The 57,671-nt window shown below is 64.3% G+C and carries 46 protein-coding genes (1 of these 46 running past the window's edge); 11 read left to right on the top strand and 35 right to left on the bottom strand.

The genetic code is table 11. The features are described from left to right. A partial coding sequence (locus H3T92_RS00005) for an InlB B-repeat-containing protein (RefSeq protein WP_232341983.1) occupies nucleotides 1-2,254 on the bottom strand: 2,254 nt, incomplete at its 3' end. Between the two features lie 258 nt (nucleotides 2,255-2,512). Next, on the bottom strand, nucleotides 2,513-3,388 hold the full coding sequence (locus H3T92_RS00010; protein WP_029678827.1) for an undecaprenyl-diphosphate phosphatase: 876 nt from the start codon (nucleotides 3,386-3,388) through the stop codon (nucleotides 2,513-2,515). A 145-nt stretch (nucleotides 3,389-3,533) separates the two neighbouring features. On the opposite strand from H3T92_RS00010, the gene H3T92_RS00015 reads away from it, so the two are divergent. After that, on the top strand, nucleotides 3,534-4,328 hold the full coding sequence (locus H3T92_RS00015; protein WP_198179650.1) for a fructosamine kinase family protein: 795 nt from the start codon (nucleotides 3,534-3,536) through the stop codon (nucleotides 4,326-4,328). Between the two features lie 10 nt (nucleotides 4,329-4,338). Here H3T92_RS00015 and dnaJ read toward each other — a convergent pair whose 3' ends face one another. Next, complete coding sequence (gene dnaJ, locus H3T92_RS00020; protein WP_198189198.1) at nucleotides 4,339-5,475, bottom strand: molecular chaperone DnaJ; 1,137 nt, start codon at nucleotides 5,473-5,475, stop codon at nucleotides 4,339-4,341. Between the two features lie 84 nt (nucleotides 5,476-5,559). Next, nucleotides 5,560-6,633 carry a heat-inducible transcriptional repressor HrcA gene (hrcA, locus tag H3T92_RS00025; RefSeq protein ID WP_198189199.1) on the bottom strand — a complete coding sequence of 358 codons (1,074 nt, stop codon included), beginning with the start codon at nucleotides 6,631-6,633 and terminating at the stop codon, nucleotides 5,560-5,562. A gap of 184 nt (nucleotides 6,634-6,817) precedes the next feature. Here hrcA and tkt point away from each other — a divergent pair, with 184 nt between their 5' ends. Continuing rightward, the gene (gene tkt / locus H3T92_RS00030) at nucleotides 6,818-8,920 is read left to right on the top strand and encodes a transketolase (RefSeq protein WP_198189200.1); all 2,103 of its coding nucleotides are present in this window, start codon (nucleotides 6,818-6,820) and stop codon (nucleotides 8,918-8,920) included. Between the two features lie 155 nt (nucleotides 8,921-9,075). Then, nucleotides 9,076-10,185, top strand: a complete 1,110-nt coding sequence (gene tal / locus H3T92_RS00035; protein ID WP_154313493.1) for a transaldolase — start codon at nucleotides 9,076-9,078, stop codon at nucleotides 10,183-10,185. Between the two features lie 112 nt (nucleotides 10,186-10,297). Here tal and hemH read toward each other — a convergent pair whose 3' ends face one another. The 12 genes from hemH to H3T92_RS00095 all read right to left on the bottom strand — a co-directional run bounded on the left by hemH (nucleotide 10,298) and on the right by H3T92_RS00095 (nucleotide 25,043). Next, complete coding sequence (gene hemH, locus H3T92_RS00040; protein WP_198189201.1) at nucleotides 10,298-11,221, bottom strand: ferrochelatase; 924 nt, start codon at nucleotides 11,219-11,221, stop codon at nucleotides 10,298-10,300. Next, the gene (locus tag H3T92_RS00045) at nucleotides 11,214-12,611 is read right to left on the bottom strand and encodes an MFS transporter (RefSeq protein WP_198189202.1); all 1,398 of its coding nucleotides are present in this window, start codon (nucleotides 12,609-12,611) and stop codon (nucleotides 11,214-11,216) included. The genes hemH and H3T92_RS00045 overlap by 8 nt, the downstream gene beginning before the upstream one ends. 4 nt (nucleotides 12,612-12,615) lie before the next feature. Next, nucleotides 12,616-13,374, bottom strand: coding sequence for a hydrogen peroxide-dependent heme synthase (hemQ, locus tag H3T92_RS00050; protein WP_198189203.1), 759 nt, complete (start codon nucleotides 13,372-13,374; stop codon nucleotides 12,616-12,618). A gap of 233 nt (nucleotides 13,375-13,607) precedes the next feature. Then, the gene (gene secG / locus H3T92_RS00055; RefSeq protein WP_045924434.1) at nucleotides 13,608-13,856 is read right to left on the bottom strand and encodes a preprotein translocase subunit SecG; all 249 of its coding nucleotides are present in this window, start codon (nucleotides 13,854-13,856) and stop codon (nucleotides 13,608-13,610) included. Nucleotides 13,857-13,916: 60 nt separating this feature from the next. Next, nucleotides 13,917-14,699 (bottom strand): triose-phosphate isomerase, encoded by a 783-nt coding sequence (gene tpiA, locus H3T92_RS00060; protein WP_045924435.1) that lies wholly within the window; start codon nucleotides 14,697-14,699, stop codon nucleotides 13,917-13,919. Nucleotides 14,700-14,786: 87 nt separating this feature from the next. After that, nucleotides 14,787-15,983 carry a phosphoglycerate kinase gene (locus H3T92_RS00065; protein WP_024628061.1) on the bottom strand — a complete coding sequence of 399 codons (1,197 nt, stop codon included), beginning with the start codon at nucleotides 15,981-15,983 and terminating at the stop codon, nucleotides 14,787-14,789. A 79-nt stretch (nucleotides 15,984-16,062) separates the two neighbouring features. After that, nucleotides 16,063-17,022, bottom strand: a complete 960-nt coding sequence (gene whiA / locus H3T92_RS00070) for a DNA-binding protein WhiA (protein ID WP_144085587.1) — start codon at nucleotides 17,020-17,022, stop codon at nucleotides 16,063-16,065. A 120-nt stretch (nucleotides 17,023-17,142) separates the two neighbouring features. Further along, complete coding sequence (gene rapZ, locus H3T92_RS00075) at nucleotides 17,143-18,036, bottom strand: RNase adapter RapZ (protein ID WP_101432393.1); 894 nt, start codon at nucleotides 18,034-18,036, stop codon at nucleotides 17,143-17,145. Nucleotides 18,037-18,038: 2 nt separating this feature from the next. Next, nucleotides 18,039-19,010 carry a shikimate dehydrogenase family protein gene (locus H3T92_RS00080; protein ID WP_198189204.1) on the bottom strand — a complete coding sequence of 324 codons (972 nt, stop codon included), beginning with the start codon at nucleotides 19,008-19,010 and terminating at the stop codon, nucleotides 18,039-18,041. Between the two features lie 49 nt (nucleotides 19,011-19,059). Next, the gene (gene uvrC / locus H3T92_RS00085; protein ID WP_198189205.1) at nucleotides 19,060-21,360 is read right to left on the bottom strand and encodes an excinuclease ABC subunit UvrC; all 2,301 of its coding nucleotides are present in this window, start codon (nucleotides 21,358-21,360) and stop codon (nucleotides 19,060-19,062) included. Then, entirely contained in the window at nucleotides 21,357-24,278 is a 2,922-nt protein-coding gene (uvrA, locus tag H3T92_RS00090; RefSeq protein WP_198189409.1) for an excinuclease ABC subunit UvrA, read from the bottom strand. The genes uvrC and uvrA overlap by 4 nt, the downstream gene beginning before the upstream one ends. 162 nt (nucleotides 24,279-24,440) lie before the next feature. Continuing rightward, nucleotides 24,441-25,043 carry a DNA-3-methyladenine glycosylase I gene (locus H3T92_RS00095; RefSeq protein WP_198189206.1) on the bottom strand — a complete coding sequence of 201 codons (603 nt, stop codon included), beginning with the start codon at nucleotides 25,041-25,043 and terminating at the stop codon, nucleotides 24,441-24,443. A gap of 184 nt (nucleotides 25,044-25,227) precedes the next feature. Here H3T92_RS00095 and H3T92_RS00100 point away from each other — a divergent pair, with 184 nt between their 5' ends. Continuing rightward, complete coding sequence (locus H3T92_RS00100) at nucleotides 25,228-26,454, top strand: TspO/MBR family protein (protein ID WP_198189207.1); 1,227 nt, start codon at nucleotides 25,228-25,230, stop codon at nucleotides 26,452-26,454. Nucleotides 26,455-26,571: 117 nt separating this feature from the next. Next, the gene (locus H3T92_RS00105) at nucleotides 26,572-28,173 is read left to right on the top strand and encodes an ABC-F family ATP-binding cassette domain-containing protein (protein ID WP_110412939.1); all 1,602 of its coding nucleotides are present in this window, start codon (nucleotides 26,572-26,574) and stop codon (nucleotides 28,171-28,173) included. Between the two features lie 24 nt (nucleotides 28,174-28,197). Here the strand turns inward: H3T92_RS00105 and H3T92_RS00110 are convergent, their stop codons facing one another. Continuing rightward, nucleotides 28,198-28,887 carry an MgtC/SapB family protein gene (locus H3T92_RS00110; RefSeq protein ID WP_198189208.1) on the bottom strand — a complete coding sequence of 230 codons (690 nt, stop codon included), beginning with the start codon at nucleotides 28,885-28,887 and terminating at the stop codon, nucleotides 28,198-28,200. Nucleotides 28,888-29,021: 134 nt separating this feature from the next. Between H3T92_RS00110 and H3T92_RS00115 the strand changes: the two genes are divergently transcribed. The 3 genes from H3T92_RS00115 to H3T92_RS00125 are packed head-to-tail and all read left to right on the top strand — an operon-like array spanning nucleotide 29,022 to nucleotide 32,703. Then, nucleotides 29,022-30,929 (top strand): bifunctional ADP-dependent NAD(P)H-hydrate dehydratase/NAD(P)H-hydrate epimerase, encoded by a 1,908-nt coding sequence (locus H3T92_RS00115; protein WP_198189209.1) that lies wholly within the window; start codon nucleotides 29,022-29,024, stop codon nucleotides 30,927-30,929. A 28-nt stretch (nucleotides 30,930-30,957) separates the two neighbouring features. Beyond that, the gene (locus tag H3T92_RS00120; protein ID WP_144085595.1) at nucleotides 30,958-31,740 is read left to right on the top strand and encodes a 2,3-bisphosphoglycerate-dependent phosphoglycerate mutase; all 783 of its coding nucleotides are present in this window, start codon (nucleotides 30,958-30,960) and stop codon (nucleotides 31,738-31,740) included. 24 nt (nucleotides 31,741-31,764) lie between these two features. Continuing rightward, nucleotides 31,765-32,703, top strand: coding sequence for a LysR family transcriptional regulator (locus H3T92_RS00125; RefSeq protein ID WP_198189210.1), 939 nt, complete (start codon nucleotides 31,765-31,767; stop codon nucleotides 32,701-32,703). Between the two features lie 110 nt (nucleotides 32,704-32,813). Here the strand turns inward: H3T92_RS00125 and H3T92_RS00130 are convergent, their stop codons facing one another. The 13 genes from H3T92_RS00130 to H3T92_RS00190 all read right to left on the bottom strand — a co-directional run bounded on the left by H3T92_RS00130 (nucleotide 32,814) and on the right by H3T92_RS00190 (nucleotide 47,967). Continuing rightward, the gene (locus H3T92_RS00130) at nucleotides 32,814-33,878 is read right to left on the bottom strand and encodes a DsbA family protein (protein WP_198189211.1); all 1,065 of its coding nucleotides are present in this window, start codon (nucleotides 33,876-33,878) and stop codon (nucleotides 32,814-32,816) included. A 126-nt stretch (nucleotides 33,879-34,004) separates the two neighbouring features. After that, nucleotides 34,005-34,754: an orotate phosphoribosyltransferase gene (gene pyrE, locus H3T92_RS00135; RefSeq protein WP_232341982.1), complete on the bottom strand. Its 750-nt coding sequence runs from the start codon at nucleotides 34,752-34,754 to the stop codon at nucleotides 34,005-34,007. Beyond that, a complete protein-coding gene (locus H3T92_RS00140) occupies nucleotides 34,751-35,698 on the bottom strand; it encodes a dihydroorotate dehydrogenase (RefSeq protein ID WP_198189212.1) in 948 nt (315 codons plus the stop codon). Before H3T92_RS00140 ends, pyrE begins: the two co-directional genes overlap by 4 nt. Then, entirely contained in the window at nucleotides 35,695-36,540 is an 846-nt protein-coding gene (locus H3T92_RS00145) for an iron-sulfur cluster-binding protein (protein WP_198189213.1), read from the bottom strand. Before H3T92_RS00145 ends, H3T92_RS00140 begins: the two co-directional genes overlap by 4 nt. Next, nucleotides 36,537-37,598, bottom strand: a complete 1,062-nt coding sequence (pyrF, locus tag H3T92_RS00150; RefSeq protein ID WP_198189214.1) for an orotidine-5'-phosphate decarboxylase — start codon at nucleotides 37,596-37,598, stop codon at nucleotides 36,537-36,539. The genes H3T92_RS00145 and pyrF overlap by 4 nt, the downstream gene beginning before the upstream one ends. After that, entirely contained in the window at nucleotides 37,586-39,007 is a 1,422-nt protein-coding gene (locus H3T92_RS00155) for a dihydroorotase (RefSeq protein ID WP_198189215.1), read from the bottom strand. The genes pyrF and H3T92_RS00155 overlap by 13 nt, the downstream gene beginning before the upstream one ends. A gap of 1 nt (nucleotide 39,008) precedes the next feature. Next, a complete protein-coding gene (locus tag H3T92_RS00160) occupies nucleotides 39,009-39,422 on the bottom strand; it encodes an aspartate carbamoyltransferase regulatory subunit (protein WP_024627991.1) in 414 nt (137 codons plus the stop codon). After that, nucleotides 39,419-40,426, bottom strand: a complete 1,008-nt coding sequence (gene pyrB / locus H3T92_RS00165) for an aspartate carbamoyltransferase (RefSeq protein WP_198189216.1) — start codon at nucleotides 40,424-40,426, stop codon at nucleotides 39,419-39,421. Before pyrB ends, H3T92_RS00160 begins: the two co-directional genes overlap by 4 nt. A gap of 70 nt (nucleotides 40,427-40,496) precedes the next feature. Then, nucleotides 40,497-43,577, bottom strand: coding sequence for a bifunctional [glutamine synthetase] adenylyltransferase/[glutamine synthetase]-adenylyl-L-tyrosine phosphorylase (locus H3T92_RS00170; RefSeq protein WP_198189217.1), 3,081 nt, complete (start codon nucleotides 43,575-43,577; stop codon nucleotides 40,497-40,499). A gap of 83 nt (nucleotides 43,578-43,660) precedes the next feature. Next, entirely contained in the window at nucleotides 43,661-43,861 is a 201-nt protein-coding gene (locus tag H3T92_RS00175) for a carbon starvation protein (protein ID WP_198189439.1), read from the bottom strand. Nucleotides 43,862-43,946: 85 nt separating this feature from the next. Then, the gene (gene mmsB / locus H3T92_RS00180; RefSeq protein ID WP_024627987.1) at nucleotides 43,947-45,182 is read right to left on the bottom strand and encodes a multiple monosaccharide ABC transporter permease; all 1,236 of its coding nucleotides are present in this window, start codon (nucleotides 45,180-45,182) and stop codon (nucleotides 43,947-43,949) included. Then, a complete protein-coding gene (locus H3T92_RS00185; protein WP_024627986.1) occupies nucleotides 45,179-46,735 on the bottom strand; it encodes a sugar ABC transporter ATP-binding protein in 1,557 nt (518 codons plus the stop codon). The genes mmsB and H3T92_RS00185 overlap by 4 nt, the downstream gene beginning before the upstream one ends. A gap of 77 nt (nucleotides 46,736-46,812) precedes the next feature. Further along, complete coding sequence (locus H3T92_RS00190) at nucleotides 46,813-47,967, bottom strand: substrate-binding domain-containing protein (RefSeq protein ID WP_045924497.1); 1,155 nt, start codon at nucleotides 47,965-47,967, stop codon at nucleotides 46,813-46,815. Between the two features lie 236 nt (nucleotides 47,968-48,203). Here H3T92_RS00190 and H3T92_RS00195 point away from each other — a divergent pair, with 236 nt between their 5' ends. From H3T92_RS00195 to H3T92_RS00205, 3 genes are read left to right on the top strand one after another with little or no spacing between them, the layout of a single operon-like run. Beyond that, complete coding sequence (locus H3T92_RS00195) at nucleotides 48,204-49,397, top strand: ROK family transcriptional regulator (RefSeq protein WP_144085603.1); 1,194 nt, start codon at nucleotides 48,204-48,206, stop codon at nucleotides 49,395-49,397. Nucleotides 49,398-49,412: 15 nt separating this feature from the next. Next, nucleotides 49,413-50,252: an ATP-binding cassette domain-containing protein gene (locus tag H3T92_RS00200; RefSeq protein WP_232341981.1), complete on the top strand. Its 840-nt coding sequence runs from the start codon at nucleotides 49,413-49,415 to the stop codon at nucleotides 50,250-50,252. A gap of 16 nt (nucleotides 50,253-50,268) precedes the next feature. Further along, entirely contained in the window at nucleotides 50,269-50,589 is a 321-nt protein-coding gene (locus H3T92_RS00205) for a hypothetical protein (protein ID WP_144085605.1), read from the top strand. A gap of 58 nt (nucleotides 50,590-50,647) precedes the next feature. Here H3T92_RS00205 and metF read toward each other — a convergent pair whose 3' ends face one another. From metF to H3T92_RS00230, 5 genes are all read right to left on the bottom strand, one after another. Then, nucleotides 50,648-51,529, bottom strand: coding sequence for a methylenetetrahydrofolate reductase [NAD(P)H] (gene metF / locus H3T92_RS00210; protein WP_101432409.1), 882 nt, complete (start codon nucleotides 51,527-51,529; stop codon nucleotides 50,648-50,650). Continuing rightward, nucleotides 51,522-53,858 carry a 5-methyltetrahydropteroyltriglutamate--homocysteine S-methyltransferase gene (gene metE, locus H3T92_RS00215; protein WP_198189218.1) on the bottom strand — a complete coding sequence of 779 codons (2,337 nt, stop codon included), beginning with the start codon at nucleotides 53,856-53,858 and terminating at the stop codon, nucleotides 51,522-51,524. Before metE ends, metF begins: the two co-directional genes overlap by 8 nt. 178 nt (nucleotides 53,859-54,036) lie before the next feature. Then, entirely contained in the window at nucleotides 54,037-54,597 is a 561-nt protein-coding gene (locus H3T92_RS00220; protein ID WP_144085607.1) for a SixA phosphatase family protein, read from the bottom strand. Nucleotides 54,598-54,678: 81 nt separating this feature from the next. Beyond that, the gene (locus tag H3T92_RS00225; RefSeq protein WP_144085608.1) at nucleotides 54,679-55,812 is read right to left on the bottom strand and encodes a tRNA (adenine-N1)-methyltransferase; all 1,134 of its coding nucleotides are present in this window, start codon (nucleotides 55,810-55,812) and stop codon (nucleotides 54,679-54,681) included. Nucleotides 55,813-55,818: 6 nt separating this feature from the next. Beyond that, on the bottom strand, nucleotides 55,819-57,671 hold the 3' portion of the coding sequence (locus H3T92_RS00230) for an ABC transporter ATP-binding protein (protein ID WP_144085609.1). Its footprint extends 94 nt past the window's final position; 1,853 of the gene's 1,947 nt are visible here — the last part of the coding sequence; its start codon lies off the right edge, out of view; it ends in the stop codon at nucleotides 55,819-55,821.

Consider the following 57,671-nt stretch of genomic DNA (forward strand, 5'->3'; position numbering starts at 1 on the left):
GCAGGTAGGTGAAGTCCGCTGGCAGGTCCGGGTAGGTGTTGCGGTCGGGCTTCCTCACCATGACCGGCGCATGCTTGTCGTCTCTTGTCCCGTCGCCGAGCTGGCCAGAGCCGTTGTATCCCCAGGCGTAAACGTTGCCGTCGCTGCCCACGGCCAGGGAATGAGAGCCTCCGGCGCTGACCTGCAGGTAGGTGAAATCCTCCGGCAGGTCCGGGTACGCCTTCCGGTCGGGCGTCTTCACCCTGACCGGCGCATGCTTGTCGTCTCTCGTCCCGTTGCCGAGCTGGCCATAGTAGTTGTCTCCCCAGGCGTAGGCGTTCCCGTCGCTGCCCACCGCCAAGGAAAAACCATAGCTGGTGTTTGGTGATCCGCTGACTTGGCTGAACCTGATGCCGCGGCTGGCGCTGTCGGGCGGGGTGATGGTGGCGGGTTCCCTGCCCAGCTGGCTGCCCTTATCAGGGCTGATGCTCCACCTGCTGTTCCGGCCTGCCGGCGTCCAGCGGGCGGCCAGGGTCAGGTCCTTGTCGACGGGCCTGCTGAAATCATAGGCGACCTCGCCAATAAACCATCCGTCGAACAGGAATCCTTCCCGCGCCGGGTCGGGGGAGGGGCGCTTCGCCCTCCCGTACGGGGAGGAGACATGCTGGTCTGCTGGCATCGGGCTTCCGCCGCCCGTGTCGAAGCGGACCGTGAACGCGGATCCTGGTTCGGCAGCTCGTGCCGGCGGCTGGTCGACCGTGTACGCAAGGCTCCTGGTGAACGGCTGCCCGTCCTGCCTGCCCGTGATGAGGATGACGGCCGGCCCCGGCTGGCGGGCGGGCATGTCCGCCTGCCAGGAGCCGTTGCTCCTGCTGAGCGTCAATGCCTGGCCGTCCAGGCTGGCTGATGCCAAGGTGGGCGCAGCAGTGGTGTCGAGCCTGTCGGGTTTGCCGTGGTTGCCTTGGGTGTCCATGCTCCACGCGAGCATGCCGCCCTGCCTGCTGACGGCGGCGATCCTGCCGCCGGTGCTTGCAGCCTGCACGTACTGCTGGCTCCCGTCGTCCGCACGCTTGGGCGCTTCGCCGGGCTTCCAGGCCCAGACAAGACCATTGGAATCAACCAACGCTGCTTGTGTAGCGTCACTGCTTATTGCTGTGACGGCAGAATGGTCGGGCATAATCAGCAATTCTGGCTGGGTTTGTCTGTTGTCCAGATAACTGGTCTGGCCGGTTGAGTCCAGAAGCACAAAGCCATGATCCGTGGCTGATATCTGAACAATTCGGTGAGCAATCTTGACGAGTTGGATCTGAGTGGTATCAACGGTATCCGGCTTCCAAGCCCAGATTCTGCCCTTGCTGTCCATGGCGAGCAGGCGATCAGCATTGCCAGCCACCTTGATTGCTGAGGCCTGCTTGGGCAGGCTTATGGCCTTTCCTGTCAGCTCCCCCTTGATGCTCCATGTGCGTATACGGCCATCCTGATTCACTGCTACGAGGTGGTCGGCAGCCATGGCAATGCTGGTGTACGTCGTGGAATCTGCGTCAAGCAAGGCAGGTGTATCCCCACCTTTGCTCCAGGTGTAGATGCGGTGGTCCCTGCTCAAGGCCGCAAAGCCGTTATGGCCAACTATCCCAGTTATGAATCGCATGTCACCGGGTTCGCCCTGAGGCGATGGCACCTGAACAGGCATTTCAGCGTTTGATGTCCAGATGTACAGGCGGCCATCGCCGGTCACGCCGATCAGCTTGTCGTCATGGGCTTCCAGGATGCTGAACGAGGGTGAGTCCGCATTCGGGGGTGTGATGGTGATGCTGGTGCCGCCGGAAGCCGGACCATGGTCGGGGCTGAGCGCCCAGTCAGTCACCGGGGTCCACTTGGCCTTCAAGGCGGTGTCTCTGGTGATCGGGGTGCGGAAATCCATCATTGCGTCATGCTCGGACCAGCCGTCGAAACGGTAGCCGTCGCGCTTCGGATTATCAGCAGGAGGCGACGCCAAGGAGCCATCCGGCACAGTTACACGTTTGGTTTTGCTTCCACTAGCAGGGTCGAACACCACAGTATGGGAAGCAGCAGCAGACTGGGTCCCAGTAGGTGAATAAGAGCTGGATGGCGAGATTCCAAGGGATTGGGAAGAACCTGTCGGGGTTTGAACAGGGGAAGAAGAAACAGACGACGTCGTCAGCGGCGACGGGGAAGGCAGACTGGTCGGTTGTAGATCGCTCAGGGAACCGTTATCTACCTGAGCGGTATAACGACCCCCCCCCCCCGTTGACATCTGAGCCGGAGGCGAAGACGGTGCCGGTGGCCATGCCGGTCAGCAGCAGGGGTATCAGCACCAATGCTGACATGAGCGGCCGCAGGCCAAACCTATGCTTACGAGAACCGGCAGACGTCGACGACGAAACCACAACAAACCTCCCCAAAGGATTCAAAACGCTTGGCTTACCCAGTCCCCCGCAACCATGGGCAGCACATGAGCAAATCCTATCACGGGGCCATGTGAGCGTCGAATCCCCCGGCAATTCACCCAGGCTCAGCTGGCCGCCACGCCCCCTACTGCGGGCAGGGCGCCGACCATGAGCATGATGGCCACGAAGATGGCCAGGCCGATCCGGTAGATGACGAATCCCCGGTAGGAGAAGCGCGAGACGATCTTCAAAAAGGCGATGATGACGATGTATCCCAGCAGGAAGCTGACCACGGTGGCGCAGATGGTGGCGCCCCAGCCGGGGAAGGCGGCGTCCGCGTTGATGTTTTTCAAGGATTTTACCGTCTCGAGGATGCCGGCGCCGAAGACGGCGGGGATGGCCATGAGGAAGCTGACCCGGGTGGCGGACTCGCGGGTGTAGCCCAGGGCGCGGCCGAAGGTCATGGTGCCGCCCGAGCGGGAGACCCCGGGGATCAGGGCCAGCATCTGCCCGATGCCGAAGAGCAGGGCGTCCCGGGCGCTCATCTGGCGGATCTCCTTGTTCTGGCGGCCGTGGCGGTCGAAGTAGTCCAGCAGCAGTCCGAAGACGATCAGCACCACCACGGTGATCCAGAGGTTGCGCAGCTTGGTCTCGATGATCTTCTGGAAGAGCAGGCCAGCCACCACGATGGGCAGGGTGCCCAGAATGATGTACCAGCCCAGGGCCGCGTCATGGTCCTTGGAGCCCATCCGCTCACGCCAGGAGGAGCCGTCCTTGCCGGCCAGGCAGCGGAACCAGTGGGTCAGTATGCGGGCAATGTCATGCCGGAAGTAGAGCAGGACCGCCAGCTCGGTGCCGAATTGGATGATGGCTGTGAAGGCCGCGCCCGGGTCCTGGCCCAGCAGGCCGCCCACAATGCGGATATGGGCGCTGGATGAGACGGGGAAATACTCCGTCAGGGCCTGCACCAGGCCGAACAGAATGGCTTCGAAGAAATTCATGGACCCCTCTTGCTATGTCGGACAACAATGGCAAGCATAGCCACCGCGCGGGGCAGGCAGAGCCAAGGGCCGGGCATGTCTCGCAGAATGCCCACAATGGGTCTTGTCGGAATCGACGACTCGACGAATAGGGGTGTGGATCATCATGGCCAAGACCTACAGAAAATCCAGGGGCGGGGCCCCGGCGGGATTCTTCGAGTGCGAGGGGCGCGGGCTGCAATGGCTGGGCCAGGCTCAGGCGCAGGGCGGTCCCCGGGTGGTGGACGTCTACGACTGGGGCCCGGACTACCTGGACATCGAGGAGGTGACCTCCGCCTCCCCCACGCCCGGCGCGGCCTACCGCTTCGGCGCCCAGCTGGCCCATATGCATGATGCCGGGGCCGACCACTTCGGCTCCGCGCCCGAGGGTTACACGGGCACCTGCTACTTCGGACCCCTGCAGGATCCGCTCCCCATGGACGTGGGCGCCTGGGACGACCCGGCCACCTACTGGGCCAAGGGACGGCTGGAGCCCATGGTGGGCATGGCCATGGATCGGCGGGCTCTGAACCGCGATGACATGAAGATGACCGAAGAGGTGATCCAGGCCCTGCCTGAGCTGCTGGGCGCGGCCGCCAATGACAAGCCCGCCCGGGTCCACGGGGACCTCTGGAGCGGGAACGTCATGTGGACCAGGAACGACGGGAACACCCAGGCCGTCCTGATCGACCCCGCAGCCCACGGCGGCCACCGCGAGGAGGACCTGGCCATGCTGCAGCTGTTCGGCATCCCCTACCTGGGGCAGATTCTGGACGGCTACCAGAGCGTGCATCCCCTGGCGGCCGGCTACCAGAACCGGACCACGCTCTGGCAGCTCTACGCCATCGCCGGGCACTGCGCCTTCTTCGGCGGCGGCTATGTGAGCGAGTACCGGTCCATGTGCCGGTCGCTGCTGGGCTGACTCAACCGACTCAGCTGAAGATGTCCTTGAGCTTGCCGAAGATCCCCTTGCGGCCCCCGACTCCGGCAGGCTTGGCACTCTGCGGGACCTGCTTGGCTTCGGAGTCGTGGCTGTTGGCGAAGTCCTCAATCAGGCGGCGCTGATCGTCGTCCAGCTTGGTGGGGATCTGGACCAGCACGTGGACGATGATGTCGCCGCGCTCCTCCCGGTTGCCCAGTCTGGTGACGCCCAGGCCCTTGATGGTGATCTCCTGGTCAGGCTGGCAGCCGGCGGGGATATCCACCTGGCGCTGGCCGTCGAAGGTCTCCAGGTCGACCTGGTGGCCCAGCACGGCCCAGGTCATGGGCACGGCGATCCAGCAGTGCAGGTCCTGGCCGCTGCGGGTGTAGTGCTTGTCGGGCTTGATGGTGATGTCTATGTACAGGTCGCCGGCGGCACCGCCGCCCTCGCCCACCTCGCCCTGGGAGGCCAGCCGCAGCCGGGAGCCGTCAGCCACGCCTGCGGGCACGTTGACGCCCACCTCGCGGCGGGTGCGCACACGGCCGTGGCCGTTGCAGACCGGGCAGGGGTGCTCGATGATGGTGCCGTGGCCCTCGCACCGCTCGCAGGGCGCCTGGCTCATCATCTGCCCCAGCAGGGTCCGCACCACCTTCTGGGCATAGCCCTTGCCGTTGCAGACCGGGCAGGTCACCGGGGAGGTCCCCTTCTGGGCCCCCGAGCCGCCGCACTCCCGGCAGAGGCCGTAGGTGCTGATGGGGGTGCGTACCACCCCGCCGAAGATGGCGGTCTTCATGTCCACGGAGACCTGGGCCAGGGCGTCCCGGCCCGGCTGGGTGCGCGGGATGGGTCCCTGGGTGGTGCCTCCGAAGCCGCCGCCGAAGAACTGGTTGAAGACGTCGCCCATGTCGAAGGGGCTGCCCCCCTGGGAGGCCTGGGGATCGTTGGGGTCCACGCCCGCGTCGTACATGCGCCGCTTCTCGGGGTCGGAGAGCACCTCGTAGGCGCTGTTGACCTCCTTGAACTTGTCCTCGTATTCAGGCCCGGCGATGTCCGGGTGGTACTTGCGGCTCATCTTGCGATAGGCACGCTTGATGTCCTGATCGCTCGCGCCGCGCTCGACTCCCAAAACCTCGTAGTAATCTGCCACCGATCATCCTTTTCGTTTGATGCCCTCTCGACCCATAGTTGCATGGGCCCACGATACCTATGACTTATGCGTTTGCCTTGACGGTCACCGCTCCCCGTCGCCGGCCAGGAAACCGGTCAAATAGGAGGCCACGGCACGAACCGCGCTCATGGTCGCCGGATAGTCCATATGGGTCGGACCGATGGAGCCCACGAAGGCCACTGGCTCGTCGGCTTCGGAGCCGTCGTTCTGCCTGGACCGGGCATGGCCGTATCCGCTGGTGACCACCGAGGCGTGGGCCAGTTCGGGGGTCCGGGTCTCGGTGCCGATGGCCACGCTGACCCCGTTGCTCTCGCGTGAAAGCTCGCTCTGGGCCCGCATGAGCCGCATGAGCACCACCTGCTCTTCCAGGGCATCCAGGAGCGAGCCCAGGTCCCCCAGGGAGACGGCCTGGCTGTGGGTCAGCTGGGAGGTGCCGGCCATGTAGAGGCCGCTGGTCTGCTCCCGGGTGGCCATCTCGTCGAAGACCGTGGCCACCAGGCGCAGCATGGATTTGTCACGGCCCTCGGTGAGGGAGTCGGCCAGCATGCGGCAGCGGTCGGCGGCGCGGTCCAGGGGCAGGTCCTGGCACTGCCTGTTGATCTTGTCGGACAGGTCCGCCAGGGCGTTCGGGTCCTCCTGCAGGGGCCCGTGCAGGGTGCGCTGGACCACCCGGCCGGTGTCGGTGATGACCACCATAAGCACGGTCCCCCGGCTCAGTCCTATAAGCTCGGCCCGGCGCAGGTTCGAGCTGGCCAGGGAGGGCGAGGCCACCACGGCGATCTGCCCGGTGATCTGGGCCAGAAGCCGGGCGGCGTGCTGCAGGGTGTCCTCCAGGTTGACCGACCCGGACAGGAAGGCGTTGATCCCCCGGCGCTGGGCGGCGGACAGGGGCACGATGGTGGCCAGCCTGTCGACGAAGTAACGGTAGCCCTTCTGGGTAGGGATGCGGCCGGCCGAGGTGTGGGGCTGGACCAGGTAGCCCTCGCTCTCCAGGGCCGCCATGTCGTTGCGCACGGTGGCGGAGCTGACTCCAAGCTGATGATTTCTGGTGAGCGAACCTGACCCTACCGGCTCGCGAGAACGGATATAGTCCTCGACGACCGCGCGCAGCACCAGCATGCGTCTGGTATTAGGCAATGTCGCTCCTTCCGTCATGGTTTCATTATTAGCACTCGGGCCACGAGAGTGCCAAAATGTCGCGCGAAGAGCCGAATTGTGTCGTCTCGAACCGATACGATGGAAACGCAATGTGAAGGTAATCGAACATTTTCGACACAAGTCGAACATGAAGACCTCTAGATTGGAAGGAAAGCAGCACCATATGGCAGATTTCACATGGTCCGAACTCGATGAGCGGGCTGTCAAGATGGCCAAGGTCCTCTCGGCCGACGCGGTCGAGAAGGCCGGAAGCGGCCACCCCGGCTCCCCTATTTCGCTGGCGCCCATCGCTTACGCGCTCTACCAGCACTTCATCCGTCACGACCCCAACGACCCCGACTGGGTTGGGCGTGATCGGTTCATTCTTTCCGGCGGCCACGCCTCGCTGACCCAGTACGTGCAGCTCTACTTCTCCGGGTACGGACTGACCCTGGACGATCTGAAGCGCTTCCGCACCGCCGGCACCAGGACCCCCGGCCACCCCGAGTACGGCCTGACCCCCGGCATCGAGATGACCACCGGCCCGCTGGGCCAGGGTCTGGCCTCGGCCGTGGGCTTCGCCTATGGTCAGCGCTACGAGCGCGGTCTGCTGGATCCGGACGCACCCGAGGGGCAGTCCCCCTTCGACCATAAGATCTGGGTCATCTGCGGCGAGGGCGACGTCGAGGAGGGCGTCTCCTCCGAGGCCAGCTCCCTGGCCGGCGACCAGCGCCTGGGCAACCTGACCGTCATCTTCGATGCCAACCACATCCAGATCGAGGGCGATACCCGCATCGCCCTGGGCGAGGACATCCTCAAGCGCTACCAGGCCTACGGCTGGTACACCGACGAGTTCAGCTTCATCCAGCCCGACGGCTCCTACAAGGAGGACGTCGAGGGCCTGGCTGCCGTCCTGGAGAAGGCCGAGCAAGTCACCGACCGGCCCAAGTTCATCAAGGTGGACACCCTGATGGCCTGGCCCACCCCCGGCAAGACCAACGATCCTTCAGCCCACGGCTCAGCCCTGGGCGCCGAGGCCGTCGCCGGCCTGAAGAAGACCCTGGGCTACGACCCTGAGCAGAGCTTCCAGATCGACGAGGAGGCCCTGGCCCACGCCCGCGAGGTCGCCCAGCGCGGCCTGGCCGCCCACAAGGACTGGGACGAGAAGTACCAGGCCTGGCGCAAGGCCAACCCCGACAAGGCCGACCTCTACGACCGCATCCATGCCGGCAAGCTGCCCGAGGGCTTCGACAAGGCCCTGGACGACCTGGAGGCTGGCTTCGAGCCCGGCTCCAAGGTGGCCACCCGCAAGGCTTCCGGCGCGGTCATCAACGCCCTGGCCCCCATCATGCCCGAGCTCTGGGGAGGATCCGCCGATCTGGGCGGCTCCAACAACACCAACATCAACGGTGCTGTCTCCTTCGCCCCCGAGGCCGACAAGACCGTCCAGTGGCCCAAGGCCAGCAAGTACGGCCGCCAGCTGCACTTCGGCGTGCGCGAGTTCGGCATGGGCGCCATCACCAACGGCATCCTGCTGGGTTCGGACACCAGGCCCTACAACGGGACCTTCTTCCAGTTCAGCGACTATGAGCGCCCCTCGGTGCGCCTGGCCGCCCTGATGGACATCCCCAACCTGTATGTGTGGACCCACGACTCCGTGGCCCTAGGCGAGGATGGCCCCACCCACCAGCCCATCGAGCACCTGACCGCCGTGCGCGCCATCCCCCAGATGGAGGTTGTGCGCCCGGCCGATCAGTACGAGACCGCTGAGGCCTACCGCGCCTTCTTCGAGAAGGACAACACCCACCCCACGGCCATGATCCTGACCAGGCAGGGCGTGCCCACCCTGGAAGAGACCAAGGCCAAGGCCCGCGAGGGCGTGCGCAAGGGCGCCTACGTGCTGGTCGACACCGAGGGCCAGCCGGATGTGCTGATCATGGCCACCGGCTCCGAGGTGCAGCACGCTGTGGCCGCATCCAAGACCCTGGCCGAGCAGGGCGTCAAGGCCCGCGTCATCTCCGTGCCCTCGCTGGAGTGGTTCGAGGAGCAGGACGACGAGTACAAGGAAGCCGTTCTGCCCGCCTCCGTCAAGGCCCGCGTCTCCGTTGAAGCCGGACTGGCCACGCCCTGGTACAAGTACCTGGGCAGCTATGGCAAGCCCGTCTCCATCGAGCAGTTCGGCCTGCAGGGCAGCGGCGACGAGAACATGCGCGACCTGGGCATCACCGCCGATCATGTGGTCGAAGCAGCACAGGCTTCCCTGGAGGAAGTCCGTCGGGCCCGCTGAACCCGGAATCGTGATCAATCGGGGGCCGTCCGCGACGCCGGCCCCCTCCCCTGCAGGCACGCCCGAAACGCGGGCCTGCGGGAATACAGCAACAGACTTCCCGGTAGTGCATAGTGAATGTGATTCCATCGGGAACCCAAATAAGGAGTGACAAGATGGCAGAAAATGCAAACACCCAGCGCACCAGCGATTCAGGTGTCTCGATCTGGTTGGACGATCTGAGCCGCACCCGCATCGAGTCGGGCAATCTGCAGCAACTGATCGCCGAGCGCAATGTGGTGGGCGTGACCACCAACCCCTCGATTTTCCAGAAGGCCCTGAGCCAGGTGGGTCCCTATGACGAACAGCTCAAGCAGCTGGGCCGCATCCCCGTCGAGGAGGCCGTCCGCGAGCTGACCACCACCGACGTGCGCAACGCCACCGACATCTTCCGCGAGGTCGCCGAGAAGACCGACTACGTGGATGGACGCGTCTCCATCGAGGTCGATCCTCGTCTGGCCCACAACACCGAAGAGACCGAGAAGCAGGCCGAAGAGCTTTGGAACAAGGTCGATCGTCCCAACGCCATGATCAAGATCCCCGCCACCTTGGAGGGCCTGCCTGCCATCACCGCCACCCTGGCCAAGGGCATCTCGGTCAACGTGACCCTGATCTTCTCCCTGGAGCGCTACAAGCAGGTCATCGACGCCTTCATCGAGGGCATGGTCCAGGCCGACAAGAACGGCCATGACCTGAAGCACATGGGCTCGGTTGCCTCCTTCTTCGTCTCCCGCGTGGACACTGCGGTTGACAAGCTGCTGGAGGCCAACGGCTCTGACGAGGCCAAGTCCCTGGAGGGCAAGGCTGCTGTGGCCAACGCCCGCCTGGCCTACGAGCTCTTCGAGAAGGCCTTCGACAGCGATCCTCGCTGGGCCGACCTGGAAGCCAAGGGCGCCAAGCGTCAGCGTCCGCTATGGGCCTCCACCGGCACCAAGAACGCCGCCTACTCCGACTGCAAGTACGTGGACGAGCTGGTGGCCCCTGACGTGGTCAACACCATGCCTGAGAAGACCCTGAACGCTCTGGCCGATCACGGCAACGGCGCTCCCTCGGTCAAGGGCACCTACGAGGAGAGCCACCAGGTGATGCAGAAGCTGGCTGACCTGGGCATCAACATCAAGGATGTGACCGACAAGCTGGAGGCCGATGGCGTCGCCGCCTTCATCGACTCCTGGGATTCGGTCCTCTCCGACGTGCAAAAGGGCATCGACCGCGTCAACGGCTGAGCGCCTGACTGACAGTCGCAGCTATTAAACATTGTGCCCCGTCCAGTTCAAACAGGACGGGGCACAATTGGTATCAGTGCTGGATTTTACTGGATTTCTTGACGCTGCGGGATTACTCGGCCTTGGCCTCCTCGACCACCTGCTGCAGGGTAGCGATCAGGGCTGGGCTGTCGTTGGGCATGTTCAGCCTGGTCAGGGTGCCGCCGGCGGACTCGATGGCCTTGGCCAGCTCCATGTCCACGTCGTAGCAGATCTCCAGGTTGTCGGCAATGAAGCCGATGGAGGCGGAGACGATGGTCTTCATGCCGCTCTTGGTGATCAGATCCTTGGCCACGGTGACGAAATCAGGTCCGATCCAGGGCTCCTGGGTGCGGCCTGCCGACTGCCAGGCCAGCACGTACTGGTCCTCCTTGAGACCGGCGGCCTGAGCCACGGCATTGGATAGACCGATGACCTCATCCTTGTAGGGGTCCCCTCCCTGGATGATGCGCAGGGGCAGGGAGTGGGCGCTGAAGATCACCTTGGTATCCGGCCGGTCGGTCAGATCCTTCTTGGCCACCAGCTGGTCGCTCCAGAAGTGGATCAGCGCCTGGTGGTTCCACCAGGACCGCACCGGCAGGTATTCCATGCCCGGGTGGGCCTCGACGGCCTTGCGGGCGCGGTTGTGGTAGTCCTCGCTCGAATAGGAGGAGTACTGCGGGGCCAGGGGCAGACCGATGACCCTGGTGATGCCGTCGGCGGCAATCTGGTCGACTGCGTCCTTGATGAAGGGAGTGATGTACTTGAGTCCTTCGTAGACCTTGTAGGCACCGGGGTGGGCCTTGTCCAGCGCAGCCTGGAGGCCGTCGCGCTGGGCCGTGGTGATCCTGGCCAGGGGCGAAGGCAGACCGATGGCCTTGTAGCGGCCGACCAGCTGGTCCATGAGCGGCTTGGGCGGCTCCTGCCCATGGCGGATATTGGTGTAGTACCCCTTGATGTCGGACTCCTGGTAGGGGGTGCCGTAAGCCATGAGGAGGACAGCTGTAGGTTCAGTCATTAGCAACTTCTTTCTGTGAAAATGGAATGCAGTATGTCAGGCCGATATTGACCAGGGCTATGACGATGACCACCAGGAACATGTTCCTGTAGGAGGCCAGCCCGGCCTTTCCGCCCACCTTGCCCAGTTCAATGGCCGAGGCGAAGAGCAGGGGGGCGATGGTGGTGCCGATCTTCTTGCAGGCCGACAGCCCGCCGATGGCCTGCATACGGTTCTCGGGCCCGGCCAGCCTTCCGGCGATGACCTGGAGCGGCGAGGACATCATGGAGCCCATTCCGACCCCCATCAGGAAGGACAGGACCATGAAGAGCTGCAGGTTGTGCAGGGTCAGGGTGATCACCAAGGCCATCAGGCCTATCAGCGATGAGGAGAAGACGAGGGTGGTCCGGTAGCCGAACTTGTCGACCAAGAGCCCGCCCAGCCAGGACCCGACCACAGAGCCGAGCCCGACGCCGACCATGACCATGCCGGCCGAGCGGACCGGGAGCCCGAAGACGGAGTGGACATAGGTCGGAATGTAGACGAAGAGAGAGAAGAACATGCCTCCCAGGGTCCCCAGCAGCAGGGTGAGCCCATAGGAGGGCAGCTTCAGCAGGCGGATGGGCAGGAAGGGCATGGTCTCGCTTGAACCGCCCAGATTGCGCTCATGCACCAGGAAGACCGCGCCGGCCACCACGGTGACCAGGAGGCATCCGATGATCAGGCCCAGATAGGTCGTGCCGTACTGGAGGAAGGTGATCGCCACCATCAGCAGGGCCAGAGCGATGCTGAAGGAGCCCAGGCCCAGGTAGTCGGTCTTCCAGGCGCGGTCGGTCTTCGAGTCGCCCATCATGAACCAGGCCAGAATGAACAAAATGGCTAGGAAGGGCAGCATCATGAAGTAGTAGGCCCGCCATCCGTGGGTGATGCCCAGGAGCATGCCCGAAAGGACCGGGCTGACCATGGCGGAAAGCCCGGCGATGATGCCCACCGTGGAGACCTTCCTGCCCTGGTTGTTCCTGCGGGCGCGCTGCAGCAGGACGTTCATGGACAGGACCATGATGCCGCTGTCTCCCAGGGACTGGATGAACCGGCCCAGCAGCATGACCGCGTAGTTGGGCGAGACCGCCGTCATCAGACATCCAAGGAACCAGAAGGCCAGCTCCCAGAGGAAGACATTCCTGGTCCCGTGGGCGTCGGAGAGGTTGGAGGTGATGGGCGTGCCCACCACCAGTCCCAGGGTGTAGAGTCCGACCACCCAGGAGGAGCCCATGGTGGTCAGGCCGAAGGTCCGTGTGATGGACGGCAGCATGGTCGGCACCGCTCCCCCATCCAGCTGGGTGATGAAGACGATGACCATGAAGAACCATATGGGCGTGGAAAGGATCGATCTTCTCTCTCTTGCAGACATGGTGTTACTGTCCCATCTGGTCCGTGAGCAGCCTGTCAATGCGCTCGGGATCGGTATGGGTGCCTACCAGGAAGTAGGGGAATTCGCCGTAGATGGAGCTGGCTTCGATGTAGCGCATCTCGGTTACGATCTTCTTGAATTGGACAGGGTCGTCGGCGAAGAGCGTGACGCCCCACTCGTAGTCGTCCAGGCCGATGGAGCCCGTCAGGATGATGGAGACCTTGCCGGCGTAGGAACGGCCGATCTTGCCATGGTCGTGCATGTAGGCCTTGCGCTGGTCGTAGGGCAGCGTGTACCAGTTGGCGCCGGGGACGCGGGTCTTCGACATGGGATAGAAGCAGATGTAGGGCTTGTCGGGCGTCTTGGGATGCAGGCTGGCGTTGACGTAGGACCAGCCACGGTCCGTGGTCGGTTCGCCCGAGTAGAGGCCCACCTCGGTGACCGACACATAGGAGATGGTCGGCTCCAGATAATCGGAGATGCGCAGCTTCTCCAGGGAGGTCTCGACCTCCTGCAGCTGATCCAGGGTCTCCCTAAGAACCATCAGGCCCAGGTCGGCCTTTTGCCCGTTGACCTGGCACCAGTAGTGGCTTCCCTGGCCCTGGGACTGGACCTCGTCCAGCTGTGCGGCCAGGGCCTTGAACTCATCCAGGCATTCCCGGCGTTCGCCCTGGGGCACTCGGCGCCACTTGGCCCAATCGATCTTCCAGAAGAGGTGGAGGCAGAACCAGCCCTCCAGGCTCGGTGCAGCTTGCTCAGCCATGAGCACTTCCTTTCGCTTGCTTAGCTTGCACGGCATTGTGTGATGCGCCGCTCGTCGGGCACACCGTTCTCCACTCTATCCGTCAGACGGCTAAATTGTTGGATTATCGATGCATTGTGAATGACATATTGTGGTAATAGTCAAGGACTATGGACCTTGCACTGAAGTCGCCTAGATATGGAAAAACCCCGGTCGATGCCGGGGTCAGGTATTTCAGGTATTGTCTGCGGGAATCAGGCCAGCTTGTACTTGGAAATGAGATCCAAGGCGATGATGATGGCCACCCAGATCAGGGCCACGATAATGGTCAGCCGGTTCAGGTTCTTCTCGGCTGCGCCCGAGGTGCCCGCGTTGGAGCCGATTCCACCACCGAACATATCGGACAGGCCGCCGCCCTTGCCCTTGTGCAACAGAATCAGCATGGTCAGCAGTATGCTGGCGAGGATCACAACGACTTCGAGCACAATCTTGACAATGGTCACGGCACATACCTCCATGTAAGGAACTGGGAACAAGTATACAGACACCCGGGGAAAAACGCATCAGCCCTTGGCGGCCAGTCGCACGATTCGCGAGAACTCCTCCACATCCAGGGAGGCGCCGCCCACCAGAAAACCGTCCACGTCCGGCTGGGTGATCATCTGGGAGGCGTTCTTGGAGGTGACCGAGCCGCCGTAGAGGATGCGCACGGCCTGGCCGGCCGGTTCCCCGAACTTGCTTGAGATATGGTCGCGGATGGCCCGGGCGGCCTGCTGGGCGGTGTCCGGGGTGGCCACCATGCCCGTGCCGATGGCCCAGACCGGTTCGTAGGCCACGATCAGGTTTTCCATGTCCTCCTTGGCCAGGTCACGGGTGACGTCATTGACCTGGCCAACGGCGAAGTCCAGCTGGATGCCCTGGCGGCGCTCCTCGTAGCTCTCCCCCACGCAGAGGATGGGCTTCATGCCCGCAGCCAGGACGGCACGGACCTGGTCGACGATGTTGGCATCGTCCTCGGGATGGTACTTGCGCCGCTCGGAGTGGCCCACGATGACGTAGCTGCAGCCCAGCTGAGCCAGCATGTCGGCGGACACATCCCCGGTGAAGGCGCCCTGGGCGGTGACTGAGACGGCCTGCGCCCCGTATTCGATGGGCAGGTTGTCGGCCTCCACCAGCACCTGGACGGAACGCAGGGCGGTGAAGGCGGGCATCAGAGCCACCTGGCAGCGCCTGCGGTCGAAGTGGGCGTCGCGCAGGAGCCAGGCCAGCTTCTGCACGAAATAGGTGGCTTCCAGGTGGTCGAAGTTCATCTTCCAATTGCCGGCCACCAAGGGAATGCGTGCCATACCAGACCTTTCCATCCGCACAACAACAATGCCGGGCCGCCGGATGCGAAACCCGGTGACCCGGCATTGCCCGTCTGTCTGCCGATCTTACTCCAGCACCTTAAGGCCGGGAAGCTCCTTGCCCTCAAGGAACTCCAGGGAGGCGCCGCCGCCGGTGGAGATGTGCGAGAAGCCATCCTCGGGGAAGCCCAGGTTGCGCACGGCCGAGGCGGAGTCGCCGCCGCCGACGATGGTGAAGGCTCCGGCCTTGGTGGCATCGACCAGGCCCTGGGCCACAGCCCGGGTGCCATCGGCGAATGCCGGGAACTCGAAGACGCCCATGGGACCGTTCCAGACCACGGTCTTGGAGTCCACGATCTTGTCGTGGAAGAGCTTCTGGGAGTCGGGACCGATGTCCAGACCCATCTTGTCTGCAGGGATGCCGTCGGCAGGAACCACCTGGTGGGGCGAATCCGCCTTGAACTCGTCAGCCACCACGATGTCGGTGGGCAGGACCAGCTCCACGCCCTTCTCGCGGGCGGTGGCCATGTAGCCCTTGACGGTGTCGACCTGATCCTCCTCCAGCAGGGAGGAGCCGACCTCATAGCCCTCGGCCTTGAGGAAGGTGAAGACCATGCCGCCGCCGATGACCAGACGGTCGGCCTTGCTGAGCAGGTTCTCGATGACGCCCAGCTTGTCGGAGACCTTGGAGCCGCCCAGGACCACCGTGAAGGGCCGCTCGGGGTTCTCGGTCGCCTTGGACAGGGCCTTGACTTCCTTCTCGACCAGCAGGCCTGCTGCGGAGGGCAGGAACTTGGCCACGGAGTAGTTGGAGCCCTGGGCGCGGTGGACCACGCCGAAGCCGTCGGAGACGAAGACATCGCCCAGGTCGGCGATCTTGCGGGCGTAGGCGTCACGCTCGGCCTCGTCCTTGCTGGTCTCCTCGGGGTTGTAGCGCACGTTCTGCAGCAGGACCACGTCGCCGTCGTTCATGGCGGCCACCTTGGCATGGGCATCGGGACCGTAGGTGTCCTCGGCCAGGGGAACCTGCACGCCCAGCAGCTCGCCCAGGCGGGCGGCCACGGGGGCCAGGCTCAGCTCGGGAACGACCTTGCCCTTGGGGCGACCCAGGTGGGCCATGAGGATGACCTTGGCGCCCTGGCCACGAAGCTGCTCGATGGTTGGCAAGGCGGCGCGGATGCGGCCGTCGTCCGTAATAGTGGTGCCGTCCAGCGGCACGTTGAAGTCCGCGCGGACGAGCACGCGCTTGCCCTTGAGATCACCGAGGCTCTTCAGTGTTTTCATGCGTATCCTTTCTGACTGCGGGTCCATGCGCCCGCTCCCCTGCCATGGTACTCAGGCAGACCGACCTGTGTGAGCTATCTCACTCTTGTGTGGCCTCTTCCTCGGCCCTCTTCTTTTCGACCTTGGTGGCCAGCTGCAGCAGACGGCGGATGCGTCCGGCGATAGCATCCTTGGTGACCGGCGGATCGGCCAGACGGCCCAGCTCTTCCAGGGAGGCCTCCCTGTGGTCCAGACGAAGCTGACCGGCCGCACGCAGGTTCTCGGGGATGTCGTCGCCCAGAATCTGGAAGGCCTTGGTGACCTTGGCGCTGGCCTCGACGGCGGCCTTGGCGGAGCGGCGCATATTGGCATCGTCGAAGTTGGCCAGGCGGTTGGCCTTGCCGCGGGATTCACCGTCGCTGCGCTTGCCGGTCCACTCACGGGAGGACTTGGGGGCGCCCATCAGGTTGAGCATGCGTTCGATCACGTCCGGGTCGCGCAGGGTGACGCGCTCGGAGCTGCGCACCTGGCGGGCCTTGGCGTTGATGCCCAGGCGGCGGGCGGCGCCCACCAGGGCCAGGGCGGCTTCGGATCCAGGGCAGACGATCTCCAGGTAGGAGGCCTTGCCCGGGTCGGACAGCTCGCCATGGGCCAGGAAGGCCCCTCGCCAGGCGGCCTTGACCTGGGCGATGTTGCCGGAGACGATGTCGGCGGGGAGACCGCGAACCGGATGCTTGCGACGGTCCAGCAGGCCGGTCTGCAGGGCCAGGGCGCCGCCCGCCCGCAGCACGCGGACCGAATAGCGGGTCAGGTTGCCGGTTGGGGCCTGCCGCTTGACCTGGATCAGATCGGAATCATGGCCGTAGACGTCCCTGATGGTGTTCTGCAACCACTGCGCTGCCGGCAGGGAGTCGAATTGCGCTTCCACCACGATGTGACGCTGAATGATGTGCAGTCCGCCGCCAAAGCGGATCATGGCCGCCGATTGTGCTTTCTTGGCAGAGGGGGGTTCGTTGTCAATCGCGGCCAGCTCGCTTTTGACATCATCAAGTAGGGCCAAGAGCCGTCCTCCTACGAAAAAATACTGAAAAATGAATACTTCTTGGCCGCGCGACACACCTGCCGCGCCGACCACCGGATTACTGTGATACCGAATATCTTGGACAAATTGCGCCTTTGGCTATCCGCGGGAACGGTGCGGCAGCTCGCGGGCCGAGACCGTCACCTCCATTCCTCGGGACCGCAGACGGGCGGCCAGAGCGTCGGCCATGGCCACCGAGCGGTGCTGTCCGCCAGTGCAGCCAAAGGCGATGGTGACATAGTGCTTGTCCTCGCGCGCATAGCCGCTGAGCGCAGTCAGAATGGCCGTCGTGTAGGCATCCAGGAACTCCTTGGCGCCCTTGCTGGCCATCACATAGTCGCGGACCGGGCCGTCATGGCCGTTCAGGTCGCGCAGCTCGGGGACCCAGTAGGGGTTGGGCAGGAAGCGCACGTCGGCTACGAAGTCGGCATCGATGGGCAGGCCGTACTTGAATCCGAAGCTCATGATGTGCACGCCCACGGTGGTCGGGCCGGAGCCCAGGACCATTTCGTACAGGCGGGTGGAGAGCTGATGGATGCTCAGGTTGGAGGTGTCGATGACCATGTCGGCACGCTCCTTGAGCCCGCCCAACAGGCGGCGCTCCTCATGGATGCCGTCGATCAGGCGGCCCGAGCCCTGCAGGGGGTGGGGACGGCGGACGGACTCATAGCGTTTGACCAGCACCTGGTCGGAGGCATCCAGAAAGAGGATGCGACAGCGCACGCCCAGATCGTCCAGGTGGCTGAGCACGGCCGACAGGTCGTCGAAGTAGGAGCGGGAACGGACGTCGATGACGGCAGCCAGGCGGTGCAGGGAGCTTCCGGCCGAGGTCATCATGTCGACCAGGGGGACCAGCAGGCGCGGGGGCATGTTGTCGACCACATACCAGCCCATGTCCTCCATGGAGTCGGCGGCGCGGGAGCGGCCTGCGCCGGACATGCCTGTGATCAGCAGTACCTCGAAGCCTGCGAAGGGCGGTTTTTCCGTCGTCATCGTCATGCCTCCCTCAAGGCTTGGTCCATAGCGGCCACCGGAACAGCGGCCAGGGGTCGGCCGGTCATCAGCGCCACCTGACGCACGGCTTGATAAAGCAGCATGCGTTCACCGCTGATGGCCCGTGCGCCCGGCCGTCGGCAGAAGGCCTTCATGAGCGGGGTGGGCCGGGGGTCATAGGCCACATCCAGCAGGACCGGGCTCATGCGACCATGGCCGCCAGCCCTGTTGAGCAGATTGGCCAGGGGGTCGGCGGCACCCGAAGGCAGGGTGGAGACGACAATATCGGCCCCGGCCAAGGCTTTTTCGGCTGCCTCAGCCTGGTCCATGGCGGTGACGGTTGGCTCAGGCAGATCCAATCGGGAAGCGAGGTCCAGCATATGGTCGCAGTGCTTCGGATTGCGGGCCAGCAGATCCACACGTTCGACCCCCAGCACCTTCAAGGCGCAGAAGGCGGACTCGGCGGTGTTCCCGTTGCCGATGACCAGGGCCCGCGCTCCCCTATACGGCTGGTCAGGAAGCCGGTCCTGCCGACTCTGACCGGCTGCCTTAAGCAGGGCGGCCAGATCGTCAGGGTCTTCGTCGGCCCGGCAGCGGTCGGCAGCCTCCAGCAGGGCGGCCACGATCCCCTCCACGTCGGTGTTGTACAGGGACAGCCCATTGGCGGGGCCGCCCTGCTCAAAGACTGCTGTGTTGGCCACTTTCAGGGTCTGGGACCAGCAGTCACGAAAATCGCCCAAGGGCCCGACGGCACTCTTCAAGGGCATGGTCAGGCTGAGACCGGCCCAGGAGGGGTCAAGGCCATGGATAAAGTCCGCCAGGCCGTCAGCGTCCATGCGCACACGGTCGTAACGCCAGCCGTCCAGCCCAAGCGCAGCATAGGCTGAGCGATGCAGGAGGGGCGAAAGGGAATGGCTGATGGGGTCGCCCAGGACGGCACAACGACGATCAGGCCCATTCATATCTGCAATCACGCACCAATCACGATCAGGGCATGGCCTTCTGCCAGCCTTCTGAGCCATTTTATCGCTGGCTGTCCCCGGCCTGATCCTGGTCGCTGTGCAGGGCCTGATAGATGGCCTCGGCCTTGGCGGAGCCGATGCCCTTGACGGCCTCCAGCTCCTCCTGGGAGGCCTGGCGCATGCGCTTGACCGACCCAAAGTGATTGAGCAGCTTCTTCTGGTAGGCGGGGCCGATGCCCGGAATCTCGTCCAGGGCCGACCGGAGGGCACCCTTGCGCCGGGTCTGCCGGTGGTAGGTGATGGCGAAGCGGTGGGACTCGTCGCGCACCCGCTGCAGCAGGTACATGCCCTCGGACTGGCGTTTGAGGATGATGGGATAGTCGTCGTCAGGCACCCAGACCTCCTCCAGGCGCTTGGCCAGCCCGCACAGGGCCACATCGTCCACCCCGCAGTCGTGCAGGGCCCGGGCGGCGGCGGTCACCTGGGGCTTGCCGCCGTCGACCACGACCAGGTTGGGCTTGTAGGCGAAGTGGCGGGCGGCGGTGTTCTGCTGGACGATGGCCCCCTCCTCCTGCTCCACCAGTTCGGGCGCCTTGTCGTTGGCCTTGCGCTCGGCCTCCATGCTGTCGCCGCTGTCGCCTGCGATGTTGCCGTGGCGGAAGCGCCGGGTCAGGGTCTCGTAGATGGCGCTCATGTCGTCCACAGCGCCCTTGCCGTCCTCGCCTCGGATGGCGAATCGGCGGTACTCGGACTTCTTGGGGACCGCGTCCTCGAAGACCACCATGGAGGCCACCTGGAACTGGCCGCCCACGGTGTTGGAAATGTCGTAGCACTCGATGCGCAGCGGAGCTCGGTCCAGGCCCAGTGCCTTGGCCACGTCGTTCATGGCCTGGGTGCGGGTGCCCATGTCGCTCATGCGGCTGAGCTTGCTGCGCTGCAGGGCCTGGCGGGCGTTGGCGTTGGCCCGGTCCATCAGGGACTTCTTTTCCCCCCGGCTGGCCACTCGGATGGTCACTGAGGACCCGCGCAGCCCCCGCAGCCACTCCTGCAGGTCGCCGGTCCGGTCGGGCTGGATGGGGACAATGACCTCGGGAGGCACCGGGGAGATGGGGGCCAGCAGGTCGGCGCGTCCGGTCTGATCCTGATGGCGATGCCGGCTCCTGGTGGCCTTGGCCCGCGCTTCGGCATCCAGGGCCGTGACCTTCTGGGTGGAACCCATGGCGTCCCTGTCCTGGCTGATGGAGACAGGGATGTCGGAATCCCCGGGCAGCTTGTGCAGCTCGCTGTCGTTCTCATTCATCAGGTCTGAGTAGACCTGCACCAAGAGGTCGCTGATCAGTTCGCTGTCGGAGACGTCCTCGACCCGCTCCACGCTCCAGTTGCGTTCGCCGCGGATGGCTCCCGAGCGCACGAAGAAGGCATGGACTGAGGCCTCCAGTTCGTCCGAGGCCACGCCGAAGACGTCCACATCCACGTTGGAGGCGAAGGCCACGGCATTCTGCTCGATGACCGTGTCCAGCATGGCGATCTGGTCGCGCAGACGGGCGGCCTTCTCGAAGTCCAGCTCCTTGCTGGCCTTCTGCATGTTCCTGGTCAGCCCGGCCCGGTAGCTCTTGCCCAGCCTGCCGGTGATGACCCCGGTCAGCTCAGTGCAGAGACGACGGTGGTCGCTGGCGCTGATCCGGCCCACACAGGGGGCCGAGCACTTGCCGATGGAGGCCAGCAGGCAGGGGCGGCCGCTGAGCTTGGCCTTGCGGAAGACGCCGGGAGTGCAGGTGCGCACCGGGTAGGTCTTGAGCAGGGCGTCCAGGGTGTGCTTCATGTCCCAGACCTTGGCGTAGGGGCCGAAGTAGCGGGTGTCGTGCCGCTTGCGCACGCGGGTCATCCATACCCGGGGGAACTCCTCGCCCACGGAGACGGCCAGGTAGGGGTAGGTCTTGTCGTCGCGCAGCTTGACGTTGAAGCGCGGGTCGAACTCCTTGATCCAGGTGTATTCCAGGGTCAGGGACTCCAGGTCGGTGCCCACCACGGTCCACTCCAGGCTCCGGGCCGTCAGCACCATGGTCTGGGTGCGCGGGTGCAGGTTCTCCAAGGGCTGGAAGTAGTTGGTCAGACGGTTGCGCAGGTTCTTGGCCTTGCCCACGTAGATGACCCGGCCGTCGCCGTCCCGCCACTTGTAGACCCCCGGCTGGGCGGGGATGTCGGAGGTCTTGGGGCGGAAGAGGTCCCGGCTGTCTCCCAGCAGGGGCGCGCCGTTCTTGTTGACGCCGGTCGTAGCGCCGGTGGCGGACTCCTCCTCCAGGGCTTGGGCGGTGCGTCGCCATACCTGCGGCGTGTGCCGCTCGAAGCAGCTGCGGGTCATGATCGTGTGGCCTTGGCTACCTTGGCGGGATCCAGCATGGGCTTCAGATACTTGCCGGTCCAGCTGTCCGGGTCGGCGGCCACCTGCTCCGGGGTGCCCTGGGCCACCACGGTGCCGCCGCCGTCGCCGCCCTCCGGTCCCAGGTCGATGATCCAGTCGGCGGTCTTGATCACATCCAGGTTGTGCTCGATGACGATGACCGTGTTGCCCTTGTCGACCAGGCCATGCAGGACCTTGAGCAGCTTGCGCACGTCCTCGAAGTGCAGGCCCGTGGTGGGCTCGTCCAGGATGTAGACGGTCTTGCCGTCGGAACGCCGCTGCAGCTCGGTGGCCAGCTTGACCCGCTGGGACTCCCCTCCGGACAGGGTGGGCGCCGGCTGGCCCAGGCGGATGTAGCCCAGGCCCACGTCCACCAGGGTGTCCAGGTAGCGGGCGATGGAGGGGTAGGCCTTGAAGAAGCGGGCGGCCTCCTCGATGGGCATGTCCAGCACATCCGAGACGGTCTTGCCGTTGTAGGTGACCTCCAGGGTCTCCCTGTTGTAGCGCTTGCCATGGCAGGTCTCGCACTGCACGTAGACGTCAGGCAGGAAGTTCATCTCGATCTTGATGGTCCCGTCACCGTGGCAGGTCTCGCAGCGGCCGCCCTTGACGTTGAAGGAGAAGCGGCCTGGACCGTAGCCGCGCACCTGGGCCTCGGGGGTCTTGGCGAAGAGCTGGCGGATCTTGTCCCAGACGCCGGTGTAGGTGGCCGGGTTGGATCGCGGGGTGCGGCCAATGGGGTTCTGGTCCACATGGATGACCTTGCGCACCTCGTCCACGCCCTCCACCCGGGTGTGCTTGCCGGGCACGATGCGGGCGTTGTTGAGCTGGTCGGCCAGGACCGGGTAGAGGATGGAGTTGACCAGGGTGGACTTGCCGGAGCCGGAGACGCCGGTGACCAGGGTCATGACCCCCAGCGGGAAGGAGACCTTGAGGTTCTTCAGGTTGTTCTCGCGAGCCCCCACCACGGTCAGCTGCCGGGTCTTGCTGGTCTTGCGGCGGCGCTTGGGCACCTCGATGGAGCGGCGACCGGCGATGTAGTCGGCGGTGATTGAACGGGAGGCCTTGACCAGGTCCTGCGAGCGCCCGGAGAAGATGACCTCCCCGCCGTGCTCGCCGGCTCCCGGGCCGATGTCGACCAGCCAGTCGGCCTGGCGGATGGTGTCCTCGTCGTGCTCGACCACAATCAGGGTGTTGCCCAGGTCGCGCAGCCGCTGCAGGGTCTTGATCAGCCGGTCGTTGTCCCGCTGGTGCAGGCCGATGGAGGGCTCGTCCAGCACGTACATGACGCCCACCAGGCCCGAGCCGATCTGGGTGGCCAGGCGGATGCGCTGGGCCTCGCCGCCGGAGAGGGTGGCTGCCGCCCGGGACAGGGTCAGGTAGTTCAGTCCCACGTCGTTGAGGAAGCGCAGGCGGGCGCGGATCTCCTTGAGGACCTCCCCGGCGATCTTGGCCTGGGCGCCCTCCATGTGCAGGCCCTCGATCCATTTCAAACTGGCGGACACGGCCATGTCGCAGACCTGGGCGATGGACAGGCCGTCCACGGTCACGGCCAGCACCTCGGGCTTCAGACGCTTGCCCTGGCAGACCTGGCAGGGCACCTCGCGCATGTAGGACTCGTAGTACTGCTTCATGGGCTGCGAGTCGGTCTCGTCGTGGCGGCGCATCAGGGTGCGGACCACGCCCTCGAACCCGGTGGTGTACTCGCGCAGGCGGCCCCAGCGGTTCCGGTAGGAGACGTCCACCTTGAAGTCGTGCCCGTACATGACGGCATGGCGGACGTCCTCCGGCAGATCCTTCCAGGGGGTCGAGGTGGAGAAGCCCATCTCCTTGGCCAGGCCGTCCAGCAGGTGGCCGTAGAAGCGCTGCTGGCTCTTGGTGCCGCTCCAGGGCTCCACGGCCCCGTCCTTGAGGCTCTTCTCCGGGTCGGGCACCACCAGCTCGGGGTCGATCTCCAGGTTGAATCCCAGGCCTGTGCAGGCCGGGCAGGCCCCGTAGGGGGCGTTGAAGGAGAAGGTCCTCGGCTCGATCTCGTCCAGCTCCAGCTCGTGGCCGTTGGGGCAGGACCGCTTCTCGGAGAAGGGCTGGCGACGCTCAGGATCCTTGGCATCCAGATCCACGAAGTCGGCCACCACCGTCCCCTTGGCCAGTCGCAGGGCGGTTTCCACGGAGTCGGTCAGCCGCTGGCGCATGCCCTCGCGGATGACCAGCCGGTCCACCACCACCTCGATGGTGTGCTTCTTCTGCTTGGTCAGCTTGATGGAGTCGGACAGCTGGTGCATGTCCCCGTCGATGATGGCCCTGGAGTAGCCGTCGGAGCGCAGGAGCTCAAGGGTCTCCACGAACTCGCCCTTGCGGCCTTTGACGATGGGAGCCAGCAGCTGGAAACGGGTCCCCTCCGGCCTGGACATGAGGGTGTCAACGATCTGCTGCGGCGACTGGGCGCGCACCTCGGCCCCGCAGACCGGGCAGTGGGGAATGCCGGTCCTGGCGAAGAGCAGACGCAGGTAGTCGTAGACCTCGGTGATGGTGCCCACGGTGGAACGAGGGTTGCGGTTGGTGGTCTTCTGATCGATGGAGACGGCAGGGCTCAGGCCCTCGATCAAGTCCACGTCGGGCTTGTCCATCTGGCCCAGGAACTGGCGGGCATAGGCGGAGAGGGACTCCACGTAGCGGCGCTGACCCTCGGCGAAGAGGGTGTCGAAGGCCAAGGAGGACTTGCCGGAGCCCGACAGGCCGGTGAAGACCACCATCCGGTTGCGGGGTATGGACAGGTTGACGTTCTTGAGGTTGTGGGCCCGGGCGCCCTGGATGACGATCTTGCGGTCGTTGGGCACCATGGACAGGTCCGCCACCAGGGACCCCTTGGATTCGATCATGCGCGGGTTCTCGATGGCCGCGTCCACTGTCGACTTAGGCTTGTTCTGCTGCTTCACGTGCTTCCCATCCGCTTCCCTGAAGACCCATGGCCAAGGCTGAGGCCAAAGCCTGACCATACTATCGCCGGGGCCGAATAATTCGAACAGGTGTTCGATGACGGCTTAGATGGCCGGGGCGGGCGGATCCAGGGGCGGCCGGCCGCAGCCGTTGAGGAAGCAGTCGTGCTGGTGGTCGTTGATCACGCCGGCCGCCTGGAGAAAGGAATGGACGGTCACCGGCCCCAGAAAGCGCAGGCCCAGGTCGCGCATGTCCTTGCAGACGATGGCCGACAGGTGGTCGTAGCGCGGTATGGAGGGATCGTCCGGATAGTCGTGGTTGATGGTCTGGCCGCCGGTGAAGGACCAGCAGTAGCGGTCGAATGCCTCGCCGGGGAATTGGCTGGCGATCAGGGCGGCATTGGCCACGGTGGCTTCGATCTTTCGGCGATTGCGGATGATGGCCGGATCGTCCATGAGACGGTTGATGTGGTCGGCATCGAAGGCGGCGACTGCTTGAATATCGAAGTTGTCGAAATCCTTGAAGAGGGCCTGGCGGCGGTGCAGGACCAGCTGCCAGCTGAGCCCGCACTGGAAGATCTCCAGGGAGAGCATGGCGAAGAGCCTCTGGGAGCCGTGCAGGGGGCGGCCCCACTCATGGTCGTGGTAGCTGCGCATGAGCGGATCATCCACCTGAGCCCAGTCGCAGCGATATACAGGTTCGGCCATCTTGCACTCCCCTCTCCAGTTTTCGGCTTCAGGCTAGCACCGACGGGCGCCCGGACCGGGTGGTCAATACCGCTGAGCCAGGCTGGCCGCTTTACAGTTGAAGCAGAGGCCGGTCGGCCCATGCCCGGGGCCATCCCCATGGCGGCAGTACGGTTGCGGCCGGCAAGGAGAGGAAGCATGTGCCATGACTGACAAGGACAATCCGCGCAGACTCTGGACCGACGACGAGGACCCGGTCGAGAGGGCCAAGCGCACCTCCCCTGCCATGCAGGGCAGGCAGTCGAATTCAGATTCGTCGTCCAAGTCTTCCACAGCTGCAGGGTCGGCAACGGCAGCTGGGAATTCGAGGAATAGCGGTTCGGCATCTTCGGCTGCATCAACTCCAAATTCATCCAGCTCAAATTCGTCCAGCTCGGGCTCATCGCCTTCGGGTGCCGCAACCAAGCGGTCCGGTGATTCGTCGAAGAAGGCGCCGACTGGGGAAACCAGTGCCGAGGAGACCGCCAACGGAGGAGGGACTCGTTCTGATCGCAGCGGCAATGAAAATGAGGCAGAGAAGGAATCAAATCAAGCCAAGGAACCGGAACAACAGCAGGGTCAGCCTGAAAAGGAGCAGGAATCCTCCAAGGGGCGCGGCTGGAAGCTCTTCGAGGACATCCTGCTCTGGGTGGCCTGGGTGGCCATGGTGGGCTTCAACGGCTATGCGGAGGTCTACCACTTCAATGGCACGACCGTGGGCGGCCTGGCCCGCAAGGTCGACCTGTGGATCATGCCTGCCGGATACGTCTTCGCCATCTGGGGGGTCATCTACATCGCCCTGGCCATCTGGCTCTTCCGCTTCTGCCTGGCCGGCCCCAGCCGCAAACGCCTGGGCTTCCTGCCCTTTACGCTGAGCGGGCTGCTCTTTGTGGCCACCTGCTGCCTGAACATCGCCTGGCTGGCCCTGTGGCACATGGAACGCAATTTCTGGGCCCTGGTCATCATCCTGATTCTGACCGTGCTGGCCTGGATGCTCTACGCCCTGGTGCGCCGGGACGCCACCAAGGCCGGAACCCCAACCGCCGCCAAGGCACTGGACTGGATTCCCTTGTCCATCTACGCCAGCTGGCTGAGCGTGGCCACCCTGGTCAACGCCGGATACATGGTGGTCGCCGGGCACAAGGTCGGCAACGCCGTCCAGGGATTCGCCACGATCATCGTGGTCGGCGCCCTCCTGGCCGTCGCCTACCTGATGAACAGGCACGGCAAGGACTGGGTCTTCGGCCTGGTGGTCATCTGGGCCTGCCTGGGCATCGGCATCAGGATCTTCTCCTTCGCGGCCGCCATGGGCGTGCTGGTCATCGCCCTGACCGCCGTGGGCGCCTTCCTGGTCTACTTCCCCTGGGACAAGTTCAGGCTGGTCCGTCGCTGATCCATCCATGATCCATCCATTGCCCCGTCAGCCGAGACGCACTGGCGGGGCTTGCTTCTTGCTACCATGATTCCTTGCAAGATTTGAATCCATAAGGAAAGCGGGGTCGGAGGCGGCATGGCTATTGAGGCGCAGGGACTTGAGATCCGGATAGGTGCCCGACTACTCCTGCAAGCCACCGACTTCCACGTGACCAAGGGCGACCGGATCGGCCTGGTGGGCCGCAACGGCGCCGGCAAGACCACGCTGACCCGGGTCATCACCGGCGACATGCTCCCCTCGGCCGGCAAGGTGCGGGTGACCGGACAGCTGGGGTACCTGCCCCAGTCCACCCATGCGGGCGACTCCGAGCAGAGCGCCCTGGACAGGGTCATGAGCGCCAGGGACATCGCATCCATCATCCAACGGATGCGCAAGGCCGAGACCGATATGACCAGTCCCGACCCCAAGGTCATGGAAAAGGCCATGAAGCGCTACGACAAGGCCCAGCAGGACTTCGAGAACGCCGGCGGCTATGCGGCCCAGTCGCAGGCCATCGTCATGGGCGAGAGCCTGGGGCTGAGCCAGGAGACCCTGCAGCAGGCACTGGGCACCCTCTCCGGCGGTCAGCGCCGACGGGTCGAGCTGGCCAGGATCCTCTTCTCCGACGCCGACACCCTGATTCTGGACGAGCCCACCAACCATTTGGATGCCGACTCCATCGAGTGGCTCAAGGGCTACCTGCGCCGGTTCGAGGGCGGCTTCCTGATCATCTCCCACTCCACCGAGCTGCTGGACGAGACCGTCAACCGCATCTGGCACCTGGACGCCCAGCGTTCCTGCATCGACATGTACACCATGGGATGGAAGGCCTACCTGCGTCAGCGGGTGGTCGACGAGGAACGCCGGCGCCGTGAACGCGAGGTGGCCGAGAAGAAGGCCGACCGCCTGATGCGGCAGGGCATCCGCCTGCATGCCAAGGCCACCAAGGCCGTGGCCGCCCAGAACATGATGCGCCGCGCCCAACGCCTGCTGGCCGACACCCAGGAGGCGGAAAAGGCCGAAAAGGTGGCCGACCTGCGCTTCCCGGATCCCGCCCCCTGCGGCCGCACGCCCATCATGGCCGAGGACCTGTCCAAGGCCTACGGCTCCAACATCGTCTTCGCCGGCATCAACCTGGCCATCGACAAGGGCTCCCGGGTGGTCATCCTGGGATACAACGGCGCAGGCAAGACCACCACCCTGCGGCTGCTGGCCGGCATCGAGCAGCCCGACACGGGCAAGGTGACCCTGGGGCATGGGGCCAAGATCGGCTACTTCGCCCAGGAGCATGACACCCTGGATAACGACGTCACCGTTCTGGAGAACCTGCAGCATGTGGCCCCTGACTTGGACAACACCCAGGCACGGACCATCCTGGGCTCCTTCCTCTTCTCTGGGGACGACGCCATGAAGCCCACCAAGGTGCTTTCGGGCGGCGAGAAGACCCGTCTGGCCCTGGCCACCCTGGTGACCAGCCGGGCCAACGTCCTGCTGCTGGACGAGCCCACCAACAATCTGGACCCCGCCTCTCGCGACGAGATACTCAAGGCCATCGCCAAGTACGAGGGGGCCATCGTGCTGGTCACCCACGACGAAGGGGCCGTCAAGGCGCTCAACCCCGAGCGGGTCCTGCTCATGCCCGACGGTGATGAAGACCTCTGGAGCGACGACTACCTGGATCTGGTGGCCGAAGAGTAGACAGTCACAATAGTGAAAAGCGGGTCAGTCGTCCTCCCCCAGGACCTCCACGCCTTTGACCCCTGGGGTCTGACCGATGGATTCGACCAGCTCGGTCACGTCCCCCTTGCCCAGCAGGTTGACGGTGACATCGGCGCCCTTCCAGGCATCCCGGTGCAGCTCGTGGATGGTCAGCACCCGGGATTCGAAGCCCATGCGGGTGGCCAGGAGCAGGGATTCGCGCAGACAGCCGTGGCCATCCTGATATACGATGCGCAGGACCGTGTTCTGACGGTTGCGCAGGAACCACTTGAGGATGGGCGCGATGACCAGGACGGCCAGAAAGTAGAAGATGACCGCCAGGATGGCGATGGCGAAGAGCTGGACCCCGCAGGCCATGCCCACGGCGGCGGCCACCCAGATGGCGCTGGCCGTCGTCAGGCCCTTGACCGAGTCGTGGTTGAAGAAGATGACTCCGGCGCCGATGAAGCCGATGCCCGAGGCCACGCCGGCCGCGATTCGCGAGGCATCCCAGGAGTAGTTGCCCACAGCGGCCTGGATGCCATAGAGGGAGACCATGGTGAACAGGCAGCTGCCCAGGCCCACCAGAATGTGGGTGCGGATGCCAGCGTCGTGTTTGAGGAACTCGCGCTCGAAGCCGATCAGGCCACAGAGCACCACCGTCAGGACTACTGCCATAATCTGGCCCTGGTTCGGCATTACGAATCCCTGCATGTATTTCCCTTCCTGCCCTGGTAAATAGGCAGACCTTATAACGCTTGCAGGACAAGGCCATCGGATAGAGTGGAGCCAGCACGTGGCCGGCCGTGCCGCCGCACGTGGATCTTTTGAATGAGGGGTGTGATGCCATGAATCCGTCACCAGATGAACGCCGCGAAGCCCGCCGGACCCTGGCCACCAGCGCCTATACCGCTGACATGATCCGATCCTTGGAGCAGCCGTTTTTGGATGACGGGGTGCCCCTGATGCGCATAGCCGCCGGGTCCCTGGCCTCCGTGGCCGACGTCATGCTGACCCAGGCCGGGCTGGAGCCGGCAGGCGCCAGGGTCGTCCTGCTGGCAGGGGCCGGCAACAATGGCGGCGACGGGCTCTATGCCTCGGCCGATCTGGCCGGACACGGGGCCGACGTGACGGTGGTGGCCACCGGGCGCAGCCTGCACCAGGGTGGGCTGGATGCCCTGTTGCGGGCCGGCGGCGTGGTCACGGCCCTGGATCCCCAGGCAGCCATCCCCGGCTGCGAGGCACCGGCCGGCCCGGACCAGGCCTCCGAAGAGCTGGACCAGGCCCTGGAGCTGTGCCGACAGGCGGATCTAATCATCGATGCCATGACGGGCATCGGCCTCAAGGGGGCGCTGCGCGGCATCCCCGCCGCTCTGGCCGCGGAACTGGGCATGGAGGGCGGCCTGCCCGACAGGCCAGCCTGGCACGACCCCGCCGGTCAAGACGGGCCCCTGGTGCTGGCCGTGGATACTCCCTCCGGCGTGGACATTGATGAAGGCACCCTGCCCGGGGCCTACATCCCGGCTGATGTGACCGTGACCATGGGAGCCATGAAGCCCTGCCTGATGCTGCCTCCGGCCGCCTACGTCTGCGGAAGAGTCGTCCTGGTGGACTTCGGCTTCGACACCTCGGCCCTGGTCCCCAGCGTCTCCTGCATGAACGCCGAGGACTGCGCCGGACTTTTGCGCGCGCCCCGGGTGGATGACACCAAGTACACCAGAGGCGTGGTTGGGCTGGTCACCGGATCCGCGCTCTACCATGGCGCGGGGCTGCTCTCCAGCAGGGCGGCGGCCAGCGGCAACGTGGGCATGATCCGCTACTGCGGCCCCGAGCAGGTGGGCGATCTGATCCTGCAGGAGCTGCCAGAGACTGTCCTGGGCCGCGGAAGGGTCGAGTCCTGGGTGCTGGGTTCGGGTGTACCCACCCGGCAGGCCCAGGAGGCCGCTGGACCTGAAGGCCAGGACGATCAGCGGGATCTGATTGCCGACATACTCAACCGACAGGCCGCGGACCTGGACGAGGACGAGGCAGCGGCCGATCCGCCGGTGGTGGCCGATGCCGGAGCTCTGGACCTGCTGCCGGACCGTCTGGGCCCGCGCACGGTGCTGACCCCGCACGCCGGCGAGATGGCCGCCCTGCTCAACTCGCATGGCGAGAACGTGGACGGCGACCAGGTCATGGCCGAACCCCTGCATTGGGCTGTTCGCGCCTGCCAGCTGACCGGGGCCACCATTCTGCTCAAGGGGGCCATCACCCTGGTCGTCGGCGAGGACGGCACCGACCGCCCCCGGGTCATGACCACTGGTTTCGGCCCGGCCTGGCTGTCCACGGCCGGATCAGGGGACGTGCTCTCCGGCACCATCGGAGCGCTGCTGGCCCAGAACGCCGGACCGATCCAGGATGATGCCACCCTGATGGCGGATCTGACGGCAGCTGCGGCCTTCCTGCATGGACTGGCCGGTTCTTTGGCCAGCGGCGGCAGGCAGACCGGCTGGGAGCAGCCGCTGATCTTCGACCCCCGCAAGCCCCAGGATTTCGCCGATCTGGTAGCCCAGGACAGCCAGCGGGATGGTCACGGGACTGTTGCAGGACCCATGGGACAACCGATTCGCGCCGGGCAGGTGGCCGATGCCCTGCCCAGGGCCATAGGGCTGGTCATGTCAAGAGCCGAGGGAACTGCCGACCAGAACGACCAATCCGCCCAGGATGGGGACGATGCCTCTCTCTTCTTCGAGAACAGCTCGCTTTGGTTCTAAACACGTCATCAGCAAAGGAGTCTATTCGATGACCGCGCAGCTCATCGTCATGCGTCATGGGGAAAGCGTCTGGACTCAGAAGTCGGTCAACCGTTTCGCCGGTTGGGTGGACGTGCCCCTGACGGAACGAGGACTGGATCAGGCCCGCCATGCCGGACGGCTGCTCAAGGAGTCAGGCCTGCTGCCCGACCTGGTCTTCACCTCCCTGCTGACCCGCAGCATCGTCACCGCCAATACGGTGCTGGATCTGGTTGATCGGGCCTGGATTCCGGTGGAGCGCACCTGGAGGCTGAACGAGCGCCACTATGGCGCCTTCCAGGGGCAGACGCGACCGGCCATGCTGGAACGCTACGGCCAGCAGCAATTCGACATCTACCGGCGTTCCTACGATGTTCGGCCGCCGGCCATTGCAACCGATTCGCCATACTTTCAGGGACGGGATCCGCGCTATGCCCCGGCCATGCGCGACGGGCTGGACAGCCGGAATCCGGCCGAGATCCGTGCCGAGTGCCTCAAGGACCTGCTGCTTCGCCTGCAACCCTATTGGCGCAGCCGGATAGCCCCGAACCTGGCCCAGGGCCGGACTGTGCTCGTCGTCACCCACGGGTCCGTGGTCCGCAGCCTGATCAAGGTCCTTGAAAAGGTTGACGACAAGGACATCAGATCCATCAACGTGCCCACTGGCGTGCCCATGGTCTACAGCTTCGTGAACGACGAAGACGGCAACCCCCAGGTCCAGGGTCCGGGTCGCTATCTGGATCAGGAGGCCGCCGACCAGGGTATGGCTGAAACCGCGGCCCTGGGCCGATAGGGCCTTAGGTATAGATTGGCTTGTATGACACTGCTCCAACTGCGCTACATCGTCAAGATCGTCGAATGCGGCTCGATGAACGAGGCCTCGCACGAGCTCTACATCTCCCAACCGGCACTGAGTTCATCGGTCAAGGAGCTGGAGAACGAGCTGGGCATCGAAATCTTCACCCGCCACTCCCAAGGGATCGCTCTGACCGTGGACGGGGCGGAATTCCTGACCTACGCCCGACAGATTCTGGACCAGACCGACTTGCTGGAGGCCCGCTATAAGCAGGTCAGGCCCCGCAAGCAGCTCTGCCGGGTCTCCACCCAGCACTACATGTTCGCAGTGGAAGCCTTCGTGGAGATGATCAACTCCATCGATTCCGACGAGTACGAATTCACCATACGGGAGACGCGCACCAGGGACATCATCGACCAGGTGGCTACCCTCCAGTCCGAGATCGGCATCATCTACGAGTCCGACTTCAACAAACGGGTGCTGTCCAAGATGCTCCGGGAGAAGCACCTGGACTTCCACCCCCTCTTCCGGGCGGACCTGCATGTCTTCATCGCACGAACCAACCCCCTGGCCGATCGGGCCATGGTGACCATGAAGGACCTGGAGCCCTACCCCTTCCTGCAGTACGAGCAGGGCGAAGAGGGCTCCTTCTACTTCGCCGAGGAGGCGGTCTGGCCCGATTACTCCCCCAAGCAGATCACCGTGAGTGACCGGGCCACCATGCTCAACTTCATCGTCGGGCTCAACGCCTACACGGTCTGCACCGGCATCGACAACGAGGACCTCAACAACGAGAAGATCGTCAGCGTCCCCCTGGAGTCGGACGAATCCATGCTGGTGGGCTGGATCGTCAACAGCCGGACCAAGCTGTCCCATGCGGCTGACCTCTACCTGGACAAGCTGCGCCAGGTGGTGTCCAGCCACGGGTATTCGCTGATCGAACAGGAGTCGGGCGAGTAGCAGCAAAGCAGGCATCAGCCAAAAACGGCAACAGCCGATTCTCAGCGATAATTATTGAATTTCGTCGCTGGTTGCCAGTTGCTTGTGACAGCTATCTCAGTGGTCGTGGCTTACTCTATTTTCAGCGCTTTCCCTTGTGCTCCTATAGATGGCATCTTCCCCTTGTTGCCCACATCCTGCGATTTGAGTCCCAGGGCCTTGAGCAGGGCCCGGTCCAGATGCTCCAGTCCGCCCTGGCTCTTTGCCGCTGCGGTCAGATCCCAGACCTTGCCGTTGATCATGATGGTGGGGGTCGAGAACTCCCCCTTGGCATCCTTGGCATCCTTGCGGGTGATGGCGTAGGCGTTGACCTTGTCCACCCATGGCCTGTAGGTTCCCTGGGCGAAACGGTCTGCCAGAGACCTAGGGACCCCTACCCCCACGGCCTTGTCGGCCAGTCGAGCGTCAGAGACCGCCTGATAGGAGCTTTCATCGGGCTGGAAGTCGGATGCAAAGACGGCGGCAGCAAAGGCCGGCAGATGGTCCGGATCCTCCTGGGCCACCATGGCCAGGGCGTTGTCCACACGGCTGGAGTACTGGTCGCTGGAGGCCGAATCCAGGAAGTTCAAAAAGTTGTAGGTGACGTTGATCTGACCAGCGCTGATCATGCGCTGCAGCTGGGGATCAATGACCCGGCCCACCTTGCCGCACCAGGGGCACATGGGGTCCATAAAGATCTCAAGGGTCGGTGCGTCGGCAACCTTCTTCTTGCTGCCGACACCCTTGGCTGAAACGGTCAGCCCTCCCTGGTCATCGGCCACCGAAGGCTTGACGGTGACCTCTTGCAGGGCCTTGTAGGCCTTGGCATCCCCGCTGGGACCATGGCTGACTTGCGCGGTCGACGCTCCTGATGAAGGATTTTGGGCTGACTGGCTGCCTGCTGAATGATCAGCCCACAGCATGTATATGCCTGCCGCAAGCACCAGCACAAGAGCCACCGCCACCAGTATCAACGGAACCCTCCGCGAGCTCTGTGCAGGTGCACTTTCTTCAGGCTCGCTCACCTGAGGCTGGCCTGTCTCCGCCGGCTTCTCCTCAGTCGAAATTCGCCCGTCGGCAGGCTCCGCCGCATCCACCGCGTCGATCCCCGTTTGGTCCGGTTCCTCATGACCGTTCTGCTCCAGCGGTTTTGTCATGATCCATGGCCTTCCTTGCGATGATGATCCGTCGGCCTGCCCGTCGGACCTTTACCAATCTACACGAGGGTCGGCCGACAGCATGACCGTCCGAAGAATGTGCGCCGATATGAGCTGGTCACTTGCTCAGGCCCCGTAGCGCTTCAAGTAGTCTCTGGCGGCATCGGCGGTGCGCTGATCCAGAATGGGCGACCCGTCCGGGCCTTTCATGGAGGCGGCCGCATCGAAGATCTGACGGACGTTGACGATGCTGATGACCGGGAAGTGGAATTCGTCCATGATGGATTCGACAGCCGAGCCTTGGCCCTGTCCGGTGCGCTCCATCCGGTCCACGGAGAGCACCAGGCCGACGATGGTCACCTTGGCCTGGGACATGATCTTGGGCACCACCTGGCGGACCGCGGTCCCGGCGGTCATGACGTCATCCACCAGCAGCACCCTCATGCCATCCCTTAACTGGGTGCCGACCATGAGCCCTCCGTCGCCGTGGTCCTTGACCTCCTTGCGGTCAAAGGTGTAGCCGACCGGCATGCCGTGCGCCCCGCTCAGGGCGATGGCGGTGGAGACAGCCAGGGGGATCCCCTTGTAGGCCGGACCGAATACCGTATCGATGTCGGCGGGCAGGGTCCCCTGCTGCACGGCCTGCACGATGGTCCGGGCGTAGAACTCCCCCAGCAGGGCGATCAGCCGTCCGTCGTTGAAGGCCCCGGCGTTGATGAAGTAGGGCGAGCGCCGCCCCGACTTCAGGGTGAAGTCACCGAACTTGAGCGCTCCGCTCTGGAGCAGGAAGCTGGTGAAACCCTCCTGGATGCGGCGGGTCTGCTCCTGGTCATCCCCGTCATGTTCGGCCGTGTGTTCTGCTGCGGATGCGCTCATCGCCAGCACTCCCCTTTCCTGAGCAAATCGGCCAGCTTGGGCCGCTCGTCCAACAGATCGTCCAGCTCCCGGGCCACCCTCATGGGCGCCACAGGATCCACCAGGGCCGCAGCCCCGACCTCCACGGCGTTGGCTCCGGCATAGAGGAATTCCAAGGCCGTGCGCCCCGAGTCGATGCCTCCGATGCCGATGATGGGAACCTCGGGCAGTGCCTGGCGCACCCGCCAGACGAAGGACAGTGCTATGGGCAGGATGCAGGGGCCGGAGACGCCGCCCGTGCCCTGGGCCAGGATGGGCCTGCCTGTGTTGATGTCGATGCGCATGCCTACCAGGGTGTTGATCAGGCTGAGGGCATCCGCTCCCCCATCGACGGCCGCCTTGGCCACTTCCACGATATCGGTGACGTTGGGGGTCAGCTTGACCACCATGGGCTTGTCGGTCAGACCCCGCAGCCTGGTGATCAGCCGGTTCAGGGCCTTGGCGTCGGTGCCTACGGACATCCCCCCATGTGAGACGTTGGGGCAGGAGACGTTGATCTCCAGCATGTCAGCCGGAGAGTCGGCCAGCCGTTCCACGACTGTGGCATAGTCCTGGTCGCTGTGGCCGGCCACATTGGTGACCACGTTGGCTCCCAGGGCCTTGAGCCTGGGAAGCTCGTCCACCAGGTAATGGTCCACGCCCGGGTTCTGCAGGCCCACGGAGTTGACCATGCCGGCTGGGCTCTCGGCGGTCCTGGGCGTGGGGTTGCCTTCCCAGGGCACCGGCGAAACCCCCTTGGTGGAGATGGCACCCATCTGGGAGACGTCGTAATAGTCGCCGCATGCATCCAGGTTGAAGGTGCCCGAGGCCGTGCCCACCGGGTTCTTCCAGGGCATGCCGGCCACAACCGTGCCATGCCGCCAGGTGTGCGGCTCAAGAGGATCCATGATTGTCAGCCCGCTCATCGTGCCTCCTTCTTGTCCCCGCCTGCATCCCAGATCAGACGGTCAGCGGCAAAAACCGGGCCGTCCTTGCAGACCTTGAGTCTGCCGTCCACGGTGTCTACCACGCAGGCCACGCAGGTGCCATAGCCACACCCCATCCGGGACTCCATGCAGCACTGGGCAGGCAGGCCGGCCTTACTGGCCCAGGCGGCCACGGCCCGCATCATGGGCAGGGGCCCGCAGGTCAGGATGATGGTTCGCCCGGGATCGATGTCGCCGCGAACCCGGTCCAGAAGGGTGATGACATCCCCGGAGGCATTGTCGATGGACTCCAGCCGGCCGGTCAGCGAGACCATGATGGCATCGGCGAACCGGTGGTCCCTATAGCCCAGCAAGGCTGTGGCGCGCACACCGGACCGGCCTTGCAGGCACTGGGCTGCGCGGATCAGCGGGGGGACGCCCAGACCGCCGCCCACCAGCAGATAGTCAGCCGGCTTCTCCAGATCGAAGCCATGGCCCAGGGGCCCCAGCAGGTCCACAGCCATGCCTGGCTGCAGGCGGGAGAACTCATCGGTCCCCTGGCCCACCACGGCAAAGATGATCTCAATCTGCTCGCCCTCCAGAACCCGGCTGATGCCGAAAGGCCTGGGCATCATGGTCATGCGGTCGGCCGAGTAGAGGTTGATGAAGGCTCCTGCCGGGGCGTGGGCTGCCAGGTAGGGGTCGCGGATGGTCATCCGCCAGACCTGCCGGTCCAGAGGCTCCATGCCGGTGACCTGGGCGGTACGCCGTCCGGGCAGCCGACCTGCCTCTTGGGCCTGCTCCTCCACCTGGCTGGTGGATATGAAGAGGTTGGGTTTCATCGGGCCTCCTTGATCGCCTGATTGAGATCGTCCTTCATGGCCTGCGCGGCTTGGCGGGCGTCGCGGGTGACCATGCCCAGGGCCGCCTGAACGCTGAGCTGCGGACTGTAGTCCGGATCCTTCCGCCAGGCTGCGATGATCCCCCGTGAGGAATTGACCACAGCGCCGCCGCCGGACCGGTCGAACATGGGTGCCACGTCTGTCGCCGAACCGCCCTGGGCTCCGTAGCCGGGGACCAGGAAGAAGGTGTGGGGCATGGCCCGGCGCAGCAGAGCGCCGTCCTCGGGATGGGTGGCGCCGACCACGGCGCCTAGCCGGGAGTAGCCCGATTGGCCTATGGAGGGCTGCCCCCAGGATTCGACCAGTTCGCCCAGACGCTGATAGATGGTGCCGCCGCCTGAGTCCGCATCCAGGCCCAGTTCCTGGATTTGGCTGCCCGAGGAGTTGGAGGTGCGCACCAGGGCGAAGAGGTCGCCTTGGATGTGCTCGGCTGCCTGCAGGAAGGGTTCCACCCCGTCGGAGCCCAGGTAGACGTTGATGGTCAGGGCATCCTCGTACCAGGGGAACCTCCCGCCTGTCCGGGCCGACCCGTCCACTGCCTGCCCCGGGGCGAAGGGCAGGGGAAGCCCGTCCAGGTGGGCGGCGTAGGCCTCGGCTGTTGAGCCGATGTCCCCGCGCTTGACATCCCCGATGACGTAGAGGCCACGGTCGGCTGCGGCCCGGCAGGTGCCGGTGTAGGCCCTGATGCCCCAGGGTCCCAGGGCCTCGTACATGGCGATCTGGGGTTTGACTGCAGGCACCAGGTCGGCCACGCCCTCCAGAATGGCCAGGTTGAAGCGCAGATAGGCCCGGGCCAGGTGGTCCGCCCAGACGGCCTGAGCCTGCTCGCCCTGGTTCTGCTGCGGGTCCTTGGGGTCCAGGCCCATCTGGTCCATGCTCCCGGCGGCGCGCTGCCTGGCCTGGTCGATCAACTGGCTGGGCAGCAGTTCCGGTCGCGGATCCAGGCCGACCACCGTTGGATTGTGCTTGTCCTGAATGAGCGCGGTCAGTCGGTCCATGCTCGGTTCCTTTCCCTGGTGACGATGCGGCTTGCAGGCAAGCGGGAGAAGACCAGGAGCCCATCCTTGATGGTGGCCATGACCCGTCCGGCCAGTTCCGCGCCGGCGAAGGGGGTGTTCCGTGCCTTGGAGTGGAAGCGGCTGGGATCAACCTTCCACTTGGCCTTAGGGTCCAAGATGACCAGGTCGGCAGGCGGCTGGCCGACCTCGCTGCGCTGATCGACCTCCAGCTGAAGGTGACCAGTGTTGGCCTTGCGCGAGGGCAGGTCTTCGGGCAGGAGCCGCCGCATGCCCATGAGCTCGGCCGGGGCCAGGGACATGAGCTCTATCAGGCGTTCATGGCCGATGAGCCCGCTTGTGACCAGAACCTGGTTGCAGACCGCGTAGGCAGTCTCCAGGCCGATGATGCCGTTGGGGGCATCCTTGAGCCCCAGCGCCTTCTCAGTGGCAGTGTGGGGGGCGTGGTCGGTGGCGATCATGTCCACAGTGCCGTCGGCCATGGCCTCCAGGGCCGCCTGTTGGTCGGCGCGGGAGCGCAGCGGGGGATTCATCTTGGCCATGCTGCCGCAACGCAGCAGATCCTCGTCGCAGAGGGCCAGATAGTGGGGCGCGGTCTCGCAGGTGACCGGCAGCCCACGGGCCTTGGCGCGGCGGACGGCCTCGAATCCTTCAGCGGTGCTGACATGCTGCAGATGCACCCTGGTGCCGGTGCGTTCCGCCAGGGCGATGTCCCGATTGATGATGGCGGTCTCGGTCGAGGCGGGAATCCCCTCCAGCCCCAGTTTGCGGCTCACGGCTCCGAGGTTGACCTGACCGTGCTCGTGGTGCTCACAGTGATCCAGGATGGGCAGGTCGACAGACCGGGCATTGGCGGCCACAGCCTCCAGGGTCTGATCGGTGACTGCCGAGCCGTCATCGCTGATGGCCACTACAGGGTGGGCCCATCCGTGGCCAGGCAGATGCTCCGACCAGTCGTCTGGGTTTGAGGCCTGACGGCCTGCCCGGTCCATGGTGGCCGCCACGCACAGGGCGTAGTCCACCGGCAGGTGCAGCCCATGGTCCCGCTCATAAGATTCCAGATAGTCGATGACCGTGCGCCCGTCGGCCATCCGTGCTCGGCCGTCCATGGCAGGCTGGGTATTGGGCATGAGCAGTATCAGCCCATAGCCTCCAGCCGCTGCGGCAGCGGTGCCGGTGACCATGTCCTCCTTGTCGGTCTGGCCAGGGTCACGCAGGTGGACGTGCGGGTCGACCAGGGCCGGAGCCAGCACCAGCCCCGAGGCGTCTATCCGATCCGCCCCTGCTGACATGGCACCGGTCTCGTCAATCAGCGCGCTTTCAACTGCCTGGGGAAGCACCAGATCGACCGCCCTGCCGCTGCGCCAATCAGTCAACCCCAGCAGCCGCATGTCAGTCTTCAGCCTTCTCGTCGCAGTAGTCGCAGCGGTAGACCCCGGCAGCGTCCAGGTGGAAGCGCTGGTCCACGCCGGTCTCCACCGTGGTCACACAACGGGGATTGACGCAGGTGATGACGTTGACCAGATGGCTGGGGCGGTCAGGCTGATGCTTGCTGACGATCCTGCCCTGCCGGACCACGTCGACGGTGGCCTCGGGGGCGATGAATCCCAGGGCGGTCAGGTCCAGATCCCCGGTCTGTTCGATCTTGATGATGTCCTTGGACCCGTACTTGCGGCTGTCCGTGTTCATGATCAGGGCCAGCCGGGTCTGCGACGGATCCACGCGCAGGTAGTGCAAGACCTTGAGGGCTGTGCCCGCACGAACGTGGTCGATAATGATGCCATCAACAATGCTGGTGACCTTCATGCGGCCACCTCCTTCTGCTTGCGGTAACCGGGCAGCTCGTCACCCAGCAGGGCGCTCTCCAGGGCCATTCTGACCAGCATGCCATTGCGGACCTGCTGGAAGTAGGCCGCACGCGGATCATCGTCCACCTCCACGGCGATCTCGTTGACCCTGGGCAGCGGGTGGAGGATGGCCATGTCGGGTCGCGCAGCCCGAAGCTTGTCGGCATTCAGAATGTAGGTGTCGCGCAGGCGCAGGTAGTCGTCCTCGTTGAAGAAGCGCTCCTGCTGGACACGGGTCATGTAGAGCACGTCCAGGTCGCCGATGACCCCGTTCAGGTCCCCGGTCTCCCGATAGGTGCAGTCGGCCGAGGAGCGGATCCTCTCCAGAACGTATTCGGGGGTGCGCAGCTCGTCGGGGCTGATCAGGACGAAGTCCACGTGGCCCAGGCGGCAGAGGGTGGTGATCAGCGAGTGGACGGTGCGGCCGAAGGTCAGGTCCCCGCACAGGCCGATGGTCAGGTGGTTCAGCCGACCCTTGCGGGCGCGGATGGTGGCCAGGTCGGTCAGGGTCTGGGTCGGGTGCATGTGCCCGCCGTCCCCGGCGTTGATGACCGGGACCGTGGCTGCCTGGGAGGCCACCAGGGCGGCACCCTCCTTGGGATGGCGGATGGCCACGATGTCGGCGTAGTTGGAGACCGTCTTCAGGGTGTCGCTGATGGACTCCCCCTTGGAGACGCTGGCCAGCTGGGCGCCGGCGAATCCGATGACCTGGCCGCCCAGACGGAGCATGGCTGTCTCGAAACTGAGCCGGGTACGGGTGCTGGGTTCATAGAAGAGCGTGGCCAGGACACGGCCGTCGCAGGTATGGGCCACCTGACTGCGATGGGTGTCGATGTAGGCCGCCCGATCCAGCAGATCCAGGATCTGGGTCATGGGAATGTCGTCGAGGGTTACCACACTTCGCCCACGAAGGGGAACGACGGCGGAAGAGGTGTTGGATGCGTGATCAACTTGTTGGGACAACGGCTCACCTTCCTCAAGGTGGCCACCTTATGTGACCTGAACAAGCATACGACCCCGGATGGACCCAGGGTCAGCCGCCGTAGAAGAGCCGTTCCATGACCTGCCTGCAGCGGCGCATGGCCGCCAGCAGCTCGTTGACGAAGTGCTGGCCCCGGTGGGCCGGGTAGCCCAGGCAGACCGCGATGCCTCCCAGCACCTGCCCGTCGTCAGGCAGGATGTCCGCCTGGGATACCCTTCCGGACCAGAGGAAGTTGGCGTTGCGGGCTGCTGTGCAGAGCACCCAGCTGCGGCGCAGGGCCTTGGCATCCTTGGCTTCTATGAGACCCGCCGCCTCCAGGGCATCCAGGGCTGTCAGCGTGCCGGTGACCTGCAGCTCAGGCAGGTCGTGGGCGTGACGCAGCTGGAGGAGCTGCACTGTCCATTCCACGTCAGACAGCCCTCCCCGGCCCAGCTTCAGGTGTCGGTCCCGGCGCACGCCGCGCGGCAGCCGCTCGGCCTCCATCCGCGCCTTGAGCCGGCGAATCTGCCCCAGCTCCTCCTCGTTGGGCGGCTGCTGAGGGTAGCGGAGCGGATCGGCTGTACCCTCCAGAAAGTCCTGGGCCAGAGCGGCATTCCCGGCTGCGAATCTGGCCCGGATCAGGGCCTGATGCTCCCAGGTCTCCGACCATTCGCGGTAGTAGCGCTGGTAGGAGTCCAGGGAACGCACCAGAGGCCCCTGGCGTCCTTCGGGACGCAGGTCGAAGTCCAGGTCGATGCCGGGCTCCAGGCTGGCCCGTCCGGCCAGGACGGCCCGCAGGTCGGCGGTCACCCCTCGTGCGAATTCCGCCGCCTGGTCCTGGTCAGCGTCCGAGGCTGGACGGTAGATCAGCATGATGTCGGCATCCGAGTTGAAGTTGACCTCCCTGCCTCCGTAGCGACCCATGCCGATCGCGGCCAGATCGGCTGGCGCGCTAGCCTGTTCCGAACGGTGGTCCACGGCCCAGTCCAGGGCGGCATTGATGGCCGCATCGTAGACATCGGACATGCCCGCCAGGCAGGCCTGCTGATCGTCCACCCCGCTCATCCAGCCCAGCCCGATCCGCTCGATCTCCTGTCGGCGCATGGCCCGGACGGCTGTGGCGAACTCCTCTAGCGAGTCCGCATGGCGGGTCCGATAGGCTGCGGCGCGCTTGTCCAGGGTGGCTCGATCACGGGGGATCATGTCTTGGTCATGGCCCAGCCAGGTCACTGACTGGACGGATCGGGCCAGGGCGCCTGACAGATATCGGGAGTTGGACAGCACATGGCAGAGGCGGCGGGCGGCCGAGGTGGAGTCCCGCAGGAAGCCCAGGTAGGTGCTCTTGCCGCCGAAGTGCTCCTCAAGGGTTCGCCAGCCAAGAAGTCCCATGTCCGGATCCTGTCCCTCCCCCAGCCACTGGAGGACGGCGGGCATAAGAATACGGTTGATCCGCGCCGATCGGGTGACCCCTGTGGTAAGGGCCGTGACGTGGCGAATGGCTGCATCAGGGTCGGCAAAGCCGATGGAGGCGAACCGGGCGCGGGCCGCCTGGGGGCGCAGGCTGACCTCGTCCTCGTCCACCTGGGCGTTGATGGGCAGCATGGGACGGAAATAGATGGCCTGGTGAAGGTTGCGGACCTCTATTCTGGTGGCCTGGTATTGGGCCAGCATCTGATCGGCGTGCAGACCGAAGGCCCGGGCCAGCCGCCTCAGATCGCGGTTGCTCTCCAGCTCCTCCAGGCTGGGCGGCCGCTGGCCGAGGGTGCCTGAACGGTTGATTTTCGGAAAGAGGTGGGTGCGCCGCAGCTGCCACATCTGCAGACGATGCTCCATGACCCGCTCGAACCGATAGTCATGATCCAGCTGGTCGCCATGCTTGGCAGAGATGTAGCCACCCTGGGCCAGTGCCTGCAGAGCATCCAGGGTCGCCGGGCAACGCAGATCCGGGTCGCTGGAGCCGTGAACCAGCTGGAGCATCTGGACGGTGAATTCCACGTCCCGCAGTCCCCCCTGACCCAGCTTGATTTCGCGCTCCTTGCGGTCCTCGGGTATCAGCCGCTCCACACGCTGGCGCATCCGCTGGCAGTCGTAGACGAAGTTGGGACGCTGACAGGCACCCCAGACCAGGGGCTCGATCATGGCCGTATAGTCCTCTCCCAGGGCCTTGTCGCCAGCGACCGGGCGGGCCTTGAGCAGGGCCTGGAATTCCCAATTCTCAGCCCATTGGGCATAGTAGTCGGCGTAAGAGGCCAGACGGCGCACCAAGGGGCCGTCACGCCCCTCGGGCCGCAGGGCAGTATCAACCTTCCAAAGCGGCGGCTCGGTCGATCCGGGGATGACCGCCTGGCAGACCCGCTGGAGGAGGACGGCCATGGCAGTGCCGACGGCAATAAGATCAGTCCCATTCGGGTCCGCCCCCGAAGCCGGCTCCACCAAGTACATGAGATCCACATCGGACACGTAGTTGAGCTCCTGGGCGCCCAGCTTGCCCATGCCAATGACGGTCAGACGGCATGAATCGGCATTGGGAACCTGCCGGCAGGCAATGCTCAGAGCCCCTTGCAGCGCAGCGTCAGCCATGTCGGACAGGGCCCGGCTGATTGCCGGCTCCGGCTCCAGGGGATCCTCGGCTGCCAGGTCACGGGCCATGACGGCAGCCAGCTGCAGCCGGTATTCGGACCGCAGTGCATCGGCGTAGGCCGCCAGCGAGGGCACGGAGTCAGCATTGGCCTCCACCCTGTCCAAGGCGTCCATGACCCGCTTCCGCCTGGTTTCCGCCGGGCAGTCAGCCAGGTGGTCGGGGTCGATGGCTGCCGCCTCTGCCAGTTCCGGCCGCGAGCGCATCAGCCGACCCATGGCCTCCGAGGCCCCCAGCACCCTGATCAGCGACTGTGCTCCCCCTTGGTTCCCCTGCGGGGATTCGGCCAGAAAGGCCGGACGGGTTCCTTGCGGATACTGCTCTAGAATTCGTATCAGCCCGGCAAGGGCTTCGTCCGGATCGCAGGCCTGGTCGAGGCTCTGGACCAGGGTTTGTTCCAGCTTCTGATCGTCAACCAGACGGGCAAGCCGATCCAGCCGAACCCGGGCCTTGTCCATGTCGTGCAGCCCGAGGTGTATCAGGGTCGAAGTGGTCGGTTGCGCCGAATCTGCCATGAGTCATCCCCTGCCTTTCCTCGGGCCCGCAACGACACTGACATCCACGGGGCCGGTACAGGCATTATAGGGGGAACGGGTCGTCAGCCCTTGCGGCCCTCCCGGAAGGCGCAGACGGAGCAGTATACGGTGACGACGGCTAAGCACACGGAGAAGATCAGTGTGGGCCAGGTCAGCAGGCTGCCGTCCCGCACAGCCTCAGCCAGGGATTGGACCAGCCAGATGGCGCAGGCCGCAGCAGTCAGGCCATACATCCGAGATCGAGCCTTGCCGGTGATACGCACGATTGTGCTCCTTTGTAACGATGTTCCAAAGATGGTTGATCGGCGTGAGGGACGGCAAGTGCCCGTCCCTCACGCCGATGATTGGTCAGCTCTTGCGGCGCTTGGACATGACGTCAATAGCCACGGCCAGCAGGAGCACCAGCCCCTTGATGGTCTTGACGATGGCCGTGTCCACGCCCATGATGGACAGTCCCTGGTTGATCACACCCATGACGAAGGCTCCGACGACCGCCCCGGGAATGGTGCCGATGCCGCCGGTGACAGCCGTGCCGCCGATGAAGCAGGATGCGATGGCGTCCATTTCGAACTCCATTCCAGCCTGGGCGGTGGCCGAGGCCAGTCGTGAAAGCATGCAGATGGCTGCCACAGCGGACAGGAAGCCCATGTGGACGAAGAGCGTGAAGTCCACCCGCTTGGCGTTGATGCCCGAGAGCACGGCAGCCTTGCGGTTGCCGCCCACTGCGTAGACATGCCGGCCGAAGACGGTTCTGGTGAGGATGAAGTTGTAGATCAGGACCAACACGGCCACGATGACCAGCATTATGGGCGTCCCGCCCTGGTTCTCGTTGCCGGAGGAGGCCAGCAGGTAGGTCACGAAGAGGATGACGACTGCGGCCACGATGATCTTGCCGGTCATCAGGGCCTTGGGTTCGGGAACCAGACCTACAGCCAGGGTCTTGCGGCGGCGGGCAATCTGCGACCAGGCGTAGGCCAGGATGCAGATCAGGCCCAGCACCACGGTCAGGCCGTCGAAGGGGCCCCACCATCCCAGGATGTTGGGCAGGTAGTCACGGGCGATCCCCCTGAACTGCGCGGAGGTAATGGGCACGGACTCGCCGACGATGACCGTGGCCAGACCACGGAAGATCAGCATGCCGGCCAGGGTGGTGATAAATCCTGGAATGCCGATGACGGCTACCCAGAAGCCCTGCCAGATGCCGATCAGCAGACCCACGATCAGGGAAAGGCCGATGGCCACGATCCAATTGACCCCCATATGCTCCATGAGGATGGCGCACACGCCTCCGATGAAGGCCACCAGCGATCCCACCGACAGATCAATGTGGGTGGCGATGATGACCATGACCATGCCGATGGCCAGGATGATCACGTAGGCGTTCTGCTGGATCAGCGAGACGAAGCTGTTGGGTTTGAGCAGCACCCCCTTGGTCAGTATTTCGAAGACGACCACGATGACCACCAGAGCGCCGACGATGCCATACTGCCGGGCGTTGCTGGCCAGGGAGGCCAGAATGCCAGGTCCTGCCTGTTCTTGTTCCACCGCCTGGGCGGTGCTCTTGTTGCTGTTGGGCGAGCTCATCTGGCTGCCACTCCCTTCTTTTCCTGGGTCATGCCCTTCATCAGATACTCCTGCGAGAAGTCCCGGCGCTCCACGTCGTTGGTGATGACCCCCTGGCTGACCGTATAAATCCGGTCACAGATGCCGATCAGCTCGGGCAATTCAGAGGAGATGACCACCACAGCCTTGCCCTGGTCGACCAGCCGGTCGATGATCTCGTAGATCTCGTACTTGGCTCCCACATCAATGCCTCGGGTGGGCTCGTCCAGGATGAGCACATCAGGATCCGAGATCACCCACTTGGCCAGCACGACCTTTTGCTGGTTGCCGCCGGACAGGGTGGAGACGGGCACATCGATGTTGCTGCACTTGATGTTGAAGTCCTTGCGGTACTCCTCCACCCGTGCCCTCTCCAGGTTCTCGTTCATGACCCCATGGCGGCTCATTTTCTTGAGCGAGGCCAAGGAGGCGTTTTCCCTGATGTTCTGCAGCAGGTTGAGTCCGAAGACCTTGCGGTCCTCAGTGGCATAGGCCAGGCCCGAATCGATGGCCGACTGGACGTTCGGCAGCTCGACCTGACGGCCATGCATCTCGATTCTGCCGCTGATATGGCTGCCATAGGACCGCCCGAAGATGCTCATGGCCATCTCGGTGCGACCAGCACCCATCAGTCCCGCCAATCCGACGATCTCACCCTGGTGAACCACCAGATTGGCATGATCGACCACGGTGCGTGAGGGATCCTGCGGGTGGTGGACAGTCCAATCGCTGACCTTGAGCACCTCCTTGCCGATGTGCGGCACGTGCTCGGGATAGAGGTTGGTCAGCTCGCGGCCGACCATCTTCTGGATGAGCAGATCCTGATCCAGCGGGTGGTCTTGGTCGATTCGCATACCGCCCACCGTGGAGCCATCCCGTAGAATGGTCACCCCATCCGCAATCTGCCCCACCTCGCCCAGCTTGTGGGTGATGAGGATGCTGGTCACTCCCTGCTGGTCACGCAGCTGTCTGACCAGATCCAGCAGATGATCGGAATCATCGTCGTTCAAGGCGGCTGTGGGCTCATCCAGAATCAGCAGCCTGACGTGCTTGGACAGCGCCTTGGCGATCTCCACCAGCTGCTGCTTGCCCACTCCAAGATCCATGACCCTGGTGTCGGGTTTCTCGTCCAGCCCCACACGCTCCAACAGACGCGAGGCCTTGGCCCTGGTCGTGTCCCAGTCCATGACGCCATTGTGTGCCTGCTCATTGCCCAGGAAGATGTTCTCGGCAATAGATAGGAAAGGGCTCAGCGCCAGCTCCTGGTGGATGATGACAATGCCGTCGTCCTCCGAATCATTGATGGTCCGGTAGCGGCAGGGCTTGCCGTCGAACAGGATTTCGCCAGTATAGCTGCCATGCGGGTAGACCCCGGACAGCACGTTCATCAGGGTTGACTTGCCGGCCCCGTTTTCCCCGCAGATGGCATGGATTTCGCCCTTGCGCACGTCCATGTCCACATTGGACAGGGCCTTGACCGGACCGAAGGTCTTGGTGATTCCCTGCATTCGCAACAAGATGTCCTCGTCGGACATGCTTTCACCTCCTGTGCGCCGACCGTCCCACCCCTTGACCGGAAGCGGGACGGTCCGGCGCGACTGTGATGCCAACCTCACTTGGTCAGCTGATCGAATCGTGCCTGGGTCAGGTAGTTCGCCTTGACCAGATCGGTCAGGTTGTCCTTGGTGATGGCCTTGGGATCCAGCAGCTTCGAGGGCACCTTGATGCTGTTGTTGTCAAAGGTGCCGTTGATGCCGGTGACCTTCTTGCCTTCGGCGATTTCGATGATCATGTCGTAGACGGCCTGGGCCAGCTTGTTGACGTCCTTGAAGACGGTCTGACCCTGCAGCCCCTTGGAGATGTTGGCCACGGAGATCTCCATGGCGTCCTGCCCGGTGATCTTGGGCCAGTTGTCGGTATTGGGCTGGATGTCGGGCCTCTTGGACTGGATGGCGTTGATGACTCCCTGGCTGATGCCGTCATAAGGGCTCAGCACGGCATCCAACCGCTCGCCATGGGCGTAGGTCGAATCAAGAATGGATTCCATGTCCTTCTGGGCCTGCTCGGTCTTCCAGGACTGGACGGAGATCTTCTGCCAGTCTGAAAGCTTGAAGTCCTTGGTCACACCGCCGCCATGCTGGGAGGGGCTGACCAGAACGCCCGACTTGAAGTAGGGCTGCAGCAGCTCCCAGGCGCCCTTGAAGAAGTACTTGGCGTTGTTGTCGTCGGGAGAACCCGTAAAGAGCTCAATATTGAATGGACCCTTGGCTCCGTTTTTGAGCCCCAGCTGGTCGATCAGCCAGTTGGCCTCCAGCACGCCGGTGCGCTCAAGCTGGAAGGTCGCATAGTAGTCAACGGCCTTGGTGTTCATGATCAGCCGGTCATAGGCGATGACCTTGGCCCCGGCATCCTTGGCCTTCTCGACAGCCGGCCCAACAGCGGTGCCGTCCTTGGAAGCCACCACCACGATCTTGGCGCCCTTGTTGACCATGTTCTCGATGTCGGCATTCTGCTGGGCGGGCTTGTCATCCGCGAAGGAGAGCACTACCTTGTAGCCTGCTTTCTCCAGTTTGCTCTTGAGGTTGTTGCCGTCCTTGTTCCAACGTTCCTCGGACTTGGTGGGCATGGACACGCCGATGGTGGCGCCTTTGCCGATCGATCCTCCCTCCTGGGAGGAGCTGGAGGCACGTGAACCTCCGCAAGCGCCCAGTCCGGTCAGCATGGCGACGCCGATGACCGCCGCCATGGCTCGTTGCATCATCTTCATGAAGACTCCTTCATCCTTGAATTCTCCGGCAGGCATCTCCGTCTGCCTGGGTCCCTTCATTGCAGGCCCAGTGGTCAGCATACCCAATTGCGTTAACTTTATCAACTCAACAAAGCTGATTATCTATTTATCTGTTTCGTACATGAATTTAATAATTTGTTCGAACTGTTGTCTTTCATCGGCGCAAGGGGTGCACTGGGCGGGGGCAAGCCACGATCTTGGCTACACTGGAACCTATGGCACATCGATTGTTCGGTTCACAGTCCTCACTGCGTGAGGCCAACCGTGCCCTCCTGCTGGATACGATCCGAAGATTCGGCGCCATGACCCAGATCGAATTGGCTGAAAATACTGGGCTCTCAACAGCCACTGTCTCCAACCTGGTACGCCTGATGGGCGAGCAAGGACTTCTGGAGACATCCTCCACCACCAGAAACGGCCGCCGCGCCACCCTGGTCATGCTGGCCCGCCGCAAGGGCCTCGGAGTCGGGCTCTACATCGGCCGTCACGAAATGCGGCTGGAAGTTGTCGACGCCAGCCATGCCATCCTGGCAGAGCATGATATGGCTCTGCCGCGGCAGCACAAGCCGGACACTACCCTGGAACGGGCCATGATCCTGATCAAGGAGACGCTGACTTCCATCGGCGCCCAATCGGATGAGCTTGTCGGCCTGGGCCTGGCCATGGGGGCCCCTGTGGACTGCAGAACTCACCAGCTGGCCATTCCCGGCATCCTGCGAGGCTGGGACAAGGAGGATCTGATAGGCACCTTCCACGAGGCCTTTCAGGTGCCGGTCCAGGTGGACAACGATGCCAACTTCTCAGCCATGGCCGAGCTGAGAATGGGCGCGGCAGTCGGCAGACGAAACTTCGTTTACATCCACGCCAATGACGGTGTGGGTGCGGGAATCGTCATCAACGGCGAGGTGTGGCGGGGCACCACCGGGCTGGCAGGCGAAATAGGCCATGTCCAAGTGGATCCCCTGGGCGATATCTGCATCTGCGGCAACCGCGGGTGCCTGAATACGGTGGTGGACGAGAGCCGTCTGGTCTCCTTGCTCAGCGTGACACACGGGAACATGACCCTGGAGGATCTGGTGGGCAATGCCGTCAAGGGGGATCCGGGCTGCAGACGGATCGTGGGCGACGCGGCCATCCGCATCGGCAATGTAGTAGCCGATCTGTGCAACGCCGTGGATCCCGAGGTAGTGGTCCTGGGAGGCATCCTGAGCACAACAGAAGATGTGTTTCTGGAACCCCTCCGGGAGACTCTTCAGCGCATGCTGTTCCCTGATGCCATGGTCCCCATGGAGGTGCTCCCTGCCCGCTATCCGATTACCGGATCGGCTCTGGGGGCGGCTATGATGGCTGTCGATAGCGTCAACGAACACATTGATGTGTCCAACAAATCCGCAGGTCGATCATCGTAGAGGAGGTGACCTGGATTGCATAAAACCGCTGTCTTGATGCAGATGGACGACCTCTGCATCAGGTTCGGGTTCGTTGAGGCCCTCAAACACATACACCTGGATATTCGCCAACACGAAGTGCTCGCCATCGTGGGCGACAACGGGGCAGGCAAGTCCACCCTGGTCAGGATTTTGTCAGGATTGATCCGGCCCGACCAGGGTACCTTGCTCTGGAAGGGCCGGCCGACCAGCATTCCCTCGATCAGAGTCGCCAATCAGTTGGGCATTGCAGCCGTTTTCCAGGGGCAGGACTTCTGCGACAACCTGGACGTCTCCTCCAACCTCTTCCTGGGCAAGGAATTGCGCGATCGTCACCATCGGCGTGACGACGAAGCCATGCGTCGACGCACCCGTCAGGTCCTCCAGTCGCTGTCCTCCCCCATCCGCGTGGGACAACCCATGGCCACCCTTTCCCTGGGGCAAAAACAGACCGTGTCGATCGCCAGGACCCTGCTGGACAATCCGGAGCTGATCCTGCTGGACGAGCCGACGGCCTCCTTGTCAGTCATGCAGTCCGCCGAGGTGCTCAACTACATCAAGCGCATGCGTTCCGAGGGGCGCAGCATCCTCATGGTCTGCCACGATCTGCCGGACGTTTTCGCGGTTTCCGACCGCATAGCAGTCATGCGGCAGGGACGGCTGGTAGGAGTCCTTCCTACGGCCGAGACATCTTATGAGACTGTCATAGCCTTGATTTCAGGCATTGATCCCGAAGATGTCATACAGGACCAGGAGCAGCTGGATGCCATGGCCAGAGCCAACGCCCGCGTCCACGCCCTGCGCGGCACCAGAAAGACCTTGCCCGAGCAATCATGAACAAAGGAATCCCAGAATGCAGCTGACCGATACCCTCCTGACCATCGTCTGCGCCCTGATAGGGCTGGCGGTGGGACTGATCTACGGACTTCTGCCCAAGAAAAACGACCGACTGACTGATTCACAGCAACGCTGGACACAGGTCCTATCCCTGATCGGGGTCGGCCTGGTGGTGATCCTCATTCTGCTGGGGCGCGACCTGGCCTCCTGGGTAACCATCGGAGGGATGGTCCTTGGCCTGTTGATTGGCATGATACCGCCCTTGAACAGAGCTGCGCTCAAGGTCTGGCCATGGCTGAGGCCCCGCACCGACAAGCAGGGCCAAAAGCGTCGCTGAAAGCTGGCGATCACGCTTTTGCCGTCATCGATGCGGGGCCTCACCCGCTCCTATGCACTTATTTTTGGCTGCTGACCGGCTCCTCCTTGGCCCCCACCTGATGGAAGAGGTGACGGACGTTGTGCCAGATGCGCCTGGTGACGCCGGAGTGGTTCATGGAGTAGAGGTGGATGCCGTCTACCCCGTGGGCCACCAGGTCGGCGATCTGCTGTGAGGCGTAGATGATGCCCGCCTCGCGCAGGCTGGCACGGTCGTCGCCCCAGCGCTCCAGGATGGACTCAACAGCCGCCGGGATCCGCGCCTTGCAGACCTCGCTCATGTGCCGTACCTGTCCCTCGTTGGTGATGGGCATGATGCCGGCCTCGATGGGCACCTGGATGCCGGCTGCCCGAGCCCTGTCCAGGAAGTCCAGAAAATCGGCGTTGTCGTAGAAGAGCTGCGAAACCAGATGATCCACGCCGGAATCCACCTTGATACGCAGATGCTCCATGTCCTCCTCGGGCGAGGCGGCCTCCGGGTGGGTCTCCGGATAACAGGCTCCGTAAATCGACAGGTTGGGCCGACGCGACCGGATGTAGGAGGCCAGGTCGCTGGCATGGTCGAAGACTCCGGCAGGCTCACGGCCCTCCACGCTGTCGCCGCGCAGGGCCAGCACCGCTGCCACCCCCGCGTCGTCGAACATGTCCAGGGCCTGGTCGATCACCTCGCGGTCCGCATACTGGGCGGTCAAGTGAGCCACGGCAGGGATGCCGTACTCGGTATGGATGGTCTTGGCTATGCGGGCCGTGGCTGTGCGGTCCGAGCGCCGGCCGGTCCCGTAGGTCACCGAGATGAAGTCGGGCATCAGCCCTTCCAGACCGTCCAGGGTGTCATAGATGGTGCCCACCGGGGCATCGCGCTTGGGGGGAAAGACCTCCAGGGAAAAGATAGGCTCATGCATGATCCGACTCCTGACTGGACGATAGCTCCGCACGCACCTGCTGTGCGGCGGCCACCATGTGCTCCAGGCTGGGCCAGGTCTCCTTGTCGCCTCGGGTCTTCAATCCGCAGTCGGGGTTGATCCAGACCTTGGCCGCATCCAGCTTCTTCAGGATGGCGTGGATCCGGTCCACGATCTCCTCGGTGGAAGGGATGCGCGGCGAGTGGATGTCGTAGACTCCGGGGCCTGCCTCGGTCTCGAACTTGGCCTCCTGGATGGCATCCAGGACGGTCAGGTCGGAGCGGGAGGCTTCGAAGGAGATCACATCGGCGTCCATGGCATCAATGTCCTTGATGATGTCGTTGAACTCCGAGTAGCACATGTGGGTGTGAATTTGGGTAGTGGGTTTGACCCCGGAATGCACCAGCCGGAAGGCGGGGATGGCCCAGTCCAGGTATCGGCTGTGCCAGTCGGAGCGCCGCAGCGGCAGCTTCTCGCGCAGGGCGGCCTCGTCGATCTGGATGATGCGGATGCCTGCGGCCTCCAGGTCCAGGACCTCGTCACGGATGGCCAGAGCCAGCTGGCGGGTCTGCTGCTTGTGATCGATGTCCTCGCGGGGCCAGGACCAGTTGAGAATGGTCACCGGACCGGTCAGCATCCCCTTGACCACATGGTTGGTGCGGGATTGCGCGTAGGAAGACCAGCGCACCGTGATGGGCCGGGCGCGGGAGATGTCCCCCCAGACGATGGGAGGCTTGACGCAGCGGGTGCCGTAGGACTGGACCCAGGCATTCCGGGTGAACAGGTAGCCCTTGAGGTTCTGGCCGAAGTACTCGACCATGTCGTTGCGCTCGAACTCGCCGTGGACCAGCACATCCAGGCCGATCTGCTCCTGGTGGTCGATGACCTGGTCGATCTTGCGGGCGATGAAGTCGTCGTAGTCCTCCTGGCTGATCTCCTTCTTGCGCAGGCGGGCACGCTCGGCGCGGACCTCGGCGGTCTGGGGGAAGGAGCCGATGGTGGTGGTCGGCAGCAGGGGCAGACCCAGCTCCTGGGCCTGGATCCTCTGGCGTTCAGGCCGGGCCGGGGTACGCACAAAGTCATCGTCCTTCAGGCCGGCCAGGCGCTGCTGCACCTGGGGGTCGGGCTGGACGCGGCTGCCGTCGAAGAGCTTCTGGTTGTCAGCAAGGGCCTTGCTGGAGCGGCGCTGACCCTCGTCGGCATCGGCCAGCTGGGCCAGGTCGTGCAGCTCGCCCAGCTTCTCCAGGGCGAAGGCGAAGTGCGGCCGCACGGTGTCGGCATCCAGCCCATCCTCGTCGGCCACGGTATAGGGCACGTGCAGGAGTGAACATGCGGTGGACACCACCACGTTCGAGGTCACCTGGTGCAGGGCATCCAGCAGGCCCAGGCTGACGGCATAGTCGTTGCGCCAGATGTTGCGGCCGTTGACCAGACCGGCGAAGATGGTCGTTCCCTCCGGCACGCCGTGCTCCTTGAGGGCAGCCAGATTCTCATCCCTGCCCTCGACCAGATCCAGGCCGATGCCGTCGAAGCCCAGGTCAACCAGCCGGTCGTAGCAGTCGCCCACATGGCCGAAGTAGGTGTTGAGCAGGATACGGACCTTGCCTTTGTCGCTCTGACGGGCCTTGAGGATGGGCTGGTAGAGGGTTTCGAAGAGGTCCTGGTCGCCCGGTTCCTTGTCCAGGACCAGGTAGGGCTCGTCCAGCTGCACCCAGTCGGCGCCCAGGCCGACGAACCGCTCCAGGATGGTCGCATAGGCCTTGGCCAGGTCCTGGACCAGTGCCGGATCGGGATCCAGCAGCTCGCCCTGGGGACCGCGTGCCAGCTTGAGGAAGGTATAGGGGCCGATCAGCACCGGCTTGGCGGCGATGCCCTGCTTGCGCGCCTCCTGGAACTCCTTGAAGGGCTTGTCGCCTTCCAGGGTGATTCTGGTGTCCTGGTCGATCTCGGGAACCAGGTAGTGGTAGTTGGTGGTGAACCACTTCTTCATAGGCAGGGCGGTCACGTCACCCTGCTCCCCCTGGTAGCCGCGGCCCATGGCGAAGAGGGTGTCCTCGGGGCCCAGGCCCAGCTTCCGATAGCGCTCGGGCACGACGCCCAGGAGGATGGAGGTATCCAGGACCTGGTCGTAATAGCTGAAATCGTTGACGGGAATCAGGTCGACGCCGGCCTCCTGCTGAAGCTGCCAGTGCCTGGCCCGCAGATCGGCGGCCGTGCGCCGGACCTCGTCCAGATTCCGTTCGCCCTTCCAATAGCCCTCGATGGCCCTCTTGAGTTCGCGGTGCGCGCCGATGCGCGGGAATCCGGACACGGATGTAATCGCTGCCATGAAACCTCCCAGTTTCGTCCTGATGTCTTTGGTCAGCCTATCAGCGGCGGGGGGAGGCGGGTAATTGGTGCAAATAAGGTGTCGCCATAACCTGAATCGATAACGGCAGGACGGCAAGCGGGGGACTGAAGCCCGTCAAGACTGCCTGCAGCGGTGGCCTTGAGCTTGTTTACGCCGGTCAGTCCTCCAGATCCTGGGGGCCCAGAATGCCCAGCAAACGGGCCTGGTGGGTTCCCCAGTCGGTCAAGGGCCGCTCGGAGCCCAGCAGGACCATGGTGGCCGGCGGCAGTCCAAGATTGAGCAGGTCCAAGAGGTCGGGGTCGGAGTTGTCCTCGGCCAGCCACTGTGAGCAGATAGACATGGTGGGCTCATGACCCAGGATCAGGACCCGGCGGTCACGGTCCTCGGTCTGTGCCAGCTGGTCGAAGACCGCCTGCATGCCGGATTCATAGAGGGATTCCCGGTAGTCGACCCGGGGCCCGTCCCCCAGGGGCTTGAGCATGCCGTCCAGGGTCTGACGGGCCCGGGGCGCACCCGAGCAGATGATGCGGTCGGGCACCAGGCCCAAAGCGGCCAATCCACGGCCCATGATCCGGGCCTGCCGCTGGCCACGGTCGGTCAGCTGGCGGCTGCGATCGCCCTGTGACCCCTGGCGTTCGGTCTTGGCGTGACGCATGAGCATGAGGGTTCGGCTGCACCGCCGCAGATCCTCGGCCTTCAGACCTTTTCGCAAACCCATGCCATGCTTCCTTTCCCGAAGTTCCTGTCAGGCGTCTTCTCCATTATGGCAGAGCCCAGAGGATACGCCGGTCATGGGCGATCAGTCTTTCTGATCCTGTCCGCCCTGCAGAGTGCGCACCTGATGATCCAGGTCACGCAGCACCTTGCGCAGCTTGCGATCAGAGACCCGGCGCAACTCCAAATCCTCGAGGTCCTCAAGGTCTTCCTTTTCGCGCTCGCGGTTGGAGCCGCTGCTCTTGGCAGGCGGTCGGCCCTGATCGACGTCAGTCTGGTAATCCTTGGTAGCCCGGACATGCTTGCGCAGAGCCTGCTGGCCGGGAGCCATGGCCCTGCTGGTCAGCAGGAAGCCGGTGTGCCCGATCATCTCATGCTCGGGTCGGACCGCCAGACCGTCGGCCTTCCAGGAGCGCTCCAGGCTCTCCATGATCCCGGGCTCGGTCCATCGGCCGTCGGCGCGCAGGGCCTCGGCCAGTCGGCTGAGCTGGGTGGTAGTGGTCACATAGGCAGTCAGCACGCCGCCGGGGGACATGACCCGGTAGGCCTGCTCCAGACGGTTCCAGGGGTCCAGCATGTCCAGAACGATGCGGTCGAATTCGTCCTCGGGCAGGTCGGCCGCAAGGGTGTCGAAGTCGCCGGTACGCAGGTCCCACTGGGCAGGGCGGTGACCAAAGAACACGGTAGCGTTGCCCATGGCCACCCGGGCGAACTCCTCCCGCCGCTCAATGCTGGTGAGTTTGCCTTCCGTACCGATGGCATCCAGCAATCCCAGACTCATGGCCCCTGAGCCGGCTCCCGACTCCAGGACCCTCATGCCCGGACGGATGTCGCCCAGAAGGATGACCCTGGCCACATCCTTGGGGTACATGATCTGGGCACCGCGCGGCATGGAGAGTATGTAGTCCTCCAGCCGGGGGCGCATGATGGTGAAGGCCCATCCTCCAATGCCTCGGGAAGACTTCCAGGGCTTGGCCCTGTCAGGCGCCTGTGTGTCGGTGTCGACATCCTGCTGGTGGCGCATCTGCCGCCACTTGTCAGCCGAGATGGTCACCACCACGGATCCCTCGGGCAGGCCAATTATGGCCTCGTGCGGCAGGAGCCCATGGTCGGTCTGTGTCAGGCCGCCAGGTTCCAGCATGACCGTCAGCCTGCGGCCACGCCGGTCGGTCAGCTGGACCCGCTCCCCTGCGCTCAGCGGTCCTCGCCTTGGGCTCATGCCTTCTCAGTCCTCCTCGCCCTTGGTGAACTGGGAGTTGTAGAGGGAGGCATAGGCGCCGCCGCGCTCCAGCAGCTGGTCGTGGGTGCCCTGCTCGACCACCGAGCCGTGGTTGACCACCAGGATCAGGTCGGCATCGCGGATGGTGGACAGCCTGTGCGCGATGACGAAGGAGGTTCTGCCCTTGCGCAGGGTGTTCATGGCCTGCTGGACCAGCAGTTCGGTCCTGGTGTCCACCGAGGATGTGGCCTCGTCCAGGATCAGGATGTCGGGGTCGGACAGGAAGGCGCGGCAGATGGTCATCAGCTGGCGTTCGCCCTGGCTGAGCTCGCTGCTGTCCTCATTGAGGACGGTGTCGTAGCCCTGGGGCAGCTTGCGGATGAACTCGTCCACGTGGGTGGCCTTGGCGCCATCGATCATGGTCTGCTCGGGGATAGTCTGCCCCTCGTCCAGCCCGTAGAGCAGGTTGTCGCGGACGGTGCCGTCGAAGAGCCAGGTGTCCTGCAGGACCATGCCGAAGTGGCTGCGCAGGTCGTGACGGGTCACCCTGGAGGTGTCCACGCTGTCGATGGTGATGTGTCCGCCCTGGATTTCGTAGAAGCGCATGAGCAGGTTGACCAGGGTGGTCTTGCCCGCCCCGGTGGGTCCCACGATGGCGATGGTCTGCCCGGGCTTGGCCTCGATGGACAGGTCCTTGATCAGCGGCTCGGCCGGATCGTAGGAGAAGCGGACATGGTCGAAGCGGACATGGCCCTCGACCTTGCCTCCGGTCTCCTGGCCCAGATGGTCGGGATGCTCGATGTCCGGCACCTCCTCGGCCTCGTCCAGGAAGTCGAAGACCCTGCGGCAGGAGGCCAGGGAGGACTGGAGCATGGTGCCCATGGAAGCCAGCTGCCCGATTGGTTGTGAGGCCTGACGGGTGTACTGGGTGAAGGCCTGCAGGCCGCCCAGGCTCATGCTGCCATTGAGCACATGCACGCCGCCGACGATGACCACGATCACGAAGCTCAGGTTGCCGAAGAAGGTCGACATGGGCGTGACCAAAGCCGAGAAGAAGGAGGCCTTGAAGCTGGCCTGGTAGAGCTCCTGGTTGCGCTCCTCGAACTCCTCCTCCGCCTTGCGCTGGTGGCCGAAGGCCCGGACCACCATGTGGCCGGAGAACATCTCCTCCACGTGGCTGTTGACCTGGCCGGTGCGGATCCACTGCCTGGTGAACTGGGGCTGGGTCTTCTTGAGGATGATGCCCGCGCACAGGGCCATGACCGGGATGATGATGAAGGCGATCAGGGTCAGCAAGGGCGAGATGGTCAGCATCATGATGAAGGCGCCGATGATGGAGAAGACCGAGAAGAGCAGCTCGCCCAGGATCTGCTGCAGGGTGCCCGAGATGTTGTCGATGTCGTTGGTGGTCCGGCTCATGACCTCGCCGCGCGGGGTCCGGTCGAAGTACTGCAGGGGCAGCCGGTCCAGCTTGTCCTCGATCTGCCTGCGCATGGTGTAGACCGCGTCGGAGACCAGCCGGGTCATCAGGAAGTTCTGCACCAGCCTGACCAGGATGGAGATCAGGTAGATGCCGATGACGAACATGAGGATGGTGCCGAAGCGGCCCCAGTCGATGCCTACGCCCACCTGGACGTTCATGGAGTCGATCATCCGGGCGAACTTGTCCTGGCCGCGGGACTGCAGGTAGGCGACCACAGCCTGCTTGGGGGTGCCGGGCTTGGCGCCCATCTTGACCAGCATGGACCCCAGCAGCCCCTCGAAGAGGACATTGGTGGCCTCGCCCATGACCTTGGGGCCGATGACGATCATGGCCACGGCGGTCATGCCGGCGAGGACCATGACGATGACCCTCCAGG

Origin of the sequence: Bifidobacterium sp. W8112 (assembly GCF_016101425.1) — a bacterium.
Classification (GTDB): Bacteria; Actinomycetota; Actinomycetes; order Actinomycetales; family Bifidobacteriaceae; genus Bombiscardovia; species Bombiscardovia apousia.

Excerpts from the sequence above, each read along its gene's own strand:
- H3T92_RS00010 (WP_029678827.1), bottom strand. The coding sequence starts at position 3,388 with ATGAATTTCTTCGAAGCCATTCTGTTCGGCCTGGTGCAGGCCCTGACG.
- H3T92_RS00015 (WP_198179650.1), top strand. The coding sequence starts at position 3,534 with ATGGCCAAGACCTACAGAAAATCCAGGGGCGGGGCCCCGGCGGGATTC.
- tkt (WP_198189200.1), top strand. The coding sequence starts at position 6,818 with ATGGCAGATTTCACATGGTCCGAACTCGATGAGCGGGCTGTCAAGATG.
- tal (WP_154313493.1), top strand. The coding sequence starts at position 9,076 with ATGGCAGAAAATGCAAACACCCAGCGCACCAGCGATTCAGGTGTCTCG.
- hemH (WP_198189201.1), bottom strand. The coding sequence starts at position 11,221 with ATGACTGAACCTACAGCTGTCCTCCTCATGGCTTACGGCACCCCCTAC.
- H3T92_RS00045 (WP_198189202.1), bottom strand. The coding sequence starts at position 12,611 with ATGTCTGCAAGAGAGAGAAGATCGATCCTTTCCACGCCCATATGGTTC.
- hemQ (WP_198189203.1), bottom strand. The coding sequence starts at position 13,374 with ATGGCTGAGCAAGCTGCACCGAGCCTGGAGGGCTGGTTCTGCCTCCAC.
- tpiA (WP_045924435.1), bottom strand. The coding sequence starts at position 14,699 with ATGGCACGCATTCCCTTGGTGGCCGGCAATTGGAAGATGAACTTCGAC.
- H3T92_RS00065 (WP_024628061.1), bottom strand. The coding sequence starts at position 15,983 with ATGAAAACACTGAAGAGCCTCGGTGATCTCAAGGGCAAGCGCGTGCTC.
- rapZ (WP_101432393.1), bottom strand. The coding sequence starts at position 18,036 with ATGACGACGGAAAAACCGCCCTTCGCAGGCTTCGAGGTACTGCTGATC.
- uvrC (WP_198189205.1), bottom strand. The coding sequence starts at position 21,360 with ATGACCCGCAGCTGCTTCGAGCGGCACACGCCGCAGGTATGGCGACGC.
- uvrA (WP_198189409.1), bottom strand. The coding sequence starts at position 24,278 with ATGATCGAATCCAAGGGGTCCCTGGTGGCGGACCTGTCCATGGTGCCC.
- H3T92_RS00095 (WP_198189206.1), bottom strand. The coding sequence starts at position 25,043 with ATGGCCGAACCTGTATATCGCTGCGACTGGGCTCAGGTGGATGATCCG.
- H3T92_RS00100 (WP_198189207.1), top strand. The coding sequence starts at position 25,228 with ATGACTGACAAGGACAATCCGCGCAGACTCTGGACCGACGACGAGGAC.
- H3T92_RS00105 (WP_110412939.1), top strand. The coding sequence starts at position 26,572 with ATGGCTATTGAGGCGCAGGGACTTGAGATCCGGATAGGTGCCCGACTA.
- H3T92_RS00110 (WP_198189208.1), bottom strand. The coding sequence starts at position 28,887 with ATGCAGGGATTCGTAATGCCGAACCAGGGCCAGATTATGGCAGTAGTC.
- H3T92_RS00115 (WP_198189209.1), top strand. The coding sequence starts at position 29,022 with ATGAATCCGTCACCAGATGAACGCCGCGAAGCCCGCCGGACCCTGGCC.
- H3T92_RS00120 (WP_144085595.1), top strand. The coding sequence starts at position 30,958 with ATGACCGCGCAGCTCATCGTCATGCGTCATGGGGAAAGCGTCTGGACT.
- H3T92_RS00125 (WP_198189210.1), top strand. The coding sequence starts at position 31,765 with ATGACACTGCTCCAACTGCGCTACATCGTCAAGATCGTCGAATGCGGC.
- H3T92_RS00130 (WP_198189211.1), bottom strand. The coding sequence starts at position 33,878 with ATGACAAAACCGCTGGAGCAGAACGGTCATGAGGAACCGGACCAAACG.
- pyrE (WP_232341982.1), bottom strand. The coding sequence starts at position 34,754 with ATGAGCGCATCCGCAGCAGAACACACGGCCGAACATGACGGGGATGAC.
- H3T92_RS00140 (WP_198189212.1), bottom strand. The coding sequence starts at position 35,698 with ATGAGCGGGCTGACAATCATGGATCCTCTTGAGCCGCACACCTGGCGG.
- H3T92_RS00145 (WP_198189213.1), bottom strand. The coding sequence starts at position 36,540 with ATGAAACCCAACCTCTTCATATCCACCAGCCAGGTGGAGGAGCAGGCC.
- pyrF (WP_198189214.1), bottom strand. The coding sequence starts at position 37,598 with ATGGACCGACTGACCGCGCTCATTCAGGACAAGCACAATCCAACGGTG.
- H3T92_RS00155 (WP_198189215.1), bottom strand. The coding sequence starts at position 39,007 with ATGCGGCTGCTGGGGTTGACTGATTGGCGCAGCGGCAGGGCGGTCGAT.
- H3T92_RS00160 (WP_024627991.1), bottom strand. The coding sequence starts at position 39,422 with ATGAAGGTCACCAGCATTGTTGATGGCATCATTATCGACCACGTTCGT.
- H3T92_RS00170 (WP_198189217.1), bottom strand. The coding sequence starts at position 43,577 with ATGGCAGATTCGGCGCAACCGACCACTTCGACCCTGATACACCTCGGG.
- mmsB (WP_024627987.1), bottom strand. The coding sequence starts at position 45,182 with ATGAGCTCGCCCAACAGCAACAAGAGCACCGCCCAGGCGGTGGAACAA.
- H3T92_RS00185 (WP_024627986.1), bottom strand. The coding sequence starts at position 46,735 with ATGTCCGACGAGGACATCTTGTTGCGAATGCAGGGAATCACCAAGACC.
- H3T92_RS00190 (WP_045924497.1), bottom strand. The coding sequence starts at position 47,967 with ATGAAGATGATGCAACGAGCCATGGCGGCGGTCATCGGCGTCGCCATG.
- H3T92_RS00195 (WP_144085603.1), top strand. The coding sequence starts at position 48,204 with ATGGCACATCGATTGTTCGGTTCACAGTCCTCACTGCGTGAGGCCAAC.
- H3T92_RS00205 (WP_144085605.1), top strand. The coding sequence starts at position 50,269 with ATGCAGCTGACCGATACCCTCCTGACCATCGTCTGCGCCCTGATAGGG.
- metF (WP_101432409.1), bottom strand. The coding sequence starts at position 51,529 with ATGCATGAGCCTATCTTTTCCCTGGAGGTCTTTCCCCCCAAGCGCGAT.
- metE (WP_198189218.1), bottom strand. The coding sequence starts at position 53,858 with ATGGCAGCGATTACATCCGTGTCCGGATTCCCGCGCATCGGCGCGCAC.
- H3T92_RS00220 (WP_144085607.1), bottom strand. The coding sequence starts at position 54,597 with ATGGGTTTGCGAAAAGGTCTGAAGGCCGAGGATCTGCGGCGGTGCAGC.
- H3T92_RS00225 (WP_144085608.1), bottom strand. The coding sequence starts at position 55,812 with ATGAGCCCAAGGCGAGGACCGCTGAGCGCAGGGGAGCGGGTCCAGCTG.